Raw genomic sequence first — 54,407 nt, forward strand, 5'->3', positions numbered from 1 at the left:
CCCCCGCCCGCCCGCCCCCCCCCCCCCCCCCCCCCCCCCCCCCCCCCGCGGCGGGGGCCCCGGGTGGGGGGTGCGCGTTTCGGTTGAGTGTGGCCGCCGGCTGGGGGGCGGCCGCGCGGCTTTGCGCGCTCCGGGCCGTGCCTGGTCCTGGGGGGCCTGCTCCGCGCCAGGGAGAAGCCCCGGCGCGACCGCGATGTGGGGGGTGCCTTGCCCGTCAGCGCACCCTGCCGCCCAGGCCGGCGCCGCAGGCGCGGCCGGCCCACCCGCGCCGCACCGTGCAAGGTCAGCGCACCCCCAGCCCCAGAGGCCGACGCCGCAGGCGGGCCGGCCCGCCCGCGCCGTCCCGCAGAGAGTGAGCGCACCCCCAACCCCAGAGGCCGACGCCGCAGGCGAGGCCGGCCAGCGGGAGCCGCCCATCCAGGGTCAACACCGCGCACGGAGGATGCGCGCGCACAGCGCGCGCCGGCCCCCTTCAGGGGGCCGAAGCCAAGGCGGGCGGATGCCCGCCGCCCGGCGTAGCCGCCGCCTTAGGCGGCGGCGATGAGGGCACCAACAAAAACCACTCCGGTGAGGCTCCGCCTCACCGGAACACCGGGACCGCGTCGTCCTCGGGCATGTCGGGCAGCGGGACCTCGATGCGCACGGTCGAGGGGTCCACGCCGGTGCCCTTGTCGAGGAAATAGGTCACGCTCGCCGGCCAGAAGATGACGATGGCCACCAGCACCAGCTGCAGGCCCAGCCAGGGCACCGCGCCCCAGTAGATGTCGCTGGTCTTCACCTCCTTCGGCGCGATGCCGCGCAGGTAGAACAGCGCGAAGCCGAAGGGCGGGTGCATGAAGCTGGTCTGCAGATTGATGCACAGCAGCACGCCGAACCAGACGAGGTCGATGTCCAGCTTGGTGGCCACCGGGGCCAGCAGCGGCACCACGATGAAGGCGATCTCGAAGAAGTCGAGGAAGAAGGCCAGGAAGAACACGAAGATGTTCACGAACACCAGGAAGCCGACCTGCCCGCCTGGCAGGTGGCTCAGCAGGTGCTCGATCCACAGCGAGCCGTCCACGCCCTGGAACACCAGGCTGAACACCGTGGCGCCGATCAGGATGAAGATGACCATGGCGGTGATCCGCATGGTGTTCTCCATCGCCTGGCGCAGCAGCGTCCAGGAGAAGCGGCGGTTGATGATGGCCAGCACCACCGCGCCCACCGCGCCCATCGCGCCGGCCTCGGTGGGCGTGGCCAGGCCCAGGAAGATGGTGCCCAGCACCAGGAAGATCAGCACGATGGAGGGCACCATGCCCTTGATGACGCGCCAGTAGAGCGGCCAGCCGCGCGGCGCCAGCGCCTCGGGCGGCAGGGGCGGCACCTTGTGGGGCGCCACGATGCTGACCACGGCGATGAAGGCCAGGAACAGCAGGATCTGCAGGAAGGACGGCCCGATGGCGCCCGCGTACATGTCGCCCACGCTCTTGCCCAGCTGGTCGCCCAGGATGATGAGCACGAGCGAGGGCGGGATGACCTGCGTGATGGTGCCCGAGGCGGCGATGACGCCGGTGGCGATGCGCATGTCGTAGCCGTAGCGCATCATGATGGGCAGCGAGATCATGCCCATGGCGATGACGGAGGCCGCGACCGTGCCGGTGATGGCGCCCAGCACCGCGCCCACCAGGATGACGGCGTAGGCCAGCCCGCCGGGCACCTTGCCGAACAGCTGCCCCGTGCCCTCCAGCAGGTCCTCCGCCAGGCCGCAGCGCTCCAGGATGGCGCCCATCAGCGTGAAGAAGGGGATGGCCAGCAGCAGGTCGTTGGACAGGATGCCGAAGACGCGCAGCGGCAGGTTGCCCAGGTAGGCGCTGGTGAAGAAGCCCAGCTCGATGCTCAGGAAGCCGAAGAACAGCCCCACCGCGCAGAGCGAGAAGGCGACGGGGAAGCCGATCAGCAGGAACACCACCAGGCCGCCGAACATCAGCGGCGGCATCATCTCAAGAGTCATGCTCACTGCTCCGGCCGCTGGTATTCGGTGACGACGTCCACGCCCTGCACGGGCCCGCGCAGCAGGGCGATGCGCTTGATCAGCTCGGACAGGCCCTGCAGCACCAGCAGGGCGAAGCCCAGCGGCAGCAGCATCTTCACCGGCCAGCGCAGCAGGCCGCCGGCGTTCGGGCTGCCCTCGTTGCGCACCAGGCTGTCCAGCGCGAAGGGCCAGGTCATCCAGGCCAGCAGCGCCATGCCCGGCAGCAGGAACACGACGAGGCCGAACACGTCCACCCACAGCCGCCCGCGCTCGCCCAGGGAGCCGTAGACCAGGTCCACCCGCACGTGCTCGTTGCGGAACAGGGTGTAGGAGGCGCCGAGCATCACCACCGCGGCGAACAGGTACCACTGCACCTCCAGCCAGGCGTTGGAGGAGTAGTTGACGCCGTAGCGGATGAAGGCGTTGCCCGCGCTGATGGCGCAGGACAGCAGGATGCACCAGTCGGCGACCTTGCCGAACTTGTGGTTCACCCAATCGACGCCCCGGCTGAAGGCCAGCAGCATGCCCATGTCCCGGATGTCCTTCGGAAAGCAGACGGGGCGCCGCATAGCGCCCCGCCCGGTTGTTGGCTAGCGGCGGGCGGCGGCCTGCTCGGCCGCCTGCATGGCGTTGACGAAGCTGTCGTAGTTGCTTTCCGCCACCCGGAACCAGGCGATCTGGTTCTCGCGGAAGGCGCGCATGTGGTCCCACACCCGCCTGAAGGCGGGGTTGGCGGCCGCCGTCTCGGCGTACAGCTCCATCGCGGCGCGGTAGCTCGCCTCCAGCACCGGGCGCGGGAAGGGGCGCAGCTGGGTGCCGCCGCCCACCAGCCGGCGCAGCGCCTGCGGGTTCAGCGCGTCGTACTTGGCGATGGTCTCCAGCGTGGCGTCGCGGCCGGCGACGTCCAGCACCAGCCTGTAGTGCGCGGGCAGCGCGTCGTACTGCGCCTTGTTCACCAGCATGGACAGGTTCAGCCCGCCCTCCCACCAGCCCGGGTAGTAGTAGAAGGGCGCCACGCGGTTGAAGCCCAGCTTCTCGTCGTCGTAGGGGCCGATCCACTCGGCGGCGTCGATCACGCCGCGCTCCAGCGAAGCGTAGATGTCGCCGCCGGCGATCTGCTGCGGCACCACGCCCAGCTTGCCCATCACGTTGCCGGCGAAGCCGCCGATGCGCATCTTCAGCCCGCGCATGTCCTCGACGGAGCGGATCTCGCGCCGGAACCAGCCGCCCATCTGCGCGCCGGTGTTGCCCGCCTGGATGGACACCATGTTGAAGGAGGCGAAGAACTCGCGCAGCACCTCGCGCCCGCCGCCGGCGTTCAGCCAGGCGTTGATCTGGCGGAAGTTGAAGCCGAAGGGGATGGTGCCGTCGAGCGCGAAGGTCGGGTCCTTGCCGACGAAGTAATAGGAGGCGGTGTGGGAGCACTCCACCGTGCCGCTCTGCACCGCCTCCGCCGTGGCCAGGCCCGGCACCAGCTCGCCCGCCTGGAAGAGCTGGATGCGGAAGCGGTTGTCCGTCAGCTCGGCCACGCGGCGGCACATCAGCTCGCCCGCGCCGTAGATGGTGTCCAGCGTGCGCGGGAAGGAGGAGGCGCAGCGCCAGCGGATCTCGGGCAGGGCCTGGGCCAGGGCAGGGGTGGCGAGCGTGGCGGCGCCGGCGGCGGCAAGGCCCCCGGCGAGGTGGCGGCGGTGCATCTGGGGCGAGGTTCCTTCTGGCCTTGCTGAGTCCCGGGTCGGGGCATGGCGGGCGGGCGTGCGTAGCCGGGGCGGGGGTGAAACGGAACTTACCCTTTGTAAACCCGGGCCCCCTCGCGCCCCGTGCGGCCGGGGTCTAGGCTGCGGGCATGTGGGGCCGGGTCATGGGCGGGGGGACCGCCGCGCTGGGGGCGGCGCTGGCGCTGGCGGCGCTGGCGGCCGGGCCGGGCGCCGCGGCGCTGCCGCTGGGCCCGCCCTGGGCGCCGCTGACCGTGGCGCTGGACGGGCTGTCGGCCTGGTTCCTGCTGGTGCTCGGCCTCGCCGCCATCCCGGCCGGGCTGTTCGCGGCGCAGGCGCCGATGGAGCGCGCGCAGGCGGCGCTGCTGCCGGCCTTCGTGCTGGCCATGGCGCTGGCGCTGGCGGCGGCCGATTCGCTGGCGCTGTTCCTTGGCTTCGAGGCGATGGCCCTGCTGTCCTGGGCGGCCATCGCGGCGGGCGGGCAGCGGCGGGCGGCGCGGCTCTACCTCGCCTACGCCATGCTGTCGGGGCTGGCGCTGCTGGGGGCGCTGGCGGTGCTGGCGCCGGCCGGGCTGTCCTTCGCCGCGCTGCGCGCCGCCCCGCCGGAAGGCGGGCGCGCCCTGGCCTTCGGGGCGCTGCTGCTGGTGGCGGCGGGGGCCAAGGCGGGGCTGGTGCCGCTGCACGCCTGGCTGCCGGTGGCGCACCCGGCGGCGCCCACCGCGCTGTCGGCGCTGATGTCGGCGGCGATGGTGAAGGTGGCGCTGTACGTGCTGATGCGCGGCGTGCTGGACCTCGCGGGGGCGGGGCAGCCCGCCTGGTGGGGGCTGCCGCTGCTGGCGCTTGGCGCCGCCACCGCGCTGTGGGGCGCCATCCGCGCCAACCTGGAGCGCGACGCCAAGGCGGCGCTGGCGTGCTCGACGCTGGAGCATGTGGGCCTGATCACCCTCGCGCTCGGGCTGTGCCTGCTGTTCCGCGGCAGCGACCTGCGGCCGCTGGCGGCGCTGGCGCTGGGGGCGGCGCTGCTGCACGCGCTGGTGCACGCCCTGGCCAAGACGGTGCTGTTCCTGGGCGTGGGCGCGGTGGCGCAGGCCGCCGGCACACGCGACATGGACCGCCTGGGCGGGCTGCTGCGGCCGATGCCGGTGACCGCCGCCTGCTTCGGCCTGGCCGCCGCCACCGCCGCGGCGCTGCCGCCGCTGGCCGGCTTCGCCTCCGAATGGCTGCTGCTGCAGGCGCTGCTGCAATCCTGGCGCCTGGCCGAGATGGCGTTCCAGTTGCTGGCGGTGGCGGCGCTGGCGGCGGCGGCCATGGCGGCGGCGCTGGGGGCGGCGGCCATGCTGCGCCTGTTCGGCGCCATCTTCCTGGGCCGCCCGCGCGCGCCGCGCACCGCCGGCGCCACCGACGCCGCCGGCTGGGGCCGCGCCGCCCTGCTGCTGCCGGCCCTGGCGCTGGCGGCGCTGGCGGTGCTGGCCGGGCCGGCGCTGGCCCTGGCCGGCGGCGCCATCCGCCTGGCGCTGGGCCCGGGCGCGGCGGTGCCGGCGGCGGGGCTGGCGCTGGTGGCGCCGGAAGGCACCGGCCTGGTCTCGCCGCTGGCGGCGCTGCTGCTGCTGGGGATGCTGGGCGGGCTGGCCTGGGGGCTGGCGCGCCGTCTCTCGCCCGCGGCGCCGGTCGTGGCCCCGGCCTGGGATTGCGGCTTCGGCCCGCCCCCGCCGCACCTGCCCTTCGGCGAGGTCCGCACCCAGACGGTGCCGGACGGCGCGGCGCAGCCCATCCGCCGCATGCTGGGCGCATTGCCGCTGGCGGTGCGCGAGGCCCACGCCCCCGCCCCGCCCGGCGCGGCGCGGCCCGCCCGCTTCGCCGTCACCGCGCATGACCGCGCCGCCGCCGCGCTGGTGCCGCTGCTGCGCGCCCGCCGCCGCGCCGCGCGCGAGGCCGAGCGCCTGCGCGACCTGTCGCTGCGGCGCTTCGTGTGGCTGGCCTTCGCCGCCCTGTGCGCCCTGCTGGCGCTGCTGGCCGCCCTGGAGCGCTTCGCGTGACCGCCGCGCTGCTGGCCCAGGCCATCCATGCCGCGCTGCTGGCGCTGGCCGCGCCGCTGCTGCTGGGCTGGGTGCGCTGGGTGAAGGCGCGGCTGCTGGGCCGGCGCGGCCCCCCCATCCGCCAGCCCTGGCGCGACATCCGCAAGCTGTGGCGCAAGCAGCCCGTGCTGGCCGGGCACGCGACGGTGCTGACCCGCGCCGCGCCCTACCTGGCGCTGGCCGCCACCGCGCTGGCGGCGCTGCTGGTGCCGGGCTTCGCCGGCGGCATGGCGCTGGCGGGCCTGTCGGACCTGGTGTTCATCGCCGGGCTGCTGGCCCTGGCGCGGGTGGCGCTGGCCCTGGCCGGGTGGGACGCCGGCAACGGCTTCGGCGCCATGGGCGCGGGGCGCGAGATGGCCTTCGCCCTCTTCGCCGAGGCCGCGCTGCTGGTGGCCTTCCTGTCGCTCGCGGTGCTGGCCGGCGGCACCAACCTGGACGCCATCGCCGCCCTGTTCCGCGAGGGCGGGCAGGGCCTGCGCGTGTCCCTGCTGCTGGCGGCGCTGGCGGTGGGGGCGGTGGCCCTGGCCGAGAACGCCCGCCTGCCGGTGGACAACCCCGCCACCCACCTGGAGCTGACCATGGTGCACGAGGCGATGATCCTGGAGGCCTCGGGCCGCCACCTGGCGCTGTGGGAGGCGCAGGCGGCGCTGAAGCTGCTGCTGTGGGCCTCGCTGCTGCTGGCGCTGTTCGCGCCCTGGGGCATGGCGCCGGCCGGGGCCGGGCCGCTGGGCTGGGCGGGCGGCGCCCTGGCCTGGGCCGCCAAGCTGGCCGTGCTGGGCGCCGCGCTGGCGGTGTTCGAGACCGCCATCGCCAAGCTGCGCGTGTTCCGCGTGCCCGAGTTCCTGGGCGGGGCGCTGCTGCTGGCGCTGCTGGCGGCGGCGCTGCTGTTCGTCTCGACCGGGCTGGCGTGATGCGCCGCCGGCCCAGCCCCGCGCGGCCGCCCGCGCCGTTCCGGCCATCGGGGGCGTGATGCAGTTCGGCCAGCTTCCCTACGACGTCGCGCACGCGCTGGGCGGGGCCATGCTGCTGTGCGCCTTCGCCCTGCTGGGGCAGCGGCGGCTGGAGGCGATGGTGACGGTGCTGGCCGTGCAGGGCGCGCTGCTGGGGCTGGCGGCGTTGTGGCAGGGCTGGGTGCAGGGGGCGCCGCAGCTCTACCTCACCGGCGTCATCGCCATCGCGGCCAAGGGGGTGGCGATCCCCGTGGTGCTGCACCGCCTGCTGCGCGCCGCCCCGCCGGCGGCGCGCACGGAGGCCGCGCCGGTGGCGGCCTCGCTGGCGCTGGCCTTCGCGCTGGTGGCGCTGGCGCTGCTGGTGGCGCTGCCCATCACCGCCGGGGCGCGCGCCCTGCTGCGGATGGACCTGGCGGTGGCGCTCTCGCTGGTGCTGCTGGCGCTGCTGCTGATGGGCACGCGGCGGCTGGCGCTGTCCCAGGTGGCGGGGCTGATGGCGCTGGAGAACGGCGTGGTGCTGGCCGCCGTGGGCGTCGCCGGCATGCCCTTCGTGCTGGAGATCTCCACCGCCGGGCTGGTGCTGACGATGGCGCTGCTGGCCGGGGTGCTGGCGCGCGGCATGCAGGGGCAGGACACCGCCCTGCTCGACCCGCACCGGGGGCGCTAGGGCGATGGCGCCGCTCCTCGTGCTGCTGCCGGCCGGCGCCGCCCTGCTCCTCGCGGCGTGGCCGGCGCGGGCGCCGGCGCTGAACATCCTGGCCTCGGCCCTCACGCTCCTCCTCGCGGCGGCGCTGGCCTGGCAGGGGCCGGGCGGCGAGGGCTGGCTGCGGCTGGACGCGCTGAACGCGCCGCTGGTGCTGGTGGCCGCGGTGGTCGGGCTCTCCACCGCCGTGTTCTCGGCCGGCGACGTGGGGGAGGAGGGCTTCGCGCCCGCGCAGTCGCGCCTGTACCACGCCGCCTTCCAGGGCTTCTGCGCCGCCAACCTGCTGGCGCTGCTGAGCGACAACCTGGGCCTGATGTGGGTGGCCATCGAGGCCGCCACCCTGCTCTGCGTGCTGATGGTGGGGCTGCGCCGCACCCCGGCGGCGACGGAGGCGGCGTGGAAGTTCTTCATCCTGTGCGGCATCGGCATCGCGCTGGCGCTGCTGGGCATCATCCTGCTGGCGATGGCGGCGCAGGGTCACCTGCCGCAGCACGACCTCCTCTCCTTCGCGGCGCTGCGCGCGGCGGCGGGGCGGGCGGATGCCGGGCTGCTGTCGCTCGCCTTCGTGTTCCTGCTGGTGGGCTTCGGCACCAAGGCCGGGCTGGCGCCGCTGCATTCCTGGCTGCCCGACGCCCATGCCGAGGGGCCCACCGCCATCGCCGCCGTGCTGTCCGGGCTGCTGCTGAACGCCGCCATGCTGGGCATCCTGCGCGGCGCCGCCATCCTGGGCGGCAACGCCGCGGCCCTGCCCACCGGGCCCTTCCTGGTGGCGGCGGGGCTGCTCTCGCTGGGGCTGGCGGCGCTGTCGCTGTGGCGGCGGCGGGACGCCAAGCGCTTCCTGGGCTGGAGCTCCATCGAGCACATGGGGCTGGCCGCCTTCGCCTTCGGGCTGGGCGGGCCGGCCGGGGCGCTGGCCGGGATGCTGCACCTGTGCGGGCACGCGCTGCTGAAGCCCGCCGCCTTCTTCGCCATCGGCCGCGCCGCGCAGCTCCGCGGCTCGCAGGCCATGGCGGACCTTTCGGGGCTGGCGCGCTCGCACCCCGCGCTGGGCTGGGGGCTGGCGCTGGCCCTGGCGGGGCTGGCCGGGCTGCCGCCCTTCGCCCTGCTGGCCTCCGAATTCCTGATGGCCGCCACCGCGGGGCGGGAGGCGCCCTGGCTGCTCGCCGCCTTCCTGCCGGGGCTGTTCCTGGCAGCGCTGGCGGTGCTGGCGGCCCTGGGGCGGCTGTGCTTCGGCGCGCCCTCCCTGCCGGCGCGCCCGGCCGGCGCGGCGGCGCTGGGCCCGCTCTGGGCGCAGCTGGCGCTGGCGGCGGTGCTGGGCCTGGCCCTGCCGGCGCCGCTGGCCGCCCTGCTGCGCGACGCCGCCGCGGTGCTGCCATGACCGCCTGGCCCGACAGCGCGGGGCTGGACCTGCTGGCGCTGTGGGCCGAGCCCGGCCGTGCCCACGCCGCCTGGCTGGACCCTGCCACCCTGGCCATCACCCGCGCCAGCGTCGCCGCGCCCGGCGGCCGCTTCCCTGCCCTGTCGCCCCGCCACCCGGCGGCGGCCTGGTTCGAGCGCGCCATCGCCGACCTCTGGGGCCTGGAGGCCGAGGGCGGCACCGATGGCCGCCCCTGGCTGGACCACGGGCTGTGGCCGGTGCGCGCCCCGATGTCCGGCGCCGCCGCCCGCCACTCGCCGCGGCAGGAATGGCCGGCCTTCCTGCCGGTGGCGGGCGAGGGGCTGCACGAGGTGCCGGTCGGCCCCATCCATGCCGGCGTCATCGAGCCCGGCCACTTCCGCTTCACCGTGCAGGGCGAGGTGGTGGTGCGGCTGGAGGCGCGGCTGGGCTACACGCACAAGGGCATCCTGGCGCTGATGCAGGGCAAGTCCCCGCGCGCGGCCATGCGCTTCGCCGCCCGGCTGTCGGGCGACGCCACGGTGGCGCATTCCCTGGCCTTTGCCCGCGCCGCCGAGGCCGCCTCCGGCGCCGCGCCGCCGCCGCGCGCCGAGGCCATCCGCCGCGCCATGCTGGAGCTGGAGCGGCTGCACAACCACCTGAACGACCTGGGCTTCATCGCCAACGACGCCGCCTTCGGCGCCCTGCACGCCGAGGCCGGGCGCCTGCGCGAGGGGCTGCTGCGCGCCCAGGCCGCCGCCTTCGGCCACCGCCTGATGATGGACCGGGTGACGCCGGGCGGCGTGGCGCAGGACCTGGCCGAGGACGGCGTCGCCGCGCTGCGCGGGGCGCTGGCGGCGGTGCGCGCCGGCCTGCCGCGGCTGGGCGCGATGCTGGATTCCCACGCCTCCCTGCTGGACCGGCTGCACGGCACCGGGAGCATCCCGCCCGCGCTGGTGGCGGCCTACGCCCCGGGCGGGGTGGTGGGCCGCGCCTCCGGCCGGCGCTTCGACGCGCGGCTGCTGGACGGCCCGATGGCCCTGCCCACCCAGACGGCCGGCGACGTGGAGGCGCGCTGGCGCCAGCGCCACGCCGAGGCCGGGCAGTCGCTCGGGCTGCTGGACGCGCTGCTGCACGCCCTGCCCGAGGGGCCGCTGGCCACGCCGCTGCCGCCGCGCGGCGGCGAGGGGCTGGCGCTGGCGGAATCCTTCCGCGGCGAGTGCCTGGCCTGGCTGCGGCTGGACGAGGGCGGGCTGGTGGAGGCCGCCTTCCTGCGCGACCCCTCCTGGCTGCACTGGCCGCTGCTGGAGGCGGCGGTGATCGGCAACATCCTGGCCGACTTCCCGCTGATCAACAAAAGCATCAACGGCTCCTATTCGGGGGTGGACCTCTAGATGGCGCTCTGGCCCCGGCTCGCGCGGAACCTGCTGTCGCGCCCCGCCACCGACCCCACGCCGCATCCGGCACCGGAGCTGGTGGCGGCGCTGAAGGCGCGGCTGGACGCCGCCGCCACCCGCCGCCTCGGCCGCTCCCTCGCCATCCGGCACGTGGATGCCGGTTCCTGCAACGGCTGCGAGCTGGAGGTGAACGCCACCCAGAACGTGGTGCACGACCTGGAGCGCCTGGGGCTGCGCTTCGTCGCCTCGCCCCGCCACGCCGACCTGCTGCTGGTGACCGGGCCGCTGACGCGCAACATGCGCGTGGCGCTGGAGCGCGCCCGCGCCGCGACGCCCGAGCCCTGCTTCGTGGTGGCGCTGGGCGATTGCGCGGTGGATGGCGGGGTGTTCCGCGGCTCCTACGCGGTGGAGGGCGGGGTGGGCGCCGCCTTGCAGCCCGACTTGCTGGTGCCCGGCTGCCCGCCCGGCCCGGCGCAGATCCTGGAGGCGCTGGCCGCCCTGGTCGAGGCGAACGGCTGAGGCGCAGGGCCGGGGCAGCCGCGGCGCCCCTGCGCCGTTGAGGGCGCATGCAACCCGACCCTCCCATCATGTCCGCCCGCCGCACCGGGGCGCGGCGCCGGCGCTTCGCCGCGCTGGCGCTGGTGCTGGCGGCGGGGCTGGGCGGGCTGGCCGTCGCCGTGCTGGCCCTCGGCGGCTGGAGCGCCTGGGAGGTGGCCATCCTGCTGCTCTACCTGCTGAACCTGCCCTGGCTGGCCCTGGCCGGCGCCACCGGGCTGGCCGGCCTGCTGGCGCGCCCCGACCCGTCGCCCCTGCCGCCGCCCGGGCCGCCGCCGGCCACCCTGCTGGCCGTCTGCCTGCGCGACGAGGCGATGGAGGAGATCCTGCCGCGGCTGGGCGCGCTGTGGCGCGCCCTGGAGGTGCCGGCGACGGTGGCGCTGCTGTCCGACACCACGGACCCCGCGCGCGCGGCGGCGGAGGACGCGGCGGTGCGCGCCTTCGCCGCCGGCCTGCCGCCGGGCGTGGTGCGCCACCGCCGCCGCGCCGCCAACACCGGCTGGAAGGCCGGCAACCTCATGGACTTCCTGGACCACCACGCGGAGGGCCACGCCTTCCTGCTGCTGCTGGACGCCGACAGCGCCATGGACCCCGCGCTGGTGGCGGCCATGGTGCGGCGCATGCACGCCAGCCCGCGCCTGGCCATCCTGCAGGCCACCATCGCCGGGCAGGGCGCGCGCACGCGCTTCGCCCACTGGTTCGGGCTGGGCCACGCCCCGGGGGCGCGGGTCTGGGCCGCCGGGCAGGCCTGGTGGCAGGGGCCGCAGGGCGCCTTCTGGGGCCACAACGCCCTGCTGCGCATCGCCCCCTTCCGCACCCATGCCCGGCTGGAGCCCCTGCCGGACGGCGCGCACATCCTGTCGCACGACTTCGTGGAGGCGGCGCGCCTGCACCGCGCGGGGTGGGAGGTGCGGGTGATGCCGGTGGAGGACGGCTCCTGGGAGGGCCACCCGCCCGACCTGCCCGCCTTCCTGGACCGCGACCGGCGCTGGGCCGCGGGCAACATGCAATACCGCTTCCTGCTGCGCGACCGCCGGCTGTCGCGGCTCGGGCGGTTCCAGATGGCGCAGGCGATGGCGCACTACCTGCTGGCCCCGGCCTGGTTCGCGCTGCTGCCGCTGGCGGTGCTCAACGCCGTCTCCGGCGGGGCAGAGGGCACGCCGCGCGCGCTGCTGCTGGGCTGGGTGGCGCTGTCCTACGCCGCGCTGCACCTGCCGCGCCTGGGCGGGCACGCGCGGCAGGTGCGGCGGCGCGGCTGGCCCGCCCTGGGCGCGGCGGCGGCCGAGAGCCTGTTCCTGCTGCTGCTGGAGGCCGTGATGGCGCTGGACAAGAGCTGGACGGTGCTGGCCCACGCCCTGGGCTGCCGCCGCCCCGGCTGGCCGGCGCAGCGGCGCGACGGCGGCGGCATCGGCTGGGGCGCGGCGGCGCGGCGGCTGTGGCCGCACAGCCTGGCCGGCGTGGCGATGCTGGCCGCCCTGCTGGCCTGGGCCACCCCCTTCGCTGCGCTGGCCGCCCTGCCCGCCCTGGCCGGGCTGGTGCTGGCGGTGCCGTTCTGCGTGCTGTCCTCGCGGCCGCGGTGACGCGGGCCGCCGACACGCCGCGCCGCCGGGCGGCGCTGGTGCTGGCCATCTACGGCTACCAGGGGCTGGCGGCGGGGCTGCTGGGGGTGGCGCTGCCCAACCACTTCGCCGCGCTGGGCCTGGCCTCGGCGGCGCAGGTGGGGGCGCACCTGGCCCTGCTGGGCCTGCCCTGGGCGCTGCAGCCGCTGTGGGGGCCGGTGGTGGACCGCTTCGGCGGCTCGCGCCTGGGGCGGCGGCGGCCCTGGGTGCTGGCGGCGCAGGCCGGGGCGCTGGCGGCGCTGGTGCCGCTGCTGGCCGGGCCCGCGCCGGGCAGCCTGGCGGCGCTGGCGCCGCTGGTGCTGGCGCACGGCGCCTGCGCCTGCCTGCTGGACACCGCCGCCGACGCCTGGATCATCGACCGCGTGCCGCCCGGCGCGCTGGGCACCGTCACCGCGCTGACCCGCACCGGCTTCGCCGGCGGCACCGCGGCCGGGGCGGCCGGCTTCGCCCTGCTGCTGCCGGCGGTGGGGGTGGCGGGCGCCGCCGCGGCCCTGCTGGCGGCGGGCGCCGCGCTGGGGTCGGCGCCGCTGCTGCTGCGCGAGGCGGCGGGGAACGGCACGCCCCCAGCACGGGGCCACGCCGCGGCGCCCGGGCTGCGGCCCCTGCTGGCCGCGCTGGGCCGGGAGGCAGCGCGCCCGGCCAGCCTGGCGCTGCTGCTGTTCTGCGCCGCGCAGGACTTCGCCAGCGCGATGTTCCGCGTGCCGCTGGGGGTGTTCCTGCTGCAGGAGGAAGGCTGGAGCGCGCCGGCGCTGTCGGCCGCGCAGGGGGCGCTGGCGCTGGGGGCCGGCACGCTGGGCGCGCTGGCGGTGGGCTGGTGGACCGACCGCGCCGGCGCGGCGCGCAGCCTGCCGCTGCTGCTGGGGGCGGCGGCGGCGGCGCACGCGCTGGCGGCCGCCCTGCTGTGGGCGGGGCTGGGGGCGGGGCCGCTGGCGCTGGGCCTGTCCACCGTCACCTCCGCCCTGGCCTTCGTGGCGCTGGCCCCGGCGGTGATGCGCGCCGCCGCCGGGCCGGTCGCGGCCTCGCGCTTCGCCCTCTACATGGCGGCGCTGAACGCAGGGGACGTCGCCGGCTCGGCCGCCGGGGCGCCGGTCGCTGGGCTGCTGGGGCTGGCCGGCACCGCCGCGCTGGCCGGCCTCGTGCTGCTGGCCGGGGCGGTGCTGGCGCGGCCCATGTTGCGGAAGCTGGAATCCGCAAGGGTCCAGGCGGGAGAATAAATCTGCGCCGCCGCCGCCGGCCGCCGACAACCTTGCCTGACCGGGACCGTTCCTGCGGCATCACCGGAGGACCGTGCCCGCCATGCTGAATGTTTCGCCACGCCGCCGCGTTGGGGTCGCCATCGTCGGGGCAGGGGGCGCCGTCGCCACCACTGCGGCGGCCGGGCTGGAGATGCTGCGCCGGGGCAGCAACCGCATGGACGGGCTGCCGCTGGCGAACGTGGCGGTGCCCGGCCTCGCCGCCTACGAGGACCTGCAGCTGGATGGCTGGGACCTCAACGCCCAGACCCTGGCCGCCGCCGCCGCCGAGCACGGCGTGCTGCGGCCCGAGCAGCTGGCGATGCTGGGCGAGGAGGTGGGCGGGCGGCAGCCGTGGAAGGCCGTGGCCAGCCGCGACTTCTGCCGCAACATCGAGGGGCGCAACCTCAACGCCGCCCCCGGCCACCGCGCCGCCATCGCCGCCATCCAGGCCGACCTCCAGCGCTTCCGCGAGGAGAACGGCTTCGACGGGCTGGTGATGGTCAACCTCGCCTCCACCGAGCGCACGGCGAGCGACAGCCCGGCCCTGCGCTCGCCCGCGGCGTTCGAGCGCGCGCTGGACGCCGACGACGCCGCCATCGGCCCGGCCATGCTCTACGCCTACGCCGCCATCACCGCGGGCGTGCCCTACGGCAACTTCACCCCCTCCTGCGCCGCCGAGGTGCCGGCCCTGGCCGAGCTGGCGCTGGAGCGCGGCGTGCCGGTGGCGGGCAAGGACGGCAAGACCGGCCAGACCCTGATGAAGACCGTGCTGGCCCCGGCGCTGCGGGCGCGGGCGCTGCACGTGGATGGCTGGTTCTCCACCAACATCCTGGGCAACCGCGACGGCGAGGCGCTGCGCGACCCGGCCTCGCTGCAATCCAAGCTGGACACCAAGGGCAGCGTGCTCGACTCCATCCTGGGTTACCCGGTGGAGGACCACATCGTGGACATCCGCTACTACCGCCCGCGCGGCGACGACAAGGAGGCGTGGGACAACATCGACGTCACGGGCTTCCTCGGCCAGCGGATGCAGATCAAGGTCAACTTCCTGTGCAAGGACAGCGTGCTGGCCGCGCCGCTGGCCATCGAGATCGCCCGCGTGCTGGACCTGGCGCAGCAGCGCGGCGAGGCCGGCGCGCAGGAGCAGCTGAGCCTGTTCTTCAAGGCGCCGCAGACGCGCGAGGGCCGCGCGCCCGAGCACGCCTTCCCCGCGCAGGAGCGCATGCTGCACGAGTGGCTGCACCGCGGCGCCCCCCGGTCCGCCGCCGCCGAATGAGCCGGCCGGCCGACCTGCTGCCCCTGGTGCGCGAGCTGGGGGACCTGAAGCGCGTCCGCTCGGCCGGGCGCGCGGGCTCGGTCGCGCAGCGGCTGTTCGCCGCCGCCTGGGGCGCGCTGGCGGCGGGGCAGGGGGTGGAGGAAGTGGCCCGCGCCACCACCGCCGCCGCCCTGGCCGCCGCCCGCCTGGGCGACCTCGACGCGGCGGCGATGGCGGCGGTGGGCATCCCCGGGGCGGAGGCGCAGGCCATCCTGCGCGCCGCGGTGGCCGAGGTGTCCGGCCCGCTGGACCCGGCGCTGCGCGGCTGGCTGGCCGCGCCGCCCGCGCTGGCCCAAAACGCGCCGCCGCCCTTCGTGGCGCGGCTGGCGGCGCAGCCGCGCGCCGGCGCCACCTGCCCCGGCCGCGGCCGCCTGATGTTCGAGCCGCCGGAGGACCACGCCGAGCACTGCCTGGTCACCGCGGTGGCCGGCGTGGTGCTCTCGCCCTGCTGGGGAGCGGCGCCCGCCACCGTGTTCCTGGCCGCGCTGGCGCACCACCTGCACAACGCCCTGCTGCCCGACAGCGGCTTCGCCGGCGAGACCCTGCTGGGCCGCTGGCTGGAGCCGGCGATGGAGAGCGCCACCACCCAGGCCCTGGCGGAGCTGCCTGACGCCCTGCGCGCCGCAACCGTGCAGGCCCGCGCCATCCTGCCCGACGCCGCCAGCGCCGAGGGCCGCGCCTTCCACGCCGCCGACACGCTGGACCGCGTGCTGCAGATGGAGCACCACCTGCGCGCCGCCGGCACCACCATCGGCTTCCTGCTGCGCGAGATGGAGCTGGTGCATGACGGCCCCGTGCGCCCCTTCCAGGAAGGGCTGCTGCGCGAGGTGGGGCTGGCGGCGTGACGGGCGCGCCCGTCCTGGCGCCGGTCCTCGACGGCATCCCCTTCCTGCGCGCGGGGCGCGAGGCGCTGGCCGCCGAGGCCCTGGCCCTCCAGGAGCGGGGCGACGAGGAAGGCGCCCTGGTGCTGCTGCTGGCCGACCAGGACGACTGGTGGACCGGCCCGCGCGCCGAGCCCGCCGCCCTGCGCGAGCTGGTGCGCCGCCGCGACGCGCTGTCCCTGCGCGAGGCGATGGCGCTGCTGTCCTGGGGGCCGGTGGCGGACTACTTCGCCCATCGCTGGTCCGACCCCACCTTCCTGGCCGGGCTGGCGCTGACCGAGGCGCATTGCCCGGCGCCCGCCACGGTGTTCGAGCTCGCCTGCGGCATCGGCCACCACCTGCGCTGGCACGCCGCGCGCGGCGCGCGGGTGGCGGGGGCGGACGTGGTGTTCGCCAAGCTGTGGGTGGCGCGGCACTGGGTGGTGCCGGGCGCCAGCCTGTTCTGCCTGGACGCCGCCCAGCCCTGGCCGGAACTGGGCCGCTTCGAGCTGGTGGCCTGCCACGACGCCTTCTACTTCCTGGAGCCCAAGGCCCCCATCCTGGAGAAGCTGCGCGCCCTGGGCGGCACGCTGGCGCTGTCGCACATCCACAACCGCGACTGGCCCAACCTGTCCGCCGGCAGCGCCATGGCGGCGGCCGAGGTGGCGGCGATGTTCCCCGCCGCCCAGGCCTATGACGACGCCGAGCTGACCCGCGCCCTGGCCGAGGGCCGCGCCCCGGTGCCGCAGCCGGTGGCGGCGCTGGCGGGGGTGGAGGCGTTCTCGCTGGTGGAGGGGGCGGGCCCGCCCCGGGCGGTGCACGGCCTGCCGGCGCCGGGCACCCCGCTGCGCCGCAACCCGCTGTATGGCGCGGACGGCGCGCTGGCCTGGCCCTCGCCGCGCTACGAACGCGAATACGGGCCGCGCGCCACCTACCCGCCGCGCAGCGACGCCCCCGCCCGCGCCGCGCTGGCCCCGGCCACCGAGGCGCAGGCGCGGCGGCGCGAGCTGCTCGACCTGCCGGAGCGCTGGTGATGCCCGACGGCGGGGGGGTGGCCGCGTGCAGCTGGGGCGTGGCGGGCTTCGGCTGGGTGGCGCGCGACTACGCGGTGCCGGGGCTGCTGGCGGCCGGCGGCCGGCTGCTGGGCGTGGCCGACCCCTCGCCCGCCGCGCGGCGCGGCGCCCAGGCGCTGGGGGCGCGCGCCCATGCCGCCCTGGACGCGCTGCTGCGCGAGCCGGGGCTGCGCGCCCTCTACGTCGCCACGCCCAACCACCTGCACCGCGCCGCGGTGGAGCAGGCCGCCGCCGCCGGCATCCCCGTGCTGTGCGAGAAGCCGATGGCCGCCACGCTGGCCGACGCCGAGGCGATGGCCGACGCCGTGCGCCGCGCCGGCACCCCCTGGGGCTGCGCCTTCGACCAGCGCCACCACCCGCTGCACGCCTGGATGCGCGAGGCCATCGCGGCGGGGATGCTGGGCAGCGTCACCGCCATCCGCATCGCCTATGCCTGCTGGGTGCCCGCCGGCTGGGCCGCCGACAACTGGCGCGCCGACCCCTGCCGCGCCGGCGGCGGCGCGCTGATGGACCTGGCGCCGCACGGGCTGGACCTGGTGGATCACCTGCTGGGCGAGAGCCTGGCCGAGGTGCGCGCCTTCACCCAGAACCGCGTGCAGGACTACGCGGTGGATGACGGCGCGCTGCTGATCGGCCGCACGCCATCGGGCGTGCTGGCGCAGCTGCACGTCGCCTACAACTGCCCCGAGGCGCTGCCGCGCCGCCGGCTGGAGGTGCTGGGCACCCGCGGCCAGCTGGTGGCCGAGCGCAGCATGGGCCAGTCCCCCGGCGGGCGGCTGTGGTTCACCGACGCCCGGCTGGGCCTGCGCCGCGAGATCGCGGTGCCCGGCGCGGAGGAGAGCCCCTTCGCCCGGCAGATGGCCGCCTTCGCCCGCCACGCCGCCGGCCGCCCCGACCCCGCCTTCGACCTGGAGCGGGACCTGCACACCATGCGCCTGCTCGACCAGGCCTACCGGAGCGCCCTCGGGCGATGATGCCATGCCGCTGACCCCCTGGGCGTGTTCGCATTGCGGCTTCTGGCAGAAGCACTTCGCCCCCTCCGGCTGCCCGGTCTGCGAGGACACCCGCAACGACCTGCCCGCCGATGGCTGGGACTTCTGGCCGGAGGAGAAGGTGGCCGCGCACCTCACCGGCCACTGGCGCCGGCTGGAGCGCGACATGGTCGCCTTCTCCACCACGCCGGCCTTCGGGCTGAACGGCACCGGCTGGCTGCTGCTGCACCCCGACGGCAACACCGCCTTCGAGGCCGCGCCCTACTACACCCCGCCGATGATCGAGGAGATCCGCCGCCTGGGGGGCATCCGCTTCCTCGCCGCCTCCCACGTGCATGGCTACGGCGCGCTGTGGCAGCTGCAGGACGTGTTCCGGCCGGAGGTGCTGGCCATCCAGAAGGAGGACCTGCGCCTGACCAAGGCCATGCGCGTGGACACCCCCTATGACGAGGTGCTGGAGCTGCGCCCGGGCCAGGTGCTGCACCACGTCGGCGGCCACTACGAGGGCCAGGCGGTGCTGCACGACGCCCGGCGCCGCATCCTGTTCTGCGGCGACGCCTTCAAGGTGGACCAGGATGCCGAGGGGCGGAACCTCGCGGTGTCCACCCACAAGGCGTTCCACAAGTCCATCCCGATCACGCCCGGCGAGGCGCGGCGCTACCGCGACGTCATCGCGGCGCTCGACTTCGACACCGTCTGCACCCCCTTCGAGCACGCGCCCGGCATCGGGCGCGAGGTGGCGCTGGCGGTGCTGGACGACCAGCTGCGCGGCCCGCCCGGCGTGCGCCACATCCCCATCGAGGAGCTGACGCGATGAGCCTGCACGACGTCGCCGCCGCCTTCCGCGCCGCCCTGCCGCCGGGCGACCGGCTGGAGGTGTTCCGCATCGACGCGCTGGACCGCACCGGCATCCCGGTCTGCGAGGCGGCGCTGCTGCCGGCCGACGGCAGCCCGGCCACCATCGGCTACGGCTACGGCTTCCAGCCCATCGAGGCCGAGGTCGGAGCGGTGGGCGAGGTGCTGGAGGAACACTTCGTCGGCGAATGGGCCAAGAGCGCCCCGCGCATCCGCGACAGCTTCCGCGCCATGGTGGCCATCCACGGCGCGGCGGCGGTGGCGGACCCGCTGACGCTGTGCCTGCCCGCCGGCAGCCCCTGGACGCCCGACATGCCGCTGACCTGGGTGGAGGCGCGGCGCTTCCCCTCGGGCGATGCCTGCTGGGTGCCGGTGGAATGGGTGGCCGCCTACCCCTACCAGACCGGCACGGCGCCGGAGGTCATCATGCCCATCACCAACGGGCTGGGCGCCGGCTTCGACCTGGAACACGCGCTGGCGCACGGGCTGATGGAGCTGCTGCAGCGCGACGGCAACTCGGTGAGCTACCGCGCGCTGGACCAGGGCGTGGCGGTGGCGCTGGACGCGGTGGAGGAAGCGCCGGTGAAGGCGCTGCTGGAGCACCTGCGCGGCCTGGGCATCGGCGTGACGGTGAAGCTGGCGGCGGACGATTTCGGCATCCCCAACCTCTACGTGGTGGGCGACGACCCGCAGGCCGCCATCTCGCTCCAGCTCACCGCCTGCGGCGAGGCGGCGCACCCGGACCGCGCGCGCAGCCTGCGCAAGGCGCTGCTGGAATTCTGCGGCTCGCGCGCACGCAAATCCGCCACCCACGGGCCAGTGGACGCCATCCGCCGCGTGATGCCGGCCGAGATGGTGGAGCGGCAGATGCGCAACGCCCTGGCCGAGGAGCAGGAGCCGCGCCCGGTGGAGGCGATGGCCGAATGGCTGGCGCAGGACGCCGCCGAGCTGCGCCGCCGCTTGTCCGGCAGCGTGTTCAGGGTGGGGCGCGAGGTGCCGTTCTCCGCGCTGCCCGACGCCGGCCCGGCGCTTTCCGCCGACAGCCGCGCCCGGCTGGACTGGCTGGTGCGCGCCCTGGCCGCCGAGGGGCTGGAGGTGCTGTGGGTGGACTGCTCGCCGCCCGGCGGCGCGGTGCGGGTGGTCAAGGCCATCGTGCCGGGCCTGGAATGCGAGACGATGAGCTACGGCCGGCTGGGCTGGCGCGGCGTGCGCCGCCTGCGCGCCCGGCGCGACCCGCTGCTGCTGGACGCGCCGGCGCCGGGCGCCCTGCGCGTGCGCCTGCGCCCGGAGGACGAGGACCGCTGCGGCGGTCCCGCCTGGTGGGACGCCGCGGCGGCGGAACGCCTGGTGGCGCCGCTGTTCCCGCTCTACCGCGAAAGCGGGCCCTTCGCGGCGCAGCTGCTGCTGGCCCGGCGGCGCGCCGCCGCATGAGCCTGCGCTTCGCCTTCAACACCAACGGCACCGCCAACCACCGCCTGGAGGACGCGGTCGCCCTGATCGCCGATGCCGGCTACGATGGCGTGGCGCTGACGCTGGACCACCACCACCTGGACCCGATGGCGGAAGGCTGGGTGGCGCGCACCGAGGCGCTGGCCCGCGCCCTGCACGCGCGCGGCCTGGGCTGCGTGATCGAGACCGGCGCGCGCTTCCTGCTGGACCCGCGCGCCAAGCACGAGCCCACCCTGCTCACCCCCTCGGCCGAGGGGCGGGCGCGGCGCGTCGCCTTCCTGCACCGCGCGCTGGACATCGCCAACCTGCTGGGCGCCGAGGCGATGTCCTTCTGGGCCGGCGTGCCGCAACCGGGCGTGGACCGCGGCGAGGCCGGCGAATGGCTGCTGGATGGCGTGGCGCAGGTGCTGGACCACGCGCGCACGCGCGGCGTGGATGCGGCGCTGGAGCCCGAGCCCGGCATGCTGGTGGAGACGCTGGACGACTGGGCCCTGCTGCACGCGCAACTGCCCGCCCTGCGCCTGGCGCTGGACCTCGGCCATTGCCTGGTGACGGGAGAGCGCGACCCGGCGGCGGCGGTGCGCGAGTTCGCGCCGCACGTCGCCACCGTCGCCATCGAGGACATGCGCCGCGGCGAGCACGTGCACCTGCCCTTCGGCGAGGGCGACATGGACATCCCCGCCTGCCTGGACGCGCTGGAGGAGGCCGGCTTCGCGCGGCTGGCCTGCGTGGAGCTGTCGCGCGAGAGCCACCGCGCCGACCGCATGGTGCCCGAGGCGCTGCGCTGGCTGCGCGCCTGCCGGGAGGCGGCGTGATGCGCGTGCTGTTCTGCTCGCGCCGGTTCTTCCCCGCCATCTCGGGCATGAGCGTCTACGCGCTGAACCTGCTGGGCGAGCTGGTGGCGGCGGGGCACGACGTCACCATGGTCAGCCAGTATCGCGGCGACGCCGCGGGCACCGGCATCTATGGCGGCGGGCCGCCGCCGCCGGTGCCGGGCGTGCGCGTCATCGGCCTGCAGGCGCATGGCGAGGAGCGGCCCGGCGGCGCCGACTTCGCGCGCGACGTGGCGGCGATGCGCGACGCCATCCTGGCCGAGCACGCCCGCGCGCCCTTCGACGTGCTGCACGCGCAGTACGGCTACCCCAATGGCTGGGCCGCGCTGCTGGCGGCGCGCGAGACCGGGGTACCGGTCGTCGTCTCCATCCAGGGCGGCGACGGCCACTGGGTCGGCTCCTGCTGCGAGACGCATCGCGTGGCGATGGAGCGCGTGCTGCGCGGCGCCGACGCGGTGCTGATCGGCTGCGAGAGCTTCGCGCATGAGGTGGTGGAGCGCCTGGGCGTGCCGCGCAGCCTGTTCACCATCGTGCCCGGCGCGGTGGAGACCGGACGCTTCGTGCCGCACCAGCCGCCCGGCGCGGCGGCGGACCCGGTGCGCCTGCTGTATCACGGCCGGGTGGACCGGCGGAAAGGCGCGCTGGACCTGCTGCACGCGCTGGCGCTGCTGCGGGCGCAGGGCGTGCCCTTCGCGGCGGTGTATTCCGGCATCGGGCCGGACCTCGGCGCGGCGCAGGCGCTGGCGGCGGAACTCGCCCTGCCCGTGCGCTTCACCGGCTACGCCGACTACGCCGCCGCGCCGGCGGTCTATGCGATGGGCGACGTGTTCGTCTCGCCCACCTACGCCGAGGGGTTCAGCAACACCATCCTGGAGGCGATGGCCAGCGGCCTGCCCTGCGTCTCCTGCCGGGCGGTGGGCGTGATGGACTGCCTGCGCGACGGCGAGAACGGCCTGCTGGTGGAACCGGGCGACCTGCCGGCCCTGGCCGCCGCCCTGCGCCGCGTCATCGAGGACGGCGCGCTGCGCACCCGCCTGGCGGAAGCGGCGCTGGCCGAATGCCGCGCCACCTACTCCTGGCCCGCCGTCGGCCGCCTCATCATGGAGAGCTACGGCCGCGTGGTGGCCGCACCCCGCCGCCCGCCGGTGGACCCCGCGCTGCCGGAGGACCCCTCCTGCCGCTTCATCGCGGCGCCGCACCTGCTGTGATCGCCCACGCGCTGTCGCCGCACCTGGACGACGCCGCCTTCTCGGCTGGCGGCACGCTGGCGCGGCTGGCGGCGGTGGGCTGGGCGGTGACGGTGGTGACCGCCTTCACCGCCAGCGTGGCTTCGCCCACCGGTTTCGCGCTGGAATGCCAGCGCGACAAGGGCCTGCCCGACAGCGCCGACTACATGGCGCTGCGCCGCGCCGAGGACCTCGCCGCCTGCGCCGCCCTGGGCGCCGCGGCGCTGCACCTGCCCTTCCGCGAAGCGCCGCACCGCGGCTACGCCAGCGCCGCCGCGCTGTTCGGCCCGCTGCGCGCGGAGGACGCCATCCACCTGCCGCTGGCCGAGGCGCTGCGCGCCCTGCCGCCGGCGGCGCTGTGGCTGCTGCCGCAGGCCATCGGCGGCCATGTGGACCACGTGCAGCTGCTGCGCGCCGCCGCCCTGGCGCGGCCGCCCGGCACGGCGCTGCTGCACTGGGAGGACTGGCCCTACGCCGCCCGCCCGCACAGCCATCCGGCGCGGCCGCTGGGCTTCGGCCACCTGCCGGCGCTGGCGCTGCACGGCGACGCCGCGGCGCGCCGCCGCGCCTGCCACGCCTATTCCACCCAGCTGGGCTTCCAGTTCGGCGGGCCCGATGGGCTGGACGCCGCGCTGGCGGCGGCGGGCCCGCGCGAGGCGTTCCGGCGCGACGGCGCGCTGCCCGCTTCCTTCCCGGGGGGGTGAGGGCGCTCAGCCGCCCAGGTAGGCGCGGCGCACCGCCGGGTCGTCGGCCAGCGCCGCGGCCGGGCCGCCGCCGACGACGCGCCCGTTCTCCAGCAGCAGGCCGCGGTCGGCGATGGCCAGGCTGCGCCGGGCGTTCTGCTCCACCAGCAGCAGGCCGATGCCGGCGGCGCGCACCCGTTGCAGGGCGCGGAACAGCTCGGCGCACATCAGCGGCGACAGGCCCAGCGAGGGCTCGTCCAGCAGCAGGATCTCGGGGGCCGACATCAGGGCGCGGCCGATGGCGACCATCTGCTGCTCGCCGCCGCTCATCGTCCGCACCGCCTGGCCCAGCCGCTCGCCCAGCCGGGGGAACAGCGCCAGCACCTCGGCCAGCCGGCCAGCCTCGCCGGCGCGGGCGCGCTGCGGATAGGCGCCCAGGCGCAGGTTCTCGCGCACCGTCAGCTCGCCGAAGATGCCGCGTCCCTCGGGCACCAGCGCCAGCCCGGCCTCCACGATGCGGTGCGCCTCCGCCCCCGCGATGGCGGCGCCGCCCAGCCGCACCACCGCGCCCGGCGCGGCGGGAACCAGCCCGGCCAGCGCCTTCAGCAGCGTGCTCTTGCCCGCGCCGTTGGCGCCCAGCACCACCAGGATCTCGCCTTGCGCGACCTCCAGCCCCACCGCGTCCAGCGCGCGGTGGCGGCCGTAGCTGACGGACAGGCCGGACACCTCAAGCATCCCCGTCCCCCAGGTAGGCGCGGATCACCTCGCGGTCGGCCAGCACCGCCTCCGGCGGGCCCTCGGCGATGCGCCGCCCGGCCGCCATCACCACGCAGCGGTCGCAGAGCGAGCGGATGGCGTCCATCACGTGCTCCACCATCAGGATGCTCCGCCCCTCCTCGCGCAGGGAGCGGATCAGGGCGATGCCGTCCTGCAGCTCCGTCGGGTTCAGCCCGGCCAGCCACTCGTCCAGCAGCAGCAGGCTGGGCGACAGCGCCAGGGCGCGCGCCAGCTCCAGCCGCTTCTGGTCCACGTAGGTCAGCACGCCCGCCGGCAGCGACCCCTTGCCGGCGAGGCCCACGCGGTCGAGCAGCGTGCCCGCGCGCGCCAGCGCCGGCGCGCCCCAGGCGCCCTCCCGCCCGAAGGCGAGGCCGGCCAGCACGTTCTCCGCGCAGCTCAGCGAGGGCAGCACGCGCACCAGCTGGAAGGTGCGCGCGACGCCCAGCCGCGCCAGGCGGTGCGGCGCCATGCCGCCCACCGGGCGCCCTTCCAGCAGCACCTGCCCGCCACCCGGCGCCAGCGCGCCGGAGATGCAGTTCAGCGCCGTGGTCTTGCCCGAGCCGTTGGGCCCCAGCAGCCCGACGATCTCCCCCCGCCCCACGGTGAAGGAAAGCCCATCCACCGCCACCAGCCCGCCGAAGGCGCGGGTGAGGCCGCTGACGTCCAGCAGCGGCGCGCTCATGCCGGGCGGCGCCGCAGCCGCGCCAGCAGCCCGGCCACGCCCTGCGGCACGGCGTAGACCACCAGCAGGAACACCGCGCCCAGCAGGATGGAGAAGTGGTTGGGGAAGTTCGCGCTCAGCACCTCGAACAGCAGCGCCAGCGGGATGACGCCCAGCAGCGGCCCCAGCAGCGCCGTCACGCCGCCCAGCAGCGCCATGATGAGCACCTGGAAGGACAGCATCGGGTTGAAGGCGATGGCGGGGTCGATGTAGGTCCAGCGCGGCGCCATGACGGCCCCGGCCAGCGCCATGAACAGGGAGGACAGCGCGAACAGCGCCACCTTCACCCGCGCCGTGTCCACGCCGACGTGCCGGGCCACCGTCTCGTCCTCGCCGATGACGCGCAGCGCGAAGCCGAGGCGGGAGCGGCGCAGCCAGGCGCCCAGCACCAGCAGCACCGCCAGCAAGCCCAGGAGCTGCCAGTAGATCGCCGCCTGCGTCACGTCCACGAAGACGTAGCGGCCGATGGAGCCGGCCACGTTCACCTCGAACCAGGTGACGAGCTGGCGGATCAGCTCCGCCAGGCCGAAGGTGAAGACGACGAAGTACACGCCCGACAGCCGCAGCGTGGCGAAGCCCACCAGCAGCGAGACGAGCACGCCGATGGCGCCCGCCACCGCCAGCACCACCGGCCAGGGCAGCACCTCGCCCAGCACCGCCACCGTGTAGGCGCCGATGCCGAAGAAGGCGGAGGTGGCGAGCGACACGAAGCGCGTGGGGCCGGAGAACATGGCCCAGGCGGTGGCCAGCACCGCGTATTGCGCGAGGTTGATGCCCAGGGCCAGCCAGAAGCCGTCCTCCAGCATCGGCACGAAGGCCAGGGCCGCCAGCGCGGCCAGCACGAAGGCCAGCGCCGTCATCGCGCCGGGCGCCCGAAGAGGCCGGCCGGCCGCAGCAGCAGCACGGACAGGAACAGCGCGTAGGTGGCGGCGATGGTCAGCCCCGGATCCACCCAGGCGGCCACGGCGGTTTCGGCCAGCCCCAGCAGCAGCCCGGCCACCAGGCAGCCCATGAGGTTGCCCACGCCGCCCATGATGACCACCACCAGCGCCTTCATGGTGAAGACCACGCCCATGGAGGCGTTGAAGGTGGTGTACATGCTCAGCAGCACGCCCCCCAGCGCCACCAGCGCCCCGCCGGTGGCGAAGGCGAGGCTGGCGATGCGCCCGACATCAATCGCCACCAGCCGCGCCGCGGCGGGGCTGACGGCCACCGCGCGCACCGCCGTGCCGGTGCGGCTGCGCGCCAGCCACAGCCACAGCCCGGCGCCGATCACCACCGCCAGCGCCAGCGCCACCAGCCGGTTCACCGTGACGGTGGCCCCCAGCACGGAGACGGGAACCGAGAGGTAGCTGTAGCTCTGGTAGGCGCCGCCGAAGATCGCCAGCATCACCCCCTGCACCACGAAGAGCAGCCCGAAGGTGGCGAGGATGCTGTCCGTCTCCAGCATTCCCGGATCCTTGGCGCGCCGCACCAGCGGCACCAGGAAGACGCGGTACACCAGCAGGTTCAGCCCGAAGGCCAGCGGCGCCACCAGCAGCAGCCCCAGCAGCGGGCTGACGCCCGCCGCCGTCCACAGCCACAGCGCCGCGAAGGCGGCCGCCACCGCGAACTCGCCATAGGCGAGGTTCATGATGCGCGCCACGCCGTATTGCAGCGTCAGGCCCGTCGCCACCAGCGCGTACATGCCCCCCAGCACGAGGCCGGAGACGAGGGTGGCGAGCACGCCTTCCATCGGCTCAGGCCGTCCGCCAGGCGGGCTTGGGCAGCACGGGGCGCCGCGCCCCGGCCATGTCGCCGGGTGCCACGCCGTAGAACTCGCCGCCCTGCCACTGGCCGACCACCCATTGCTCCTTGCGGACGTTCCCCTCCAGCTTCATCGGGCCGAGGATGGTGTCGAAGCTGCCGCCGGCGATCTCGCGGATGATGGCGGGGCGGTCGATACGCCCCACGCGCTCGATCGCCTGCTGGAGGACCTGGAGCGAGGAATACACCACCGGGCTGGCCCAGCGGTCCGGCTCGCGGCCCACCGCCTCGCGGTGGCGGCGCTGGTATTCCTGCACCGCCGGGCTTTCCGCCGGCCAGCCGCCGATGCCCATCACCCCCTCGGCATTGTCGCGGAAGCGGTCGCGGAACAGCGGGAAGGAGGTGCCGACGCCGGTGAAGAACACCTTCGGGTTGAAGCCGGAGACGCGCGCCTGCTCGGTGATCGCCAGCGTGTCGGGCGGGTAGGAGAAGGCGATGAACACCTCCGGGTTGCCGCGCGCCGCCTCGGCCAGGATGGGCGCCATGTCCTGCGTGCCGACCGGGTAGGTGCGGTCATAGGTGGTGCGGAAGCCGGCGCGCTGCAGCGCCGGGCGCGCGGCGTTCACCAGGTCGATGCCGAAGCCGTCGGCCACGCTCGCCATCGCAACCGTCTGGCCGATGCGCCCGGCTTCGCGCTCGCGCACCAGCATCTCCACCAGCCCGGCGGCGTATTGGGCGGAGGTGCCGAGGAACCAGAAGGAATTGGGCCAGCGCCGCGCCATCTCCGGCGCGCGGTCCGTCACCGCGTTCACCGCCAGGTGCGGGTGCCCGGCGCGGTTCAGCACCGGGCCGACGGCGAGGTTCAGTGCCGTGCCCCAGGGCGGCAGGATCAGGTCCACGCGGTCCTGGTTCACCAGCCGCTCGATGGCGCGCACCGCATCCTCGGAGGAGGAGCGGTCGTCGTATTCCACCACCTCGATCGGCACCTGCCGGTTGCCCAGCTTCAGCCCGCCCGCCGCGTTCACCGTCTGCACCCAGAGCTGGTAGTTGGGCGCGATGGTGACGGCGACGCCGCCGGCATTCGGCCCGGTCTTGGACACGGCGTAGCCGATCTTCACCGCGGAGGGCGCATTGCCCTGCGCGTGCACCGCGGGCGCGGCGAGGGCGAGCGTGGCCGCGCCGAGCGCGCGGCGCGTGATGGCCTGGGTCATCGTGTTTCCTCCTTGCGTGTCGTTCTTCTCAGCCAAGCAGGGCCGGCATCGGCATTCCGGATGCTTCCGCCGCCGCTTGCAAGCCCTTCAGCGTGCCGGGCGGCAGGGGGATGCCGTCGCGGGCGCGTCGTTCCGCCTCCGCACGGCCGCGATCGCCCGGCAGCAGCAGGCGCTCGGTGCCCGGCGCCGGGGGCTGCGCGGCCACGGCATCGGCCAGCGCATCCACCTCGGCGCGGAACTGCGCCTCCGGCCCGAAGGCCGCGACGTCGAGCGCGATGGCGACGCCGTTCATGTTGGTGCCGGCCGCACCCTGCAGCGCGGGCGCGATCACCGGGTTGCCGGCGACGAGGCTCGCCAGGCACTCGATCATCAGCGACAGGCCGGAGCCCTTGGGGCCCGCCATCGGCGTCAGCGTCGCCACCGCCGCCGGGTCGGTGGTGGCCTGGCCCGCCGCATCCAGCCCCCAGCCCTCGGGGATGGGCGTGCCGGCATTCCTGGCGTTCTGGATCTTGCCCAGCGCCACGGTGGCCGTCGCCATGTCCAGCACCAGCGGCGGTCGCTTGCCCGCCGGCACCGCGATGGTGATCGGGTTGGTGGAGACCACCGAGCCGCGGGAGCCGTGATAGGCCATCAGCGGCAGGGAGGCGGTCATCGCCATGCCGATCATCCCTGCCTCCGCCGCCTGCTGGGCGTAGAAGCCCACCGCGCCGGCATGGGTGATGTTGCGCGCCACGCACCAGCCCACATGCACCGCCCGCGCCCGGCCGATGGCGAGTTCCATCGCGCGGCCCATGCCCACCGGCCCCGGTGCGCGGTCGGCGTCCAGCAGCGCGATGCCGCCGGCCTCCGTCAGCACGCGCATGGCGGGGCGGGCCTTGATTTCCCCCTTCGCCAGCAGCTCCAGATAGCGGGGGATGCGCAGCACGCCGTGGCTGTCCACGCCGCGCGCATTGGCCCAGACCAGCACCCGCGCCCAGATCGCGGCATCGGCCGCCGCCACGCCGGCATGGCGGAAGATGCCGGCGGCCAGCGCCTCCAGCGCCCCGGGCGCGACGCGCGCGCTCATGCCGCCAACCGCCGCGGGAAGTGCTTGTCCAGCCAGCCCTTCACCAGGTCCTTGGTGCGCTGGTTGTTGCCGGCCAGCGGGAAGTGGTCGGTGCCGGTGATCAGCACCAAATCCTTCGGCTGGCCGGCGAGTTCCCACATGCGGATGCTCTGCTCGGTCGGCGTCACCGTGTCGTCGGCGCCGTGGATGAACAGGATGGGGCGCGGGCTGACCCAGTGGATCATCTCCTCCGCCTTGAAGTCGAACATGCTCTGCGCCGTGTCGGCGGAGACTTCGAGCTGCGCCTTAGGCGAGAGGTGCTTGCGCAGGTGCTCGGCCATCGGCACCACGTCGAAGCGCGGCACGATGGGGGCCTTGCCGGTGCGCTCCTTCTCCTTGCGGGCCTCCGCCAGCATGGTGGTGAACTTGTCCCACATCGGCCCGGGGTGCTGGCCGCGGAACTTGCGCTCGCCATGGCCCCAGCCGCAGGAGGAGATGACGGCGGCGAAGCGCGGCTCCACCGCGCCGACGTAGCAGGCCACGGCGGCGCCGAAGGAATGGCCGATCACCGCGATGCGGTCCGGGTCGATCTCCGGGCGCTCGCGCAGCCAGTTCAGCGCGTTCTTCGCATCCGCCACCTGGTCGTGGCACAGCACGTAGCCGCGCTCGCCGCCGCTCATGCCGCAGCCGCGGAAATCGAAGCGCAGGGCGGCGTAGCCCCAGCCCTCGAACATGCGCGCCATCAGCTCGGCGTGGCTGTCATCCTTGGAGCCGATGAAGCCGTGCAGCACGATGAAGGCCGGCAGGCGCTCGCCTTCCTGGCGCCCCTCGGGGATGTGCAGGTTGCCGGCGAGGGTGAGCCCGTCGGAGGGGAAGCTGACAGGGAAATCCATGGTGTCGTCCTTCAGTCGGCCGTGATGCGCCGCGCCTCGATCAGCTGGCGCCAGCGGGCGATTTCGGTGGTCATGAGGGCGCGGAAGGCCTCGGGCGTGCCGCCCACCACCTCGCCATCCAGCATCTCGCCCAGGCGGGCGGCCACGGCGGGGTCGCGCAGGGCCTCGTTGGTGGCGGCGTTCAGCGCCTCCACCACCTCGGGCCGCGTGCCGCGCGGCGCCACCAGCCCGGCCCAGGTGGAGGCGTCGTAGCCCGGCAGCGCCGCCTCCGCGACGGTGGGCACGGCGGAAAGCCGCGGCGTGCGGCGCGGCCCGGTGACGGCGAGCAGCCGCAGCTGCCCCGTCTCCTGGAAGGGCAGCGCGACGTTGGAGGCGGTGACGGCCACCGGCACCTCGCCCGCCATCACCGCGGTGATGCTGGCGGCGTCGCCGCGATAGGGGATGTGCGTCATCCGCACCTCGCCCAGCGCGTTCAGCAGCTCGCCCGCCAGGTGCTGCGTCGTGCCGGTGCCGGCGGAGCCGAATTGCAGCGCATTGGGCGCGGCGGCGGCGAGGCGCAGCAGCGCGCGCAGGTCGCGCGCCGGGTGGTCGGCGCGCACGGCGACGACGAAGGCGTAGCGCACCACCTGGGCGATGGGCTCGAAGCCCTCCACCGGCTCGTAGTTCTGGTTGCGGCCGAAGGCGGCGGTCACCGCATGGCCGCCGGTGACGAGGCCGATGGTGCTGCCATCCGGCGTGGCGCGGGACACGGCGGCGGCGGCGATGTTGCCGCCGGCGCCGGGCCGCGGCTCCACCACCACCGGCTGCCCCAGCGCCTGGGAAAGCGGCGGCGCCAGCACGCGGGCGATGGCATCGGCCGGGCCGCCCGGCGCGAAGCCGTGCACCAGCGTCACCGGCCGGCGCCGGGCATCCTGCGCCAGGGCGGGCGCCGACAGGGCGGCCAGCAGGGCGGCAGGCAGGGTTCGCCTGAACATCATCAACGTCTCCTCCATCGCGCGCGGGCGTCTGCGCGCCCGCTGCGCCACTCACGCGGTGGGCATGAACTGCGGCGCGTGCCGCAGCACCGTTTCCGTCGTCTCCTCCAGGTGGGCGCGCAGCAGGGCGCCGGTGTCCTCCGCGCGGCGCGCCAGCGCGGCGTCGCGGATCAGCGCGTGCTCGCGCCGCTTGGTCATGCTCAGCGGCCGGTGCTTCTGCGACAGCAGCCGGTAGCGCTCCATGTGGTCGAAGAGCTGCGCGCGCACCCGCAGCATCCAGCGCGAGCGGCAGCCCGCCACCAGCGCCAGGTGGAACTCCCGGTGGCAGACCAGCCATTCGGAGGAGCGGCGGATGCGCTCCTCCCGCGGCAGCGCCTCGATGCGCGCGAGGCGGTGGAAGGCGGCGACCAATCCGGTCTCCCACTCCTCGTCGCCATGGCGCACGGACTCCACCGCCGTGCGCTCCTCCATCTCGACATAGAGCGCCGACACGTCGCGCAGATCCTCGGCGGAGACGGGGGCGACGCGGAAGCCGCGCCCCGCCTCCATCTCCACCAGCCCTTCGGAGCGCAGGTGGAACAGCGCCTCGCGCAGCGTGCCGACGCTGGCGGCGTAGGCGGCCTGCAGCATGGCGGTGCCGAGCTTGGAGCCGGGCGCGAAGCGGCCATCCAGGATGTCGCCCTTCAGCCGGGCCACCACGTCCTGGCTGATGAGCCCGCCGCCATCCGCCGCCTTGCGCCTTGCCGTCGCCGAAGCCACCCGCCTGCCCTTCCGGTCCGTCGGGCCAACCATTCCACGGCGATTTTCGAAACACAAGCATGTTTCGAAACAACGCCGATTTTCGATTGACGCCCGCGGGACCGGCATGCACCCTCCGGCGCAACGAACATGAAGGGGAGGCGCCGGTGCCGCCATTGCCGCCACGGATGAGGATTGCCCGCATGCACGAGGTCGGCGGGCCGCTGGTGATCGAGGAATTGCCCGTCCCCGAGCCGCGCGCGCATGACGTGCTGGTGCGCGTGCGCGCCTGCGGCATCGTGCCCAACCTGGGCAACGTGCTGGCCAAGTGGCCGACCTGGTATCCGGAGCTGCCGCTGCCGCCCTTCCCCGCCTCCTTCGGGCTGGACCCGGCGGGTGACATCGCGGCGGTGGGGCCGCTGGTGCGCCGCCTCGAGCCGGGCAAGCGGGTCTACGTGAACCCCGCGCGTTCCTGCGGGAATTGCGCGCGCTGCCGGCGCGGCGACCCCATCGCCTGCACCTCCTTCACCTTCAACGGCTATTTCGGCTTCACGCCGCACTCGCTCGAAACCTTCGCCGACTACCCCTATGGCGGCATGAGCGAGTTCATGACCGCCCCGGCGGATGCCATCGTCACCCTGCCCGACAGCGTGTCCTATGAGCAGGCGGCGCGCTTCGGCTACATCGGCACCGCCTATTCGGCGCTGCGCAAGGCGGAGGCCGGGCCCGCCACCACCGTGCTGATCAACGGCGGCAGCGGCACGCTGGGGCTCGGCGGCGTGCTCTGCGCCCTGGCCATGGGGGTGCCGCGCATCCTGTGTACCGGGCGCGACGCGAAGCTGCTGGCCGACGTGAAAGCCCTGGCCCCGCGCCGCATCGAGGTGTTCCCCATCGGCACCGGCTCCATCGCCGCCTGGGCGAAGCAGGCCAATGGCGGCGAGGGCGTGGACGCGGTGGTGGATTGCCTCGGCCCGGGCGCCGACCACGCCACCTTCCTCGACGCCATGCGCGCCATGCGCCGCGGCGGCCGGCTGGTGAATGTGGGCGCGGTGGCCGGCGACGTGCCCATCGAGGTGCACTGGCTGATGGACAACAACATGCGCCTCATCGGCTCCGTCTGGTTCACCACCGCCGAGGGGCAGGACCTGGCCGACATGGCCGGCAGCGGCGTGCTGGACCTTTCGGTGCTGGAGCACCACGCGCACCCGCTGGAGGAGGCGAACCAGGCCATCTCCGGCATCGCCGCGCGGCATGGCGGCTTCTCCAACTTCGTGATCACGCCATGATCGCGCAGGAGCACACGGTCGGCCTCGCCGATGGCGAGGCCGACGTCTTCGTGGTGCATCCGCAGGGCGCCGGCCCCTGGCCCACGGTGATCTTCTACATGGACGCGCCGGGCATCCGGCCCGAGCTGCACCGCATGGCCACCCGGCTGGCCGAGGCCGGCTACTGCGTCGCGCTGCCCAACCTGTTCTACCGCGAGGGCGCGGGCTTCCGCCTGCCCGCCGACTGCACCGACCCCGCCACGCCGGGGCATGAGCGGATGATCGGCCTGTATCTCAGCCTGCCGCTGGAAGCGGTGATGGCGGACACCGCGCTGCTGCTGCGCTGGCTGGAGACGCAGCGCGCCGCCGGCACCGCGCGCATGGGCACGCTGGGCTACTGCATGAGCGGCCGCTTCGCCCTGGTGGCGGCGCGGCGCTGGCCGGACCAGGTGCGCGCCGCCGCCTCCGTCTACGGCACCGGGCTGGTGACGGAAGGCGCGGACAGCCCGCATTTGCTGGCCGCCGAGGCGCCGGCCGCCACCTACACCGTCTTCGCCGAGCTGGACCAGCACGCCCCCGCCGCCCATGCCGCGCCGATGCGCGAAGCCTTCGCCGCCCGGGGCCGCGATGCCGAGGTGGAGGTGCTGCCCGGCGTGGACCACGGCTTCGGCTTCCCCGAGCGCGCCACCTATCACGAGGCCTCGGCCGAGCATGTCTGGCGCCGCATCCTCGCCCTGTTCGCCGCCGCCCTGGGCGGGAGGAGCACCCCATGATCGCCGTCAAGCGCCTGCGCCACGCGCGCTTCGAAACCCCGCAGATGGAGCGCATGCTGGCGCACTACCGGGACGTCATCGGCCTCGCGCTGGTGGCGCAGGAGAAGGACCGCGCCTTCCTCGCCGCCGAATCCGGCCAGCTGGCGCTGGTGCTGGAGCGCGGGCCGCAGCCCCGCCTGCTGGCGCTGGGCTTCGACGTGGCGCCCGATGCCTCGCTGCCCGAGCTGGCGCGCGGGTTGGGCGAGGCCGGGCTGCGCCCGGCGATGCTGGAGGACGCCACGCCCGGCGCCCCCCAGGCCCTGCGCTTCGCGGACCTGGAAGGGCGCGGCGTCGAGCTCTTCGCCGGCCACCACTTCCACGACAACCGCCAGCCGCTGCCCGGCATCGCGCCGCTGAAGCTGGGCCACGTGGCGAACTACACCGCCGACCCGGAAGCCGTGGCGCGCTTCTGGGGCGAGCAGCTGGGCTTCCGCGTCTCCGACTGGATCGAGGACCGCTTCGTCTTCCTGCGCTGCTCGCACGAGCACCACACGGTGAACTTCACCCGCGGCCCGCATGCCGGGCTGAACCACATGGCCTTCGCGCTGCGCGACGCCGGGCACATGCACCGCGCCTGCGACATCCTGGGCGGGCAGAAGGTGAAGATCCTGTGGGGCCCGGTGCGCCACGGCCCCGGCCACAACGTCGCCTGCTACCACCGCGACCCGGACGGCCACATCGTCGAGCTGTTCTACGACCTGGACAGCATGACGGACGAGGCGCTGGGCTTCTGGGACCCGCGCCCCTGGCACCGCGACCGCCCGCAGCGCCCCAAGGTCTGGACCGGGCTGCCGCGCGACGTCTGGGGCCTGCCGCCCTCGCCCGAATTCCTGGAGATGTACCGCCTGCAACTGCCGGAGGATGTGACGTGAGCGACCCGACGACCGCCGCCCTGGCCGCCGAGGACCGGCGCTTCGCCGCGCTGGCCGCGCATGACGTGGACGCGGTGGCGGCCCTGCTGGCCGACGACCTGCACTACGTCCATTCCAACGGCGCCGTGGAGGACAAGGCGGAGTTCCTGCGCATGCTCTCCTCCGGCGCGCGGCGCTACCGCCGCTACGCCGTGGTGCGGCGCGAGGCGCGGCAGGAGGGCGGCATCACCCTGGTCTTCGGCGAGTCGGAGGCGGAGCTGGAGAAGGCCGGCGGCGTCATCGCCATGCGGATGCTCTACACGGCCGTGTATCGCGGGGCGCTGCTGCTGGCCTGGCATTCCGTGAAGGCGCCAGGGGCCTAGCTGCCGGGCAGGGGGTGGATGGTGGAGTTGAGGGCAAAATCCCCCTCACGAAGTTTTCTTGACAAAGACAGTTATTCAGCGTCGCGGGCACGCAGGTTTGAGGAGCGTATGCTGGTCTGGGCGATCGGAAGGCGCAAGAAGCGCGACGGTAGATCACTTTCGATGGCGCTTGCAGGCGCAGGTCGGCAACGACCATGCTGCTTCACAGGCAAAAGCAAGTTAGTAACAGTATGGAGTAGCATTTAATGCCATCGCTTATAAACCCTGAGCTGTTTTCTTCCCGCTTTAACATCAACAGCACCGAGTTGAACCGGGCAGGTTTACTCGATCCAATCCTAAACGCTGACACAAAATTGTTTATCGATCCCTTGTTAATTGCCAAGAGTGTGAACAAAACAATCTCCAAGAGGGGTAACAATTTACTAATCGAAAGATTTACGAACATAGTCAAACTAGTTGATTCTTCACAAAAACAGAATGATACTCCCTGGCGCGCAGCCGCAAAGCTTTTAGATTTAGATGAGCGCCCAGAAACGGGCCTTGGTTACGGAGGGGCTACGACCAAGGGGAATTCTAGACCAGAGGAAATACGACAGAAAATCATACAAACTGCCCATGAGATTGTGCACCTGGGAGCGAAAAATCCAGAAATCATATCATTGATGGGTCTTTTTGATGAAGGAGTAGGGCCAGATACGATTAGTGACTTAACTGCTAACGCGATTTATCCGGCACTTGCTGAGATAACCGAGGATTTTTGCAAAAAACAATCAATTCCGGTTTCGATAGAAACTAAATGCGGAAGAATATTACCCGAGAACCCTTACTATCCCATGCAGCCCATTGTACTAGTTCCCAGAGATATACTGCGAGATCTGCCGTTGGCTGCGGATTGGTCTGATGTATCGCGCGTAGTCTCTGAGATTTCTGGAATTCGTGACGCATTTAACAATTATCTTGGTGCGCTAACTGCAAAAACAGTTTCCGAAAAAAAGCGGGCTCTCAAGGACGCTGCATTGCAATCACTTGCTGGCTTCCGTCAGCTATTAAGTGCTGTGATTAATGCCAGCGATAGCTACGACCCCGATGGTGACCCTCTAAATGTCTATCGAATTAGAGAAATTCTGAAATCCAATCTCCAGCCGTTTGAAAACAAGATAATGCCACCGAAGCAACGAAACTCTGGTGAATTAGTCAGGGTTGTCGGTGAGATCATAGATAATTTTAAGTTCCAGATTGAAAATAACAATCTTTGGGAGCTGATGTGGGACAATGGAGAGCCGAAGAAAGAAAAAGCAGGACAACTTCTTTTCTTTGCCGTTGCAGATGTTTTCTGTAGAGCGAACAATCTAGATATATCTCCGGAAACGAATGCTGGAGGGGGTCCCGTTGATTTCAAATTTTCAACAGGTTATCATAGTCGTGTTCTTGTTGAGGTAAAGAAATCAATGGGAACGGTTGAGCACGGATATTCGACCCAGCTCGAAAAATACAAGAATTCTGCGCGCACTGATGCTGCATTTTTCTTGGTTATGGACTTGGGAAAGATGGGACAAAAGTTGAGCGTGATCAAGAAGATGCGGGCTGACCAGCTCAAGCGCGGGGAGCGTGCTTCGGAAATCGTGGTGGTAGATGCAAAGCCGAAACGCTCAGCGAGCAAAGCTTAGACCTTGCTGGAGTTCGGCAGGCACCTGGACCTTCAACGCAACCGTCGTTTTGTGTCGGCATCTGCTCAACGCTCACTGACCGAGCCGGTGTGGCAGCTTGTGCGCTGGTGCTGCCTCAGGGACCAAAGGCATGTATGGAGGCCGAAACCCAATTTCTCCATTGGCCCACGCAACGCGCCCTTCCCAAACGAGTGCTTCATGCCGCGCGCCCTGCTTTTCCAGTAAAGCAAACCCTTGCGTGCCGGGGCGAAGCACTCCACTCATCCGCGTTCCGCTTATGCCCTTGGCCACTGCCCGCCCGATGGAATAATCAGGACTTTCGCTGGATAGAGTATCCAATTGCGCCACTGCCTCAGCACCGAATAACTCCACTTGTGCCCGCCGCCTGACTTCAGCGGTCACACCAGTAGGCAGGATGGCATCGGCAAAGTCGCCTCTGTTGAAGATCGCAAAGGCGGCTTCAAGCTGAGCTTCAAACCACCGCTTCACCTCACGGTCTATCCTGGGGTCCTTTGGGTTTCTGTTCTCTTTGCCATCACGTCCGACGCTTGCCAAAGGGCGCCAATGCGTGCGCCAACCTGAGCTGCGACACACCGGGCAACAACCACACCGGAACCGATCGCGCGAACCACCTTCGCACGCTTCAGCGCCACCCAAAGCCTGTCCGGCACACGCATACGAAAGCTGTAGGTCAATCCACGTCGCGTCAAATGCGCGCCAGCGCGGCGCTTCATGCGGGGCTTGTGTAGCGTCTTATGTAGCAAGGCGCCGACTCTCCATCATGGCGCCCGTTGCCCATGCAAATCCGCTGGGTACAAGCGACGTGAAGCCCCCGACGCGTAATTCTAAGCAATTGTTTTCGAAAGATTTGGAATGGTGGAGCTGAGGGGAATCGAACCCCGAAACGCGATCAGTCGCACAAGATCACTAATTTACTGAAATACAACGATATTTCTGCGCCCGATGTGATGGCAAGCACGTCGATGTTCACCTTTGTTCGTGTCTAGGCTATCTCATGTAGGGGCGAAGGTAGGGGGGAAGATAATCCCCCTTCTCACCGCCGGAGATCGAGCTTTGCCACGCCATACCAAGCCTCTCACCGCCATTCAGGTCGCGCGCCACCCGCCAGGCACTTACTTCGACGGCAATGGCTTGACATTGGTCGTCGGCGCGAAGGGTGCATCCTGGATCCTGCGATACCAATCGGGCGGCCGGCGCCGCGAACTCGGCATTGGCCCCGCGCGCGGGGCAGACGCAGTGACGCTCAGCCAAGCAAGGGAGGCGGCGGCCCGCCATCGCGCGGCGCTGCGCGACGGACGTGACCCGCTGGCGGAGCGTGAGGGCGAGCGCCAGCGTGCGCAGGAAGCCCGCACCCGCACGGTGCGCGCCGTGGCCGAGGCCTGCCGCGAGGCGCAGTTCGAGCGATGGACCAGCGCCCGGCATCGCGCCGAATGGCTGTCGTCGCTGGAACGCCACGTCCTCGGGAGCCTGGGCAACCTTCCGGTCGCCAACGTCACTACGGAGAACGTGGTGAAGGCGCTCAATCCCGTCTGGTCGCGGTCGCCGGAGACGGCATCACGGGTGCGCGGGCGGCTGGAACAGGTCTTCGCCTACGCGCGAACAATGGGTTGGCGGCCTGCTGAGATTGCCAACCCGGCACAGTGGCGGGGGCACCTCGAGAATGTATTGGCGGCGCCAAGCACGTTGAAGGCCAGGAAGCGGCAGCGGCAGGGACGGGGCTCGCACTATCCATCGCTTCCCTACGCGCAGGTCCCCGCCTTCATTCGTGCACTTGCCGGGCGGCGTGGCATGGCAGCGCTTGCGTTGCAGTTTCAAATCTTCACCGCCGCGCGGTCTGGCGAGGTGCGAGGCGCAACGTGGAAGGAGATCGACCTCGAGCGGGCCCTGTGGACTGTGCCGGCCGAACGGATGAAAGGCCGTGCGACACACGCCGTGACGCTTTCGGCAGCGGCGCTGGCCATCTTGGATCACGTGGCGCCCCTGGCGCAGACGGGGAGCGGCGAAGTTCAGCGCGACCTCCTCGTATTCCCGGGATATCGGGCTGGCCGCCCCTTGTCCGACATGAGCATCACCGAGCTCGTGCGCGGCATGAGCCTCGACGGGTTGCAAAATGGCGAGCAACCGCGGTGGCGCGATCCACACGGCACATGCGTTGTCCCCCACGGCTTCCGTTCATCGTTCAAGGAGTGGGCGCGGTATCATGATTTCCGGGACGAGCTCTCCGAACTTGCACTGGCGCACCGCGACGCGAACGGTGTGCGTGCGGCCTACGCGCGCGATACCCTCCTTGAGCCGAGGCGCCCCATGATGGAGGCGTGGGGCGTGTTCTGTCTGGCGTCGCCTGTAACAGAGCTGGAGCAGAAGGTGCTGCAGGCCGTGTTGTTGACTAGCCCCCATCGAGTAGTCCAGGCGGAACCTTGAGCGCCTAACAAAACTGCCTAATAGACTTTGGGCTGAGTGGCGAAGCCCATGATGTCAGACCTCTGGGCTGCATTTGCGCCCCTGCTTCCACCCGAGAAGCCCAAGCCGAAGGGTGGCCACCCGCGCGTGCCGGATCGGGCGGTGCTGACGGGCATTCTGTTTGTGCTGAGGACCGGCACGCCTTGGGATCGGCTGCCGTTGGATATGGGCTGCGGGTCGGGCATGACCTGTTGGCGGCGGCTGGGGGACTGGCAGACGGCAGGTGTTTGGGCGCGGCTGCACTAGGTGCTGCTCGACCGGCTGGAGGGAGGGGGCCGCATCCGCTGGGACCGCGCCGCGCTGGACAGCACCGCTGTTCCGGCAGAAAGGGGGGCGTGGAGACTGGCCCGAACCCGACGGACCGCGGCAGGCCGGGCACCAAGCGGCACATGGTCACGGACGCCGAGGGCACACCGCTCGGCCTGACCATCAGTGGCGCCAACCGGCATGACAGCCGCATGCTGGAGGCCACGCTCGATGCCGTGCCGCCGGTCAGCGGCGGCAAGCGCGGCAGGGCCCACATGCGTCCGACGAAACTGCACGCGGACAAGGCCTATACGGGACGTCCGGTCCGCGCGGCGCTGCGCAAGCAAGGCATCACGCCGCGCATCGCCCGTAAGCGTCCACTGACGGCAGCCACCGCCTGGGTCGCCACCGCTGGGTGGTCGAACGCACCTTCGCGTGGATGGCCCGCTTCCGCCGCCTCGTCGTGCGCTACGAGCGACGCGCCGACATCCATCTGGCCTTCGCCACCCTCGCTGCAGCCCTCGTGTGCCTCGGTCAGATCAGCAGGTTCTGTAAGGCGCTCTTATTTGCGCTCGACGGAGTAAGTATTGCTGCCGATAAGCAGCATAAAAGAATCAAAAGGTTGCCGCTCTCCGCTCTTCAAGCCTGCAAGAGTAAGCTTAAGTCGGTCAACTATATCCTGATGATTGGTGACATTCCCCATCGGCCTAAAGCTTTCAAAAAAATTTAGCATTTCAGCAATCCGAAATTCGTTGTGGGGACGCTTAAAGACGACGCAGAATTAACCTTCTTCGATTTCATGCTCTACATCGTGTTCGCACTCGAAGGTATCGCCATTTTCGAGCCTAATGTAGCAGCCGAGAACCTTATCCACTTGATCGTATTCAGATACCTCATAGCCCTGCAGATCGTCCCATGGGACTATCTTATGATTTGAATATGACATCCCGACGATCCTTTAATCCAAAATATACGAATGATAACCGTTCAATTGTTGTCTCATTTGGAGGCTGTCTCGAAACATCATCAATATGAGCTGGTAGGACTGTACTGTGGTTCGACCAGGTTGCGACACGTTGGACGAACGACGCGATGTAGGCCCCCGCCATCCTGCGGCAGCATAGCCGCGCGGGCTTATGGCATGCGAGTGCCTGACGGACGACGAATGGCGGATCTTGGAGCCGCTGCTGCCCGGCGGGCGCAGACTTGGTCGACGGCGTGTCTGACCGCTGCGCAAGATCACCAACGCCATCTTCCACATGCTGTGGGCGGGCTGCAGCTGGCGCCTGCTGCCCGACAGCTTTACGCCCTCGCGTACGGGCTACCGCTGGTTTGTCAGGCCGCGCGATGGCGGCGTGGTCGAGGCGATCAACCATCATCTCATCATGCTCTACCGCGAGCGCGCCGGTCGCGGGGCTAGTCCGACAGTGGCGGTGATCGACAGTCAGAGCGTCAAGACCACCGGAGCGGCGGCCCGTGCGGCTATGACGCGGGCAAGAAGATCAAGGGCCGCAAGCGGCCCGCCATGGTGGACACGGATGGTCGGGGGCTGGCGCTCGACAACCATGCAGCCAGCATCCAGGACCGCGACGGCGCGCTGCCGCTGATGCGCATGTCGCGCAGCCGCTGGCCCTTCGTGCAACTTGCCTTGATGGACAGCGGCTACGCTGGATGTCCGGTCGAAATGAATGGCGCGCCAGAACGTCGCTCCGATGTGCCAGCCGAAAGTGGACTGCCTACAAGGTGAATGGCACGGGTCCTTGTGATCTCCGCGATTTCGCTCGCCGTCAGTCATTTCTGGCACCGCCACGCGGTGCCTGACGAACGCCCTACAGGCCACTCCGCAGATTTTTCGTTCGAGAGCAACGAAAGGGTTGACTTACACCAGACCTCGCACGGACTATTGTAGGTGAGCACCGACCGCACCCGTCCTGATCCTGCTGCCGCTCCTTGTGAGACGGCCATGGCCCGGTGTGCTCCGCCACACATCCCCACAACCCGCCTCGTTCGGCGCCCTGCCGTCCGGATGCGCACACCCATGGGTGCCGCTATGCACACCGCCCAACTCGCACATGGCCCTATCGGTCGTCACCGACCATCGGGGCGCCCAGCCTCGCAGCCGCCGGTGCAGGACAACCTGCCCACGCCGGTACCCGCCGACCCGGTGCCTGGTCGGCTCCTTCTGTCTGTGGCCGAGGCGCGGGCGCTGTTAAGCGTTGGCCACACCACCCTCTATGCACTGCTGGCACGAGGCGAACTTAAGGCCCGGCGCCTCGGCGGGCGTACCCTCGTCGAAGCGGCGAGCCTTCGCGCTTTCGTTGCCGGATTGCCGGTGGCTACTTTTGGCACGCCGCCAAGCGCGGCCAACGATTGCGCCCCGCGCGCAGCCGGGCGGACCAGGAGGCACGGCAAAGCCGTCAGCAAGCCGAGCTGACCGAGACTCGCGGCGGCTTGGCGACCCAGCATTCGCCCAGCCCAACCGGCGACGGAGGACGCCGCCGGTCCAGGTAACCGCGCACGTCCTATCCCACCGATCACTGCCATCCCGTGGCCGGGCCACGCGGTGCGATCCCGCCCGCGGCCGCCGAGCCATGTCAACAGGAGACGACTACAATGGACCCATCGTCGTTGACCCCATTCGAGATTATTGAGGAGCTGAAGGAGCGCAGCACGGCGAACGTTTCCGACGCCCTGGACGCGCTCGTGCTGCACGCTGCCGCGCGGAGCTGCAAGCCGCTGCGGGACTGCTCGCAGATGGCCACCCTCGCCTGCACCCTCCCGCTCCGTTCCAAGAGCGCCATGTATTGCCCAAGGCTGCACGCGGGGCACATGTTCAAGGATGCTCGGAAGCCGCGCGAACCGGACGAGGACATTGACGGCGTCCTTGTGGTCGCGGGCGAGATAGAGGCCGAGATCTGCGACCTTGTGTGCTCGGGGTACGTCCGGACAAAGGCCGCCACGAAGCGAGGCTTGGCAGGCACAACCGTAGACAGCTTGGTCCGCTGCCTCGAAGACTTCGAGACTATCGGACACCCGATCTGTGCATGCGGGGCGATGGTGCTGGTGGCGCTCTCGCCGTCGGCGCCACCGAACCCACGGGCCATCTTCCACGCCGTGTATGGAACCGACTGCGTCGTGCGGTCCGCACGCTTGCCGGGCGGGCCGCCCTCCCCTGTTTTCCTTCCTCTGCCAATCCCCTCTTCACCAGGAGTTCTCATCATGACTGACGTTCTCACCCCTGGCGCGCCCGCAGCGTTCCCGCCGACCCGCGTGCGCCGCCCGTTGTCGCGGGAGCAGATCTCGGCGCGTGACAGGCGAGCCGCCGGATTGCGTGCCGCAGCCACGCTCGTCGTGTCCACCCACCTGGGCCTGCCGACGGTGATGCGGGCGCTGCGCTTCCACCCGTTCGCCGCGCTTCCGTACGACCTGCTGTGGAGCGCTCCGCTGCAGGTGGACGACGCGGTGTGGCACCAAGCCGCCCGGGAGGACCGTCACACCTTGGCCGTGGCGGGCGAGGTCGCCCTGGCCTGCTGGCAGGCAGCAGAGGGAGAGCCGCTTGACTGGGAGACTGAGCTGGAGCTGTCCCATGAGTGGGACGCGGGCACGCGGGCGTTGCTGAGCGATGCGGAGGAATGGGAGACCGTAGAAGCCTTCCTGCGCGCCGAGGCCCTGCTCGGGCATTGTGGTACGCCCCTGCGTAAGGAAATGCTCAGGGTCTGCCACGAACTCATGCACGACCAGTGAAAGGTGGATCGCCTGAGCGTCAGCTCGTCACCGCGGAACTGAGCCTGATCTTGTCGCAGCCTCGCATTGAGCGATATTTGGGATGCTGTCGTACATCGTGGTTGAGGCTGCTCTTCTGCTGACGCCGCGCGAGAGACGAAGGAGGCAGCTTGGAACCGCGGCCATGCCTGCCTCACGTTTCATTATGCGACGTGTGTACACACCCGTCTCCGGCGCGGCGAGCGACTGCTGGACAGCAGGATCGTCTCTTCCGTCACGATCCAGTGCTGCGATGTTCTGGATCTACGCTGAACCATGATCACAACGGTATCCGAGTTCACTTCCTCGCTGATCGTCCACGTGGATAATGTCGTTGTACCTCAGGGCGCGAATGCTGGGCGCGTCGGAGCACCGAGAACTCACCCAGCCTGCCGCCATGGACTCCATGTCGCGTCGAAATCGCGCGAGGTCGTCCAGAGATCCGCGGGCAAGGACAGCGAGTGGGACGGACAATCTGCCTGCCGCCGGGCGGTTCCGCCGTCGCAGCCACCCAGCGCAGTTCCTGGCGCTGCCGCGCAGCGTGATCAGCGCCCTGGCCACGCCGAGGAGCAGCGACAGCCGCAGCAGCGCCCGCTCCGGCAGGGCGAGGGTCCGGCGGCGCCGCGCCAGCGCCACCCAGCATCGCCACGTCGCCGGCGCCACGCCACCCAGCGCGGCGCGCTGCCGGGCCGGGATGAGCCGCCATGCCTTGGCGAGGTGCAGGAAGGCACGCAGCGCGGCGCCGGACAGGCGGATGCGATCGCGGCGGCGCATTGGCCGCCAGCCCTGCCGCCGCGCCGTGACGATGTCTGCGCGCCCTCTGCCCGTCATCGGTTCGCCTCCGACCGCGTCACTTCCGTGCTGCCGACAGGCGAGCGACCTCCGCGTAGCCCGAGTGCCCATCGAAGCGCGCGCTGCGTCGCCCCGGCACCGACGAGGCGCAGGCGTCGCCGGATGGCTGGCTCGCTGAGCGTCTCGATGCGCAGCGGCTGCAGCGCGGGATCGTCCTGCACGAGCCGGACCAGTTCGCGCTGCCCGCCACGAAGCACGCGCCCGCCCCGCAGGCGAATGGTGAGCACGGTGCGCCGGTCGGCGACAGGCGCCAGCAGCCGTGCGAGCAGCGCATCGCCCGACATGGCTGCGGGGTCCATCCCTTGCCGCTCCAGCTTGCGCAGCCGGTGCTGCAGTGTCGCGAATGCAATGCCGGAGCGCGCGGCGAGGTCGCGAAGCGTGAGGTGGCGGGGACCATCTGGCGCATCCGGCGCGGGCAGCCGCACCACCCGTCGCGTCTGCCTGGGCTGACCCTGGCGCCGGCGATCGGCGGCAAGGTCAGCCTCCCCATCCAGGCCCGCCTGCCGGGCGCGATGCAGGCGCGAGCGCAGGGTTGGGATAGCTGCCACATCCTGGACCTCGCGCAAGTGCTGGCACCACACGCCGTCCACGAGCACGCCCCCATCACGCCGTCCGCGCCGGTCAGCGTGCGCCGCCATGCCGAGCGCCTCCTCCACGGACCAGCCCAAGCCGATGCGGGCGTGGGCCAAGCCGAGCGTGGGCCGGTGCAGTCCCTGGGAAGTCCAGGCGGTCACCTGCGCCGGTGCCGCGGACTGCCAGCATCGGTGCCACCAAGCCCATGCGTCGCCAAAAGATCCGAAGGTCCGGGCTCGCCCGTCCGGTCCGCGGACCCGCGTGATCCGGCTGTTGGCTGGCCCACCGAACGATGCCCCGCGGGGCATCAGGGTGAAGCCTGTCGGCGAGGCGGTGCGCAAGGAAACGATCCAATCGCGCTCTCGCCGCCGCGCGGCCGTCGAGTCCGGCACCACCTCCAGGACCTCCATTGCGAAGGCTTGCTCCAAGACGTCTCCTTGCTCGCGCGCCCGGCGCATGGCCGCGCCGAGCGATCCGGGCCGGTGTCGGTGCCCGGCGCGGCCCGCGCGGTACCAGTGGGCTCGCAGGCGCATCTGCTCCGGCCGGGTGGTGAGACCGACGTACCTACGGCCCGTGGCCCGCTCGGTGATGAGGTAGAGCCGAAACGGCCTCTCGGCCTGTGCGGCTGCGGTGGTAGGCACGCCCCGCGCGGGCGTTGCGGGAACTGTGCCCGCACCCCGCATTTCGTGTGATGGATCCTCCAAAGTCACCGTCTCCGGCAGCACCTTCGGTGCCATCGCGGCCATTGCGTCGGCGGAGGCTGACGTCGGCGGGTTTGTCAGCTTAGCTGAAGGGGGCCGTGTCATGGCCGTGCCCCCATCTCGAGCCAGCTCAGCACGGTCGGCAAATCCTGCTCGACGCGAAGCATCCTGCCGCCGCCGAGCAGAAGAACGGTCGCCCCGTCGCCCGCGTCGCACAGCGCGAACACCCCCGTTGCGCAGATTGCGTGACAGATGCCGTCAGCGTCCCTCACGATGACAAAGCGCCCGATCCGGGTGCCCTCCGCCCACGGAGAGGCCATCGAGTTCATTCCTGCATCCTCCTTCCCACCCATTTGCTCCACCGCGCCCGTCATCGCCGCGCCTCCCTTGTCCGCGTGCTTGCTGGCTGGTCCGCCTCCCCAGACGGATCCAGCACCCCGTCCGGGCCGATGAGCACGGCGATCGCCGCTGCATCGAGTACGCCCCGTGTCAGCAGAGCCTCAGCGAGGCGGGTGACCAGCGCCCGGTTTGCGCCGACCAGCAGGCGTGCTGCCTCGTAGGCCTGTGCCAGCAGCTGGTGTGCTCGCCGCTTGAGGTCCGGCGCCAGCATCAATTGGTGGCCAGGATCCGCGAGCAGTTCCGGCGGTCCGTGCCACCATATTGCGTCAGTGCCCGGCGCCACCCCGTACGCGCCCAGCACTCCCACGGCCAATCGGGTGGCGAGTGCGAGATCGGACTGGGCGCTGCCGCCCGACCCGGATGAGGGCATCCCCAGCAGTTCCTCCTCGGCCGCCCGGCCCGCGAGCTGCGCGCGCAGCGTCAGCCAGAGCGTCCGTGGCGTGTGCAGCGGGGGCAACGCGGGATTGCGCTCGTGGTGCAGTTCCGTCGCACCCGACAGCGGCCCGCGCAGCGCCACACGGGCCTCGAGCACGCAGCCCGCCGCGGCGGCCTCGTAAGCGATGACGTGTCCGGCCTCATGGATCGCCGTGCGATGGCGCAGGGCGGGGGTGACCGGTGGCCTCCCAGGTCCAAGCACGGTGCGCAGGTCGGCGGCGACGACGCCACGGCCCAGGGCGGCGGCGCGGCGCCGGGCGTCGCGGCACCAGCGCTCAATCATCGCGCCCGTCGCCTCGCGCTCCACCGCGGAATGGGCGAGCTCCTCCAACTCGGCCACGGTGATCGCCGCGGCGGTGGGGGCCGGGCCTTGCGCGACCATGTCCTGCACCTGCCTTGCGGCAGGCGCCGGAACGTCATGGTCGCCAGCGGCCCCGAGCCCCAGGTGCACGGCCAGGATCTCCGCCAGCGCCTCGGCGTCGGGCAAGGGGATGTGGATCACCTTCTCCAGGCGCCCAGGCCGGATCAAGGCGGGGTCGAGGGTGGACGGATCGTTGCACGTGCCCACGACCACGACGCCGTCCCTCGGCGTGGGACCGTCCAGCAATTCGAGCAGGGCGTTGACCACCTCCACGACGTAGTCGCGGTGGCGGTGGCGGACCGAAGCTCGAGCGGGGAAGCTGTCAATTTCGTCGATGAGCAGCACGCAAGGCGCCTTGGACCGCGCGGTGGCGAAGGTCTCGCGCATTGCCTGCAGGAGGTTGCCCAGGTGGCCGTCCTTGCTCGCCTGCCATTCCGCGAGGCTGCCGGTGACCAGCGGCACCCCGGCATCAGCGGCGAGTGCGCGGACCAGCGTGCTCTTGCCCGTGCCCGGCGGTCCTGCGAGGACGGCCCCGCGCGGCATCTCCGTCCACGGCAGCAGGCCCGCCTTGTGCGATCGCAGGTCGGCTGCCACCTGCCTTGCCCACTCCCCCGCCTCTCCCATCCCCGGCAGGTCGTCCAGCCGTACCTCCCGGCGCAGGTCCCGCGCGGCCACCGGGCGCAGCAGTACGCCGACGCCGTCCACGCCGGTGACATCTGTCCAGGCGGGACGGTGGGGATCCATCATCGCGTCCAGGTGATCGAGGATCTGCTGCGCGCAGGCGCCGGGGCGGTCGGCCAGCAGCAGGTGCAGGGGTCGAACCTCGGCCGCACGTTCGGCCAAGCCGGTCGGCACCTGCGGCGCCGTGCCATCGGAGGCCGCGCCGCGCATCAGGGCGGCCAGCTCCGCCAGCAGCGCCGCGTCAGGTGCGGGGACCCGCAGCCCCTGCTGCACACCCATTCGCACGACCGGGTGGACCAGGGCCTGGTCGGCGGCGAGCACGTGGACTGGACGACCCAACGACAGGGCGCCGAGGAACTCGTTCTCGGCCTGCCGCGGCGGCGCGCTCCGCACCGGGATGGTATAGGCCAGCCGCTTGGCGGAGGCAGCAGCGCCCTGCCTCTGGCGGCGGCGGACCGCGGCGAGCACCGGGTCCCCTGCCTCAGCCTCAAGAATGCGGAGCTCCTCCAGCTCCGTCTGCCGGGCGTGCTCCTGGGTGATGCAGGACCAAGCCCGTTCCACCTCATCGAGCCAGTCGAGTGACGGCAGCAGGAGCAGGGACACGGCTCGGGACTGGCTGGCGGTGGCGACGAAGCCCGGCTGGGTGTCCAGGGCGCGGCGGAGCAGCAACAGGGCGGCCAGGGTGGCGGCGCCCCGCTCGCGGCAAGCGGCCTCCGCGGACAAGGTCGGCGCCTCGGCCAGGAAGTCGTCACCCGCCTCCTCGCTGCCCCAGGGGCGCTGCACCTCGTCAGGTTGGGTGCCGGGCTGGCCATCCCCATCCAGGGCCGCCTCGTCGCGGGGCTCAGCCACGGCGTGCCTCCGCGTCCTGCCCAGCCGGGCAGCCGAGCACGTACCAGCGCGACAGGGTGCGCACCCAGGACTGCGAGGGGCTGTGGACCAGCACCGCTGAGGTGCGGATGGGACCGTCTGCCAGCACGGGATGGTCCTGCACGGTTCCCGTCAGGGTGAGCGCGGTGCGCGGCGACCAGCTCCAGTCCTCCAGCAGGGGCGCCGCGCCCAGCTCTGCCGGGGTCGGCGCGGCTGCGTCGGCGAGGCGGCGCAGGTCGGCGGCCAGGGCCTCGTACCGGGCGGCGGTGTCGCGCAGCAGGCGGTCGCACCGGGCTGGCGCGTCGAGGTGGAGGGTGATGGGCATCGGGGTCTCCGGGCGCCGAGGGGCGCGTGGGCGGTACCGGTAGCCCGGGTACGTGATGGGAAGCAACACCAAACGTGTATTATGCCAACACGTATCCCCCCGGCCGCGCGATCCCCACCTCCAGTGCCGCCACGACGCGACGGCCGCCCTGTGCTACCGCATCAGCACCAGTGGGCGGAGGAACGGGTGGCCGGAGGCAGGACAGGCAGCGCAAGTCAGACGGCAGCCACGGGCGGCGGTCCCCTGCACCCGGACGCCCTGCCCCCCTTTGCCCAGCGCCTGCGCGCCAGGGCCCGGCATCTCGGATTGAGCGACGCCGAGGTCGCACGGCGAGCTGGCCTCGGGCAGCCGAGGTACTCGAACTACTGCAACGGACTGCGCGAGCCCGACCTCGCGACGCTGGTGGTGGTGGCCAAGGCGCTGGAAACCACCCCTGACCGGTTGCTGGGCGTCACCCACGCGGAGGAGGATGACCAGACCTCGTCGAGCGTCGCCCGCACCCATGCCGTTGAGGGCAGCCTCCACCGGGATCTCCAGGACCTCGTGGCGTTGCTGCCCGCCGACCGTCACCCCTTGGCACTGGCCCTGCTCCGTGCGGTGCTGCATGACACCGATGCGAGCGCCGATCGGACCACAAAGGGCCATACGCCGACCACCACGGCTGAGGGCGCAGGCCGACCAGTTCCGGCTGCAACGGGAAGGATGTCCAAGCCCAAGTCGTAGGCGGCATTTTCAGGGGTTTTCGGTTCGCCCGGATAGGTGGACTGGCGCCACTCCCGGGCAGGAGAGGAGACCTGTCGTATCGGCACTGAGGTGCCTCTCGTCCCGCTGAGCTGTCTGCCCCCGGGTCTCTCTTGCAAGCCTGTGCCTGACCCTGGTGCCAGGGGTCGCCGGTGCGGGTGGCCGCGGGGGAGCCAGGCTTGGCGTTTGTGCCTACGCGGTACGACGAGAGCCTGGTGGGCACGAGCCTGGGACAGTCCGTCCCTGTCCGCCGCGGCGTCGCCGATGGACCCCTGGGAGACAGGGCGATGCACGATGGTGGGCAGGCTGAGGACGGCAACAGCGGTAGCGGAACAGCACAGGTGCCGCACCCTGCACGCGGGATGCAGGCAGGGCGATTGCAGGGTGCGGAAACGGCGCTGGCAGGGGGCAGGCGGGGTGGCCGCACGCAGGCAGGTGGAACTACCGACCGGGTGCTGCGCGCGGACCGGCTGCGGATCCGGGTGTTGCCCGCAGAAATGGACCGCTGGCGAAAAGCATCGAGGGAGAGCGGCGCTGCGAGCCTGTCGGGCTGGCTGCGGGCGCTCGCGGATCAGGCCGTCGCTACTGGCGATGACCCCAAGGCTTGGCGGGCCGACCTCGCCAGGCTGGCGCGGGACATCAATGTGGGTGTTGGGGCCAACCTCAACCAGCTCACGACGGCCGTTTACGACGCGCAGCGTCGGGGCGGAGACGCGGCGCAGGGCCGGCGTCTGGGCCAGATGTCGGACGCGCTGGCGGCGATGGCCGCCGACCTCGCGGCGTTGCGGGCCGACCTTGGAGCCGTGCTGCGACCGAGGCATGGACGGCGCAAGCAGCAGGGCGGTGCGACCACCCCGCGGGCTGTGATGGCACGCTCCGTGCCGGCAGGTCGGACATGATCATCGCCGCAACCCGCATCCGCTCGTCCAGCGGCGCTCGCCCCGTGCTCGACCATGTCCTGCGCGGCGACGGCAACGACGCCGTCACCATCATCCGCGGCACGGAGGCTGACGTGCACGAGATGGCGGCCACGGCGCGTCATGCGGTAGCGACCTATGCAGTGCGGCACTTCATCATTGCCCCAGCGAAAGAACTCAACGACGCGGATGCCGCTGACATCCTGCAGGACCTTGGCAACGAGTTCGGGTTCGACCCCGACGCTGTCCTGCTCGTCCGCCACGACAAGGGGCGGGCGGCCACCCGCTCGGCTCACCAAACAGGTGCCGCGCTGCCTCCAGCGTCGGAGCGCCCGGACGTGCACTGGCACGCCCTCGTTGGCGAAGTGGACCCGGTTACGCTGCGGGTGCTCGGTAGCCGCAACTGGCGGGCGCGGCACGAGAAGGTGTCGCGCCTCGCCGAACTCCGGCTGGGCCAGCCCGTCGTGCAGGGTCGGTGGAACCGGGCCGTCCTCGACCACCTCGACCGCGGCGATGCCGTGCAGCGGCGCTTGGCAGATCGCTTGGTCCACGCCGGGCTGCGCGAGCGCGCCAAGCCCCGGGCTGCCTACAGCAGAGATCAGCGCAGGCGCTTGGAGCGCCTGCAGCACGACCACCTGAGCCAGCCGCTCGATCTCCCGCTGCTCGTCCACCAACTGGGCAAGGTCTGGGATGATCACGGTCTCCGCAACGGGCAGGACCTCCAAGACCGGCTGCGCCACCGCGGCCTGCGCATCGCAACCGAGGAAATGACCGGTCCAGGAGACCATGCGCCACCGCGTTCGCGGGTTGTCGTCGAAGGATGGGACAAGGCCGCACGTCAGCTCTACGTGCTGGGCACCTTGCACTGCTTCCTGCGCGAAGCGCTCCCCAAGGTGCAGGCGAGGCTGCGTGCGCTGGCCTTGGATCCGCCGACTGCAGGCATCTTGCCGAACAGGACGGCGGATGCCCCATCAGCACCAACGCCGCCGCCCGCGCCGCCAAAGTCCATCACACGGTGCGGGGACGGCCCGGCCTGCCCCCGGACGTAGTACGCCCTCGGCGGGTACTGCTGCCAGCGGCCACATCATCTCCGGTAGTCCGAGCCCCTCGACCGCTCGGTAGAATGGCGGGGAAGCGCAAGCCCAAACCCATGGTGTGGTCCGGTTCTCCATCCGGGCCTTCAGGCAGGAACTGGACGCCTGCCGCCTCGAACGCCGCCTGGACCTTCTGCAGGTTTCGTCGCTGCAGGCGGGAGTGGCCGCGCTCCCAGTCGGCCAGCGCCACGCGACTGACCTGGGAGCGGTCGGCGAGGTCGTACTGGCTCCACAGCAACGCTGCGCGAGCGGCGCGGCACAGGGCAGCGGTGATGAGGGGCGGCGACGAGGCAGCAAGGGGGATGGGATCTACCGCCTTTGCCGTCAACCTTTTTGTCGTACCCATGGTACACATTTCCCTTGACCGTTGGGCGGTCTTGTACCATGTATATGGAACCGGCGCACATGTGCCGGGGACGGCAGGACAGGGCGTTGGAGCGCCCCGTCCCGCCTGACCACCACAATGCTCAGATCAGGAGCATCGCAATGGCTGACAGCCAAGATACCCCCCGCTTGTCCGGGGACCAACTGCTGCGTTCCCTCGGGTTTACCTTGCCGATGCCGCGCCGGATGCAGGTCAGGGGGCTGGTTGGCGACCTGCCCCTGATGCTTGGCAGCGCAGTGGTTGTGCTGCCCGCCGATACCTTCGAAGGGCCGGGCATTTACCTTGTCTTCCCGGGCGCTCCCCGCTTCCTGCGCGTCACCGACCTGCCCGGTGGGCTCCGAGCCGTGTCTGACGACGCGCCGGACGGCTACCGCGCGGTGCTGTCCCGCACGCAATTCGAGGAGGAGGTGCTGGCCCGCTACGTGCAGGATGTGCGGCCCCTCGTCTCGCGGCCCCGCCGTGGGGAGGGCGCATGATGGTGGGCCCTCACGACGCGCCTCACGGCTTCCTGTCGTCAAGCACGGATAGGGGGCAGGACACCGCACCCGCCGCTCCGACGTCCCCCACCGGGCTGGACGCGGTGCTGGCTACCGATGCGTTGCTGCTTCGCCTCTGCGCCGCCGCTCAGGAGCAGGCCAGAGTGGCCGAGCGCTTGGCCAAACGCCTGGAGCAGGTTCCCAGGCAGGAAGCTTCGGCGTTGGAGGCAAGGCAGAGTCGTGCGCTGCGCGGCGCGCACGTCCTGGCGAGCCACGCCATGTCCTGCACGCCGCGCACGCCTGAAGGGCTCGCCGCCATGGCCAGCTTGGCGCTGCGGTTCGCCGATACGGATGGCGAAGGGCGCTGCCTCAGCCGGTGCACCGGCGCGTGCCCCACCCTCGCCGTAACACGACATGTCGCGGGCATGGGACTGAGGGGCACGGGTCACGGGCAAGGAACCCGCGATGAGGCCCGAAGTTTTTTTTCGCGGACCCCCTATCGCGCTCACGGGACCTGACCCGATGCTTGTGAGTGCGAGCCTCATCACCCTCTCTGGCAGACAACATCACCCCGCCCAACTCTACCGAAATGGCGGCGTGGGTGACGTGTGGCATCACACCAAGGCGGCTCTAAACCACGCAGAACAGCACCAACATCCACCACATTGACCGACGTGGCCGCACGCTTTGCCACGCATGTGTGGTTGGCTTCGCCTTTGACCGAGCCGCAATCAGGGGAGGACGGGACAGGGACGTGCTTAGCCACTCAGAAACCGAGGCAATGATCTCCGCGGGGAGAACGGGGAAAATCGGTCGGTGACCTCGTCTTTCTGTCACCCTGCCAGAGTAGGGTTCTACCCCCTCTCCACGGCAAATTCGGCAGTCCAATGGGTCAGTAGGCTGTGGCTGCCACTCGTAGAAAGATGAGGCTTCACAGTGACGACCATCTGGCGGATGAGCAGTGCAACTACGCATCGTGCAGGACGTCATCAAGCCGGGATGCTGCGCTTCGAGCTTCGCGTGGTGGCCTGTCCGTGTGCGGGAACACTTCCGCCTACCCTTGCGGTGAGGGCTGCCGCGGCTTCCGCCAGCGTGGCCCGTACCTCCTCGTCGGATACGCTGTCGGGCTCGTCCAGGCGCTTGACGTAGGGAACCGTCAGGGCGGCAATCGCGCGGCCGCGCAGGTCAAACACCGGGCAGCTGATCGCCACCAGGCCGCTGAATTGCTTGCTGGGCATGAAGGCGAAGCCCTGCGCGCGGACTTTGGCGACGGTGCGGCGCATGGCGGCGCGCTCCGCCGCTGTCGCCTGGGGTTCAGCCAGCAGCATCAGGCGGTCTGCCTCCTCGGCGTCGTGGAAGGCCAGCAGCACCCGGCCGGACGCCGACTTCACCAGTGGCAGCACGGCACCGATCTTCACCGCGAAGCCCATCGCCGCCGGAGGGTCCACCTGCGCGACGACGACCTGACGTGGCCCGTTCAGCATGGTCATGTGGCAGGATTGCCCGGTGGCCTTCGCCAGCGCATCCATGCGCGGCAGCGCCTCCTTCAGCAGCCGCTTCATCGGCGGCTGCTCGTGGGCGAGGGCGAAAAGCATCATCCCCATCACGTAGGAGTCGCCATCCTGCACGATGTATCCACGCCGGGCCAGGACCTCGATCATGCGGAACACCTCGCTCACCGAGCGGCCGAGCCGCTCCGCGATGTCGCGGCGTGTCAGCCCTGCCTCCTGGCGGGACAACAACTCCAGGATGTCGAGGCCCTTCTCCAGCGCCGGCGCGGCGTAGAGGGGCTGCCTCCCCTCGTCGTCCTCCGCCTGTGATCTAATCGTGCTGGCTGCTCTGCCGGCCATGCCTGTTCCTTCCACGCGCCCGGGCGTCCTGCCGCGGCGGCGGAGGATCGGCAGGCTTCCCCTGGGTGCGGCGCAGCCTACCGCGGCGCCGGACACATGTGCAGCCGTCAGCCCGCCGCAGCCTCGATCTCGACCGCCACGCGCCCGCCATCATCGTAGGCGCGCAGCAGCCATCCGCGCTCCCCATCCGCCACGTCGAGCAGCATTGGCCGGCCGCAGAACAGCGGGGCCAAGTGGCGGGCCTTGATGGAAACGGGCGCACGACCCTTCTCCGTCCGCAGCAACTCGGTCAGCAGCAATGTCGCCAGGCCCCCATTCACCACCAGGTCGGGGAAGCCTTCGACGTCGCGGGCATAGCTGCGGTCGAGGTGGATGCGGTGCGAGTTGAAGCCCAGGGCGGAGTATTGAAACAGCAAGGTGTCGTCGGGCACCACGCGACGCGCCCGCTCCGGGACCGGCGCCGCCTCGGCGGCCTTGCGCGGCGACGCTTGCGGGCCGAGCAGGATGTAGGTCTGCGTCTCGGTCAGCGCCGGCTCCGCCGCGCCCGCCAGGAACAGCGCGTGCAAGAGGGTGGCGATGGCCGCCGGCCCGTTGGGACCCTCCTTGCGCGTCAGTGACTGCATCCGGCTTTCCCGCCGCAACGTGGCGCCGATGGGGATGTCGCCCTGGAAGGCCACGCTGCGCCCGCCCAGCATCAGCCGCGGCAGGCCGAGTTCGGGCAGCGGCACGCCAAGCCCCGGGAAGCCGTCGCCACGCAGGGCGGAGCGTCGCGTATCGGCGCCCAGCAGGATGAACTGCCATCCGCGCGGGAGGGGATCGCCCTCCCGCCACCCGTCCGGGTCGAGGTCGAGCATGGCGGCGACCCGGCGCACCGCCGCGAGGCCGCACGTCTCCACCCGGATGACGGGTGCGGCGTCGCTCATTCGGCGGGCTCGGGCGCGCCGACCTGATGGACCTCCACGATGTTGCCCTCCGGGTCGTGGAAGAAGATCTGCGTCCAGCCCTTGATGGCCCAGGCGCCGTAGTCGGCATAGGGCACGCCACGTTCCTCGAGGCGGCGCTTGATGGCCTCGATGTCGTCGGTGCGGAAGGCGATGTGGGTGTTGGCCAGCGGGTTGATCGCCTGCTTGGTGCGGAAGGCCACGTTCAGGTCCTTCGTGGAAAGGTGCATCTCCACCGCGCCATCGGTCAGGAAGGCGACGCGCCCGCCATAACCCTGGTTGGTGATCTGCGCATTGGCGGCGTTGCTGGCATAGGCGT

52 protein-coding genes and 2 pseudogenes (1 of these 54 cut by a window edge) are annotated in these 54,407 nt (G+C 72.0%); 31 read left to right on the plus strand and 23 right to left on the minus strand.

The genetic code is table 11. The features are described 5' to 3' along the window. Positions 1-580 precede the first annotated feature (580 nt). Genes ACI6QG_RS05175 through ACI6QG_RS05185 form a run of 3 tightly spaced genes read right to left on the minus strand, consistent with a single transcriptional unit; the run spans position 581 to position 3,705 of the window. Positions 581-1,978, minus strand: a complete 1,398-nt coding sequence (locus ACI6QG_RS05175) for a TRAP transporter large permease (RefSeq protein WP_407023504.1) — start codon at positions 1,976-1,978, stop codon at positions 581-583. Positions 1,979-1,992: 14 nt separating this feature from the next. Then, positions 1,993-2,541: a TRAP transporter small permease subunit gene (locus ACI6QG_RS05180; RefSeq protein WP_407023505.1), complete on the minus strand. Its 549-nt coding sequence runs from the start codon at positions 2,539-2,541 to the stop codon at positions 1,993-1,995. Positions 2,542-2,601: 60 nt separating this feature from the next. Then, positions 2,602-3,705 carry a TRAP transporter substrate-binding protein gene (locus ACI6QG_RS05185; protein ID WP_407023506.1) on the minus strand — a complete coding sequence of 368 codons (1,104 nt, stop codon included), beginning with the start codon at positions 3,703-3,705 and terminating at the stop codon, positions 2,602-2,604. A gap of 149 nt (positions 3,706-3,854) precedes the next feature. On the opposite strand from ACI6QG_RS05185, the gene ACI6QG_RS05190 reads away from it, so the two are divergent. From ACI6QG_RS05190 to ACI6QG_RS05270, 17 genes are all read left to right on the plus strand, one after another. After that, a complete protein-coding gene (locus tag ACI6QG_RS05190) occupies positions 3,855-5,759 on the plus strand; it encodes a proton-conducting transporter transmembrane domain-containing protein (protein ID WP_407023507.1) in 1,905 nt (634 codons plus the stop codon). Continuing rightward, a complete protein-coding gene (locus ACI6QG_RS05195; RefSeq protein WP_407023508.1) occupies positions 5,756-6,709 on the plus strand; it encodes a respiratory chain complex I subunit 1 family protein in 954 nt (317 codons plus the stop codon). Before ACI6QG_RS05190 ends, ACI6QG_RS05195 begins: the two co-directional genes overlap by 4 nt. A gap of 58 nt (positions 6,710-6,767) precedes the next feature. Continuing rightward, positions 6,768-7,415, plus strand: a complete 648-nt coding sequence (locus ACI6QG_RS05200; protein WP_407023509.1) for a hydrogenase-4 component E — start codon at positions 6,768-6,770, stop codon at positions 7,413-7,415. 4 nt (positions 7,416-7,419) lie between these two features. Further along, entirely contained in the window at positions 7,420-8,829 is a 1,410-nt protein-coding gene (locus tag ACI6QG_RS05205) for a proton-conducting transporter transmembrane domain-containing protein (RefSeq protein WP_407023510.1), read from the plus strand. Next, entirely contained in the window at positions 8,826-10,220 is a 1,395-nt protein-coding gene (locus ACI6QG_RS05210; protein WP_407023511.1) for a hydrogenase large subunit, read from the plus strand. Before ACI6QG_RS05205 ends, ACI6QG_RS05210 begins: the two co-directional genes overlap by 4 nt. Further along, positions 10,221-10,742 (plus strand): NADH-quinone oxidoreductase subunit B family protein, encoded by a 522-nt coding sequence (locus ACI6QG_RS05215; RefSeq protein WP_407023512.1) that lies wholly within the window; start codon positions 10,221-10,223, stop codon positions 10,740-10,742. A 68-nt stretch (positions 10,743-10,810) separates the two neighbouring features. Then, entirely contained in the window at positions 10,811-12,358 is a 1,548-nt protein-coding gene (locus ACI6QG_RS05220) for a glycosyltransferase family 2 protein (RefSeq protein WP_407023513.1), read from the plus strand. Continuing rightward, positions 12,355-13,611, plus strand: coding sequence for an MFS transporter (locus ACI6QG_RS05225; RefSeq protein ID WP_407023514.1), 1,257 nt, complete (start codon positions 12,355-12,357; stop codon positions 13,609-13,611). The genes ACI6QG_RS05220 and ACI6QG_RS05225 overlap by 4 nt, the downstream gene beginning before the upstream one ends. An 82-nt stretch (positions 13,612-13,693) precedes the next feature. After that, complete coding sequence (locus ACI6QG_RS05230) at positions 13,694-14,908, plus strand: inositol-3-phosphate synthase (protein WP_407023733.1); 1,215 nt, start codon at positions 13,694-13,696, stop codon at positions 14,906-14,908. Then, on the plus strand, positions 14,905-15,792 hold the full coding sequence (locus tag ACI6QG_RS05235; RefSeq protein ID WP_407023515.1) for a hypothetical protein: 888 nt from the start codon (positions 14,905-14,907) through the stop codon (positions 15,790-15,792). The genes ACI6QG_RS05230 and ACI6QG_RS05235 overlap by 4 nt, the downstream gene beginning before the upstream one ends. Continuing rightward, positions 15,789-16,841 carry a class I SAM-dependent methyltransferase gene (locus ACI6QG_RS05240; RefSeq protein WP_407023516.1) on the plus strand — a complete coding sequence of 351 codons (1,053 nt, stop codon included), beginning with the start codon at positions 15,789-15,791 and terminating at the stop codon, positions 16,839-16,841. The genes ACI6QG_RS05235 and ACI6QG_RS05240 overlap by 4 nt, the downstream gene beginning before the upstream one ends. Further along, positions 16,841-17,854: a Gfo/Idh/MocA family protein gene (locus tag ACI6QG_RS05245; protein ID WP_407023517.1), complete on the plus strand. Its 1,014-nt coding sequence runs from the start codon at positions 16,841-16,843 to the stop codon at positions 17,852-17,854. Before ACI6QG_RS05240 ends, ACI6QG_RS05245 begins: the two co-directional genes overlap by 1 nt. A 4-nt stretch (positions 17,855-17,858) precedes the next feature. After that, entirely contained in the window at positions 17,859-18,689 is an 831-nt protein-coding gene (locus tag ACI6QG_RS05250; protein ID WP_407023518.1) for an MBL fold metallo-hydrolase, read from the plus strand. After that, on the plus strand, positions 18,686-20,158 hold the full coding sequence (locus ACI6QG_RS05255; RefSeq protein WP_407023519.1) for a YcaO-like family protein: 1,473 nt from the start codon (positions 18,686-18,688) through the stop codon (positions 20,156-20,158). The genes ACI6QG_RS05250 and ACI6QG_RS05255 overlap by 4 nt, the downstream gene beginning before the upstream one ends. Further along, on the plus strand, positions 20,155-20,991 hold the full coding sequence (locus ACI6QG_RS05260) for a sugar phosphate isomerase/epimerase family protein (protein ID WP_407023520.1): 837 nt from the start codon (positions 20,155-20,157) through the stop codon (positions 20,989-20,991). The genes ACI6QG_RS05255 and ACI6QG_RS05260 overlap by 4 nt, the downstream gene beginning before the upstream one ends. Then, positions 20,991-22,217 (plus strand): glycosyltransferase family 4 protein, encoded by a 1,227-nt coding sequence (locus ACI6QG_RS05265; RefSeq protein ID WP_407023521.1) that lies wholly within the window; start codon positions 20,991-20,993, stop codon positions 22,215-22,217. Before ACI6QG_RS05260 ends, ACI6QG_RS05265 begins: the two co-directional genes overlap by 1 nt. Next, entirely contained in the window at positions 22,214-22,939 is a 726-nt protein-coding gene (locus ACI6QG_RS05270) for a PIG-L deacetylase family protein (protein WP_407023522.1), read from the plus strand. Before ACI6QG_RS05265 ends, ACI6QG_RS05270 begins: the two co-directional genes overlap by 4 nt. 6 nt (positions 22,940-22,945) lie before the next feature. On the opposite strand, the gene ACI6QG_RS05275 is transcribed toward ACI6QG_RS05270, so the two are convergent. The 9 genes from ACI6QG_RS05275 to ACI6QG_RS05315 are packed head-to-tail and all read right to left on the minus strand — an operon-like array spanning position 22,946 to position 31,044. Next, positions 22,946-23,653, minus strand: a complete 708-nt coding sequence (locus ACI6QG_RS05275) for an ABC transporter ATP-binding protein (RefSeq protein ID WP_407023523.1) — start codon at positions 23,651-23,653, stop codon at positions 22,946-22,948. Further along, positions 23,646-24,377, minus strand: coding sequence for an ABC transporter ATP-binding protein (locus ACI6QG_RS05280; protein ID WP_407023524.1), 732 nt, complete (start codon positions 24,375-24,377; stop codon positions 23,646-23,648). Before ACI6QG_RS05280 ends, ACI6QG_RS05275 begins: the two co-directional genes overlap by 8 nt. Beyond that, complete coding sequence (locus ACI6QG_RS05285) at positions 24,374-25,276, minus strand: branched-chain amino acid ABC transporter permease (RefSeq protein WP_407023525.1); 903 nt, start codon at positions 25,274-25,276, stop codon at positions 24,374-24,376. The genes ACI6QG_RS05280 and ACI6QG_RS05285 overlap by 4 nt, the downstream gene beginning before the upstream one ends. Beyond that, the gene (locus ACI6QG_RS05290) at positions 25,273-26,151 is read right to left on the minus strand and encodes a branched-chain amino acid ABC transporter permease (RefSeq protein ID WP_407023526.1); all 879 of its coding nucleotides are present in this window, start codon (positions 26,149-26,151) and stop codon (positions 25,273-25,275) included. Before ACI6QG_RS05290 ends, ACI6QG_RS05285 begins: the two co-directional genes overlap by 4 nt. Before the next feature lie 4 nt (positions 26,152-26,155). Beyond that, positions 26,156-27,373: an amino acid ABC transporter substrate-binding protein gene (locus ACI6QG_RS05295; RefSeq protein WP_407023527.1), complete on the minus strand. Its 1,218-nt coding sequence runs from the start codon at positions 27,371-27,373 to the stop codon at positions 26,156-26,158. 28 nt (positions 27,374-27,401) lie between these two features. Next, positions 27,402-28,439: an Ldh family oxidoreductase gene (locus tag ACI6QG_RS05300; protein WP_407023528.1), complete on the minus strand. Its 1,038-nt coding sequence runs from the start codon at positions 28,437-28,439 to the stop codon at positions 27,402-27,404. Continuing rightward, positions 28,436-29,311: an alpha/beta hydrolase gene (locus ACI6QG_RS05305; protein ID WP_407023529.1), complete on the minus strand. Its 876-nt coding sequence runs from the start codon at positions 29,309-29,311 to the stop codon at positions 28,436-28,438. The genes ACI6QG_RS05300 and ACI6QG_RS05305 overlap by 4 nt, the downstream gene beginning before the upstream one ends. An 11-nt stretch (positions 29,312-29,322) precedes the next feature. Further along, positions 29,323-30,288, minus strand: a complete 966-nt coding sequence (locus ACI6QG_RS05310; RefSeq protein ID WP_407023530.1) for a tripartite tricarboxylate transporter substrate-binding protein — start codon at positions 30,286-30,288, stop codon at positions 29,323-29,325. A 48-nt stretch (positions 30,289-30,336) separates the two neighbouring features. Continuing rightward, positions 30,337-31,044, minus strand: a complete 708-nt coding sequence (locus ACI6QG_RS05315) for a GntR family transcriptional regulator (protein WP_407023531.1) — start codon at positions 31,042-31,044, stop codon at positions 30,337-30,339. 182 nt (positions 31,045-31,226) lie between these two features. Between ACI6QG_RS05315 and ACI6QG_RS05320 the strand changes: the two genes are divergently transcribed. The 5 genes from ACI6QG_RS05320 to ACI6QG_RS05340 all read left to right on the plus strand — a co-directional run bounded on the left by ACI6QG_RS05320 (position 31,227) and on the right by ACI6QG_RS05340 (position 36,001). Beyond that, the gene (locus ACI6QG_RS05320) at positions 31,227-32,309 is read left to right on the plus strand and encodes an alcohol dehydrogenase catalytic domain-containing protein (protein ID WP_407023532.1); all 1,083 of its coding nucleotides are present in this window, start codon (positions 31,227-31,229) and stop codon (positions 32,307-32,309) included. Next, the gene (locus ACI6QG_RS05325) at positions 32,306-33,061 is read left to right on the plus strand and encodes a dienelactone hydrolase family protein (protein ID WP_407023533.1); all 756 of its coding nucleotides are present in this window, start codon (positions 32,306-32,308) and stop codon (positions 33,059-33,061) included. Before ACI6QG_RS05320 ends, ACI6QG_RS05325 begins: the two co-directional genes overlap by 4 nt. Further along, entirely contained in the window at positions 33,058-33,972 is a 915-nt protein-coding gene (locus ACI6QG_RS05330; RefSeq protein WP_407023534.1) for a VOC family protein, read from the plus strand. Before ACI6QG_RS05325 ends, ACI6QG_RS05330 begins: the two co-directional genes overlap by 4 nt. Continuing rightward, positions 33,969-34,334 (plus strand): nuclear transport factor 2 family protein, encoded by a 366-nt coding sequence (locus ACI6QG_RS05335; RefSeq protein WP_407023535.1) that lies wholly within the window; start codon positions 33,969-33,971, stop codon positions 34,332-34,334. The genes ACI6QG_RS05330 and ACI6QG_RS05335 overlap by 4 nt, the downstream gene beginning before the upstream one ends. A gap of 245 nt (positions 34,335-34,579) precedes the next feature. Beyond that, positions 34,580-36,001, plus strand: a complete 1,422-nt coding sequence (locus ACI6QG_RS05340; RefSeq protein WP_407023536.1) for a DUF8370 family protein — start codon at positions 34,580-34,582, stop codon at positions 35,999-36,001. Between the two features lie 72 nt (positions 36,002-36,073). Here ACI6QG_RS05340 and ACI6QG_RS05345 read toward each other — a convergent pair whose 3' ends face one another. Beyond that, positions 36,074-36,490, minus strand: a complete 417-nt coding sequence (locus tag ACI6QG_RS05345; protein ID WP_407023537.1) for a hypothetical protein — start codon at positions 36,488-36,490, stop codon at positions 36,074-36,076. Between the two features lie 8 nt (positions 36,491-36,498). Further along, positions 36,499-36,735 carry a DUF6538 domain-containing protein gene (locus ACI6QG_RS05350; protein ID WP_407023538.1) on the minus strand — a complete coding sequence of 79 codons (237 nt, stop codon included), beginning with the start codon at positions 36,733-36,735 and terminating at the stop codon, positions 36,499-36,501. A 340-nt stretch (positions 36,736-37,075) separates the two neighbouring features. Here ACI6QG_RS05350 and ACI6QG_RS05355 point away from each other — a divergent pair, with 340 nt between their 5' ends. The 5 genes and pseudogenes from ACI6QG_RS05355 to ACI6QG_RS05375 all read left to right on the plus strand — a co-directional run bounded on the left by ACI6QG_RS05355 (position 37,076) and on the right by ACI6QG_RS05375 (position 42,472). Further along, on the plus strand, positions 37,076-38,443 hold the full coding sequence (locus ACI6QG_RS05355; protein ID WP_407023539.1) for a tyrosine-type recombinase/integrase: 1,368 nt from the start codon (positions 37,076-37,078) through the stop codon (positions 38,441-38,443). Between the two features lie 48 nt (positions 38,444-38,491). Beyond that, a pseudogene (locus tag ACI6QG_RS05360) lies at positions 38,492-39,281 on the plus strand (IS5 family transposase); the annotation flags it as partial. A gap of 554 nt (positions 39,282-39,835) precedes the next feature. Then, a pseudogene (locus tag ACI6QG_RS05365) lies at positions 39,836-40,400 on the plus strand (IS5 family transposase); the annotation flags it as partial. A 378-nt stretch (positions 40,401-40,778) separates the two neighbouring features. Further along, positions 40,779-41,162, plus strand: a complete 384-nt coding sequence (locus ACI6QG_RS05370; protein ID WP_407023540.1) for a helix-turn-helix domain-containing protein — start codon at positions 40,779-40,781, stop codon at positions 41,160-41,162. A gap of 194 nt (positions 41,163-41,356) precedes the next feature. Continuing rightward, a complete protein-coding gene (locus tag ACI6QG_RS05375) occupies positions 41,357-42,472 on the plus strand; it encodes an RraA family protein (RefSeq protein WP_407023541.1) in 1,116 nt (371 codons plus the stop codon). Positions 42,473-42,754: 282 nt separating this feature from the next. Here the strand turns inward: ACI6QG_RS05375 and ACI6QG_RS05380 are convergent, their stop codons facing one another. The 5 genes from ACI6QG_RS05380 to ACI6QG_RS05400 all read right to left on the minus strand — a co-directional run bounded on the left by ACI6QG_RS05380 (position 42,755) and on the right by ACI6QG_RS05400 (position 47,684). Next, a complete protein-coding gene (locus ACI6QG_RS05380) occupies positions 42,755-43,264 on the minus strand; it encodes a hypothetical protein (protein WP_407023542.1) in 510 nt (169 codons plus the stop codon). A 53-nt stretch (positions 43,265-43,317) separates the two neighbouring features. Next, on the minus strand, positions 43,318-44,652 hold the full coding sequence (locus ACI6QG_RS05385; protein ID WP_407023543.1) for a GIY-YIG nuclease family protein: 1,335 nt from the start codon (positions 44,650-44,652) through the stop codon (positions 43,318-43,320). 65 nt (positions 44,653-44,717) lie between these two features. Next, the gene (locus ACI6QG_RS05390; RefSeq protein WP_407023544.1) at positions 44,718-44,990 is read right to left on the minus strand and encodes a hypothetical protein; all 273 of its coding nucleotides are present in this window, start codon (positions 44,988-44,990) and stop codon (positions 44,718-44,720) included. Beyond that, positions 44,987-47,341, minus strand: coding sequence for an AAA family ATPase (locus ACI6QG_RS05395; RefSeq protein WP_407023545.1), 2,355 nt, complete (start codon positions 47,339-47,341; stop codon positions 44,987-44,989). The genes ACI6QG_RS05390 and ACI6QG_RS05395 overlap by 4 nt, the downstream gene beginning before the upstream one ends. Then, positions 47,334-47,684, minus strand: a complete 351-nt coding sequence (locus ACI6QG_RS05400) for a DUF6634 family protein (RefSeq protein ID WP_407023546.1) — start codon at positions 47,682-47,684, stop codon at positions 47,334-47,336. The genes ACI6QG_RS05395 and ACI6QG_RS05400 overlap by 8 nt, the downstream gene beginning before the upstream one ends. An 81-nt stretch (positions 47,685-47,765) precedes the next feature. Here ACI6QG_RS05400 and ACI6QG_RS05405 point away from each other — a divergent pair, with 81 nt between their 5' ends. From ACI6QG_RS05405 to ACI6QG_RS05415, 3 genes are all read left to right on the plus strand, one after another. After that, the gene (locus ACI6QG_RS05405; protein ID WP_407023547.1) at positions 47,766-48,407 is read left to right on the plus strand and encodes a helix-turn-helix domain-containing protein; all 642 of its coding nucleotides are present in this window, start codon (positions 47,766-47,768) and stop codon (positions 48,405-48,407) included. Between the two features lie 470 nt (positions 48,408-48,877). Continuing rightward, the gene (locus ACI6QG_RS05410; RefSeq protein ID WP_407023548.1) at positions 48,878-49,324 is read left to right on the plus strand and encodes a hypothetical protein; all 447 of its coding nucleotides are present in this window, start codon (positions 48,878-48,880) and stop codon (positions 49,322-49,324) included. After that, positions 49,321-50,391: a hypothetical protein gene (locus ACI6QG_RS05415; RefSeq protein ID WP_407023549.1), complete on the plus strand. Its 1,071-nt coding sequence runs from the start codon at positions 49,321-49,323 to the stop codon at positions 50,389-50,391. The genes ACI6QG_RS05410 and ACI6QG_RS05415 overlap by 4 nt, the downstream gene beginning before the upstream one ends. Here the strand turns inward: ACI6QG_RS05415 and ACI6QG_RS05420 are convergent. Continuing rightward, complete coding sequence (locus ACI6QG_RS05420) at positions 50,351-50,791, minus strand: helix-turn-helix domain-containing protein (RefSeq protein WP_407023550.1); 441 nt, start codon at positions 50,789-50,791, stop codon at positions 50,351-50,353. The two genes, ACI6QG_RS05415 and ACI6QG_RS05420, sit on opposite strands and share 41 nt — an antisense overlap. A gap of 131 nt (positions 50,792-50,922) precedes the next feature. Between ACI6QG_RS05420 and ACI6QG_RS05425 the strand changes: the two genes are divergently transcribed. After that, positions 50,923-51,297, plus strand: coding sequence for a hypothetical protein (locus ACI6QG_RS05425; protein WP_407023551.1), 375 nt, complete (start codon positions 50,923-50,925; stop codon positions 51,295-51,297). Positions 51,298-52,286: 989 nt separating this feature from the next. On the opposite strand, the gene ACI6QG_RS05430 is transcribed toward ACI6QG_RS05425, so the two are convergent. The 3 genes from ACI6QG_RS05430 to ACI6QG_RS05440 all read right to left on the minus strand — a co-directional run. Next, positions 52,287-53,147 (minus strand): IclR family transcriptional regulator, encoded by an 861-nt coding sequence (locus tag ACI6QG_RS05430; protein ID WP_407023552.1) that lies wholly within the window; start codon positions 53,145-53,147, stop codon positions 52,287-52,289. Positions 53,148-53,254: 107 nt separating this feature from the next. Beyond that, the gene (locus ACI6QG_RS05435; RefSeq protein ID WP_407023553.1) at positions 53,255-54,070 is read right to left on the minus strand and encodes an HTD2 family dehydratase; all 816 of its coding nucleotides are present in this window, start codon (positions 54,068-54,070) and stop codon (positions 53,255-53,257) included. After that, positions 54,067-54,407: the 3' portion of a VOC family protein gene (locus ACI6QG_RS05440; protein ID WP_407023554.1), read on the minus strand. Its footprint extends 94 nt past the window's final position; only the last 341 of its 435 coding nucleotides appear in the window; the start codon falls outside the window, past its right edge; it ends in the stop codon at positions 54,067-54,069. Before ACI6QG_RS05440 ends, ACI6QG_RS05435 begins: the two co-directional genes overlap by 4 nt.

The organism is Sabulicella flocculans (assembly GCF_045449635.1).
GTDB lineage: Bacteria > Pseudomonadota > Alphaproteobacteria > Acetobacterales > Acetobacteraceae > Roseococcus.

What these genes read in the sequence shown, in the direction of transcription:
- ACI6QG_RS05175 (WP_407023504.1), bottom strand. Translation starts at nt 1,978, where the DNA reads ATGATGCCGCCGCTGATGTTCGGCGGCCTGGTGGTGTTCCTGCTGATC.
- ACI6QG_RS05180 (WP_407023505.1), bottom strand. Translation starts at nt 2,541, where the DNA reads ATGGGCATGCTGCTGGCCTTCAGCCGGGGCGTCGATTGGGTGAACCAC.
- ACI6QG_RS05185 (WP_407023506.1), bottom strand. Translation starts at nt 3,705, where the DNA reads ATGCACCGCCGCCACCTCGCCGGGGGCCTTGCCGCCGCCGGCGCCGCC.
- ACI6QG_RS05190 (WP_407023507.1), top strand. Translation starts at nt 3,855, where the DNA reads ATGTGGGGCCGGGTCATGGGCGGGGGGACCGCCGCGCTGGGGGCGGCG.
- ACI6QG_RS05200 (WP_407023509.1), top strand. Translation starts at nt 6,768, where the DNA reads ATGCAGTTCGGCCAGCTTCCCTACGACGTCGCGCACGCGCTGGGCGGG.
- ACI6QG_RS05205 (WP_407023510.1), top strand. Translation starts at nt 7,420, where the DNA reads ATGGCGCCGCTCCTCGTGCTGCTGCCGGCCGGCGCCGCCCTGCTCCTC.
- ACI6QG_RS05210 (WP_407023511.1), top strand. Translation starts at nt 8,826, where the DNA reads ATGACCGCCTGGCCCGACAGCGCGGGGCTGGACCTGCTGGCGCTGTGG.
- ACI6QG_RS05215 (WP_407023512.1), top strand. Translation starts at nt 10,221, where the DNA reads ATGGCGCTCTGGCCCCGGCTCGCGCGGAACCTGCTGTCGCGCCCCGCC.
- ACI6QG_RS05220 (WP_407023513.1), top strand. Translation starts at nt 10,811, where the DNA reads ATGTCCGCCCGCCGCACCGGGGCGCGGCGCCGGCGCTTCGCCGCGCTG.
- ACI6QG_RS05230 (WP_407023733.1), top strand. Translation starts at nt 13,694, where the DNA reads ATGCTGAATGTTTCGCCACGCCGCCGCGTTGGGGTCGCCATCGTCGGG.
- ACI6QG_RS05235 (WP_407023515.1), top strand. Translation starts at nt 14,905, where the DNA reads ATGAGCCGGCCGGCCGACCTGCTGCCCCTGGTGCGCGAGCTGGGGGAC.
- ACI6QG_RS05245 (WP_407023517.1), top strand. Translation starts at nt 16,841, where the DNA reads ATGCCCGACGGCGGGGGGGTGGCCGCGTGCAGCTGGGGCGTGGCGGGC.
- ACI6QG_RS05250 (WP_407023518.1), top strand. Translation starts at nt 17,859, where the DNA reads ATGCCGCTGACCCCCTGGGCGTGTTCGCATTGCGGCTTCTGGCAGAAG.
- ACI6QG_RS05255 (WP_407023519.1), top strand. Translation starts at nt 18,686, where the DNA reads ATGAGCCTGCACGACGTCGCCGCCGCCTTCCGCGCCGCCCTGCCGCCG.
- ACI6QG_RS05260 (WP_407023520.1), top strand. Translation starts at nt 20,155, where the DNA reads ATGAGCCTGCGCTTCGCCTTCAACACCAACGGCACCGCCAACCACCGC.
- ACI6QG_RS05265 (WP_407023521.1), top strand. Translation starts at nt 20,991, where the DNA reads ATGCGCGTGCTGTTCTGCTCGCGCCGGTTCTTCCCCGCCATCTCGGGC.
- ACI6QG_RS05275 (WP_407023523.1), bottom strand. Translation starts at nt 23,653, where the DNA reads ATGCTTGAGGTGTCCGGCCTGTCCGTCAGCTACGGCCGCCACCGCGCG.
- ACI6QG_RS05280 (WP_407023524.1), bottom strand. Translation starts at nt 24,377, where the DNA reads ATGAGCGCGCCGCTGCTGGACGTCAGCGGCCTCACCCGCGCCTTCGGC.
- ACI6QG_RS05285 (WP_407023525.1), bottom strand. Translation starts at nt 25,276, where the DNA reads ATGACGGCGCTGGCCTTCGTGCTGGCCGCGCTGGCGGCCCTGGCCTTC.
- ACI6QG_RS05290 (WP_407023526.1), bottom strand. Translation starts at nt 26,151, where the DNA reads ATGGAAGGCGTGCTCGCCACCCTCGTCTCCGGCCTCGTGCTGGGGGGC.
- ACI6QG_RS05295 (WP_407023527.1), bottom strand. Translation starts at nt 27,373, where the DNA reads ATGACCCAGGCCATCACGCGCCGCGCGCTCGGCGCGGCCACGCTCGCC.
- ACI6QG_RS05300 (WP_407023528.1), bottom strand. Translation starts at nt 28,439, where the DNA reads ATGAGCGCGCGCGTCGCGCCCGGGGCGCTGGAGGCGCTGGCCGCCGGC.
- ACI6QG_RS05305 (WP_407023529.1), bottom strand. Translation starts at nt 29,311, where the DNA reads ATGGATTTCCCTGTCAGCTTCCCCTCCGACGGGCTCACCCTCGCCGGC.
- ACI6QG_RS05310 (WP_407023530.1), bottom strand. Translation starts at nt 30,288, where the DNA reads ATGATGTTCAGGCGAACCCTGCCTGCCGCCCTGCTGGCCGCCCTGTCG.
- ACI6QG_RS05320 (WP_407023532.1), top strand. Translation starts at nt 31,227, where the DNA reads ATGCACGAGGTCGGCGGGCCGCTGGTGATCGAGGAATTGCCCGTCCCC.
- ACI6QG_RS05325 (WP_407023533.1), top strand. Translation starts at nt 32,306, where the DNA reads ATGATCGCGCAGGAGCACACGGTCGGCCTCGCCGATGGCGAGGCCGAC.
- ACI6QG_RS05330 (WP_407023534.1), top strand. Translation starts at nt 33,058, where the DNA reads ATGATCGCCGTCAAGCGCCTGCGCCACGCGCGCTTCGAAACCCCGCAG.
- ACI6QG_RS05340 (WP_407023536.1), top strand. Translation starts at nt 34,580, where the DNA reads ATGCCATCGCTTATAAACCCTGAGCTGTTTTCTTCCCGCTTTAACATC.
- ACI6QG_RS05350 (WP_407023538.1), bottom strand. Translation starts at nt 36,735, where the DNA reads ATGAAGCGCCGCGCTGGCGCGCATTTGACGCGACGTGGATTGACCTAC.
- ACI6QG_RS05370 (WP_407023540.1), top strand. Translation starts at nt 40,779, where the DNA reads ATGCACACCGCCCAACTCGCACATGGCCCTATCGGTCGTCACCGACCA.
- ACI6QG_RS05380 (WP_407023542.1), bottom strand. Translation starts at nt 43,264, where the DNA reads ATGCGCCGCCGCGATCGCATCCGCCTGTCCGGCGCCGCGCTGCGTGCC.
- ACI6QG_RS05385 (WP_407023543.1), bottom strand. Translation starts at nt 44,652, where the DNA reads ATGGCACCGAAGGTGCTGCCGGAGACGGTGACTTTGGAGGATCCATCA.
- ACI6QG_RS05390 (WP_407023544.1), bottom strand. Translation starts at nt 44,990, where the DNA reads ATGACGGGCGCGGTGGAGCAAATGGGTGGGAAGGAGGATGCAGGAATG.
- ACI6QG_RS05400 (WP_407023546.1), bottom strand. Translation starts at nt 47,684, where the DNA reads ATGCCCATCACCCTCCACCTCGACGCGCCAGCCCGGTGCGACCGCCTG.
- ACI6QG_RS05405 (WP_407023547.1), top strand. Translation starts at nt 47,766, where the DNA reads ATGCCAACACGTATCCCCCCGGCCGCGCGATCCCCACCTCCAGTGCCG.
- ACI6QG_RS05415 (WP_407023549.1), top strand. Translation starts at nt 49,321, where the DNA reads ATGATCATCGCCGCAACCCGCATCCGCTCGTCCAGCGGCGCTCGCCCC.
- ACI6QG_RS05420 (WP_407023550.1), bottom strand. Translation starts at nt 50,791, where the DNA reads ATGTGTACCATGGGTACGACAAAAAGGTTGACGGCAAAGGCGGTAGAT.
- ACI6QG_RS05425 (WP_407023551.1), top strand. Translation starts at nt 50,923, where the DNA reads ATGGCTGACAGCCAAGATACCCCCCGCTTGTCCGGGGACCAACTGCTG.
- ACI6QG_RS05430 (WP_407023552.1), bottom strand. Translation starts at nt 53,147, where the DNA reads ATGGCCGGCAGAGCAGCCAGCACGATTAGATCACAGGCGGAGGACGAC.
- ACI6QG_RS05435 (WP_407023553.1), bottom strand. Translation starts at nt 54,070, where the DNA reads ATGAGCGACGCCGCACCCGTCATCCGGGTGGAGACGTGCGGCCTCGCG.